The 57,013-nt window shown below is 59.5% G+C and carries 51 protein-coding genes (2 of these 51 only partly in view); 26 read left to right on the plus strand and 25 right to left on the minus strand.

Annotated features, from left to right (window positions below; translation table 11 throughout):
* The 4 genes from ACYZTZ_RS03390 to pdxH form a co-directional block, all read left to right on the plus strand.
* A protein-coding gene (locus ACYZTZ_RS03390) for a beta-galactosidase (protein WP_461997208.1) crosses the window boundary here: on the plus strand, positions 1 to 2,176 show its 3' portion. 245 nt of this gene lie to the left of the window's left edge; 2,176 of the gene's 2,421 nt are visible here — the last part of the coding sequence; the start codon falls outside the window, past its left edge; it ends in the stop codon at positions 2,174 to 2,176.
* A gap of 139 nt (positions 2,177 to 2,315) precedes the next feature.
* Entirely contained in the window at positions 2,316 to 3,461 is a 1,146-nt protein-coding gene (locus ACYZTZ_RS03395) for a serine hydrolase domain-containing protein (protein ID WP_461997209.1), read from the plus strand.
* 112 nt (positions 3,462 to 3,573) lie between these two features.
* Positions 3,574 to 4,686, plus strand: coding sequence for an OmpA family protein (locus tag ACYZTZ_RS03400; RefSeq protein ID WP_461997210.1), 1,113 nt, complete (start codon positions 3,574 to 3,576; stop codon positions 4,684 to 4,686).
* 24 nt (positions 4,687 to 4,710) lie between these two features.
* Positions 4,711 to 5,358, plus strand: a complete 648-nt coding sequence (gene pdxH / locus ACYZTZ_RS03405) for a pyridoxamine 5'-phosphate oxidase (RefSeq protein WP_461997211.1) — start codon at positions 4,711 to 4,713, stop codon at positions 5,356 to 5,358.
* Positions 5,359 to 5,363: 5 nt separating this feature from the next.
* Here pdxH and ACYZTZ_RS03410 read toward each other — a convergent pair whose 3' ends face one another.
* Positions 5,364 to 5,600: a hypothetical protein gene (locus ACYZTZ_RS03410; protein ID WP_056739291.1), complete on the minus strand. Its 237-nt coding sequence runs from the start codon at positions 5,598 to 5,600 to the stop codon at positions 5,364 to 5,366.
* 168 nt (positions 5,601 to 5,768) lie between these two features.
* On the opposite strand from ACYZTZ_RS03410, the gene ACYZTZ_RS03415 reads away from it, so the two are divergent.
* Positions 5,769 to 6,233: an outer membrane lipoprotein gene (locus ACYZTZ_RS03415; RefSeq protein ID WP_056739294.1), complete on the plus strand. Its 465-nt coding sequence runs from the start codon at positions 5,769 to 5,771 to the stop codon at positions 6,231 to 6,233.
* Between the two features lie 66 nt (positions 6,234 to 6,299).
* Here ACYZTZ_RS03415 and ACYZTZ_RS03420 read toward each other — a convergent pair whose 3' ends face one another.
* The 3 genes from ACYZTZ_RS03420 to nhaA all read right to left on the minus strand — a co-directional run bounded on the left by ACYZTZ_RS03420 (position 6,300) and on the right by nhaA (position 9,062).
* The gene (locus tag ACYZTZ_RS03420) at positions 6,300 to 6,551 is read right to left on the minus strand and encodes a pyocin S6 family toxin immunity protein (protein WP_461997212.1); all 252 of its coding nucleotides are present in this window, start codon (positions 6,549 to 6,551) and stop codon (positions 6,300 to 6,302) included.
* Positions 6,552 to 6,562: 11 nt separating this feature from the next.
* A complete protein-coding gene (locus ACYZTZ_RS03425; protein WP_461997213.1) occupies positions 6,563 to 7,753 on the minus strand; it encodes an S-type pyocin domain-containing protein in 1,191 nt (396 codons plus the stop codon).
* A gap of 121 nt (positions 7,754 to 7,874) precedes the next feature.
* Positions 7,875 to 9,062 (minus strand): Na+/H+ antiporter NhaA, encoded by a 1,188-nt coding sequence (nhaA, locus tag ACYZTZ_RS03430; protein ID WP_461997214.1) that lies wholly within the window; start codon positions 9,060 to 9,062, stop codon positions 7,875 to 7,877.
* Positions 9,063 to 9,301: 239 nt separating this feature from the next.
* On the opposite strand from nhaA, the gene ACYZTZ_RS03435 reads away from it, so the two are divergent.
* Positions 9,302 to 10,396 carry a PLP-dependent cysteine synthase family protein gene (locus ACYZTZ_RS03435; protein WP_461997215.1) on the plus strand — a complete coding sequence of 365 codons (1,095 nt, stop codon included), beginning with the start codon at positions 9,302 to 9,304 and terminating at the stop codon, positions 10,394 to 10,396.
* 144 nt (positions 10,397 to 10,540) lie between these two features.
* On the opposite strand, the gene ACYZTZ_RS03440 is transcribed toward ACYZTZ_RS03435, so the two are convergent.
* The 3 genes from ACYZTZ_RS03440 to ACYZTZ_RS03450 all read right to left on the minus strand — a co-directional run bounded on the left by ACYZTZ_RS03440 (position 10,541) and on the right by ACYZTZ_RS03450 (position 13,574).
* Positions 10,541 to 12,154, minus strand: coding sequence for an NAD(P)/FAD-dependent oxidoreductase (locus tag ACYZTZ_RS03440; RefSeq protein WP_461997216.1), 1,614 nt, complete (start codon positions 12,152 to 12,154; stop codon positions 10,541 to 10,543).
* 95 nt (positions 12,155 to 12,249) lie between these two features.
* Entirely contained in the window at positions 12,250 to 12,915 is a 666-nt protein-coding gene (locus ACYZTZ_RS03445; protein WP_461997217.1) for a COG3650 family protein, read from the minus strand.
* 59 nt (positions 12,916 to 12,974) lie between these two features.
* Positions 12,975 to 13,574 (minus strand): short chain dehydrogenase, encoded by a 600-nt coding sequence (locus ACYZTZ_RS03450; protein WP_461997218.1) that lies wholly within the window; start codon positions 13,572 to 13,574, stop codon positions 12,975 to 12,977.
* 105 nt (positions 13,575 to 13,679) lie between these two features.
* On the opposite strand from ACYZTZ_RS03450, the gene ACYZTZ_RS03455 reads away from it, so the two are divergent.
* Positions 13,680 to 14,594 (plus strand): LysR family transcriptional regulator, encoded by a 915-nt coding sequence (locus ACYZTZ_RS03455; protein ID WP_461997219.1) that lies wholly within the window; start codon positions 13,680 to 13,682, stop codon positions 14,592 to 14,594.
* A 94-nt stretch (positions 14,595 to 14,688) separates the two neighbouring features.
* Here ACYZTZ_RS03455 and ACYZTZ_RS03460 read toward each other — a convergent pair whose 3' ends face one another.
* From ACYZTZ_RS03460 to ACYZTZ_RS03480, 5 genes are all read right to left on the minus strand, one after another.
* Entirely contained in the window at positions 14,689 to 15,390 is a 702-nt protein-coding gene (locus ACYZTZ_RS03460; RefSeq protein ID WP_046046223.1) for an ABC transporter ATP-binding protein, read from the minus strand.
* The gene (gene livG / locus ACYZTZ_RS03465; RefSeq protein WP_046046222.1) at positions 15,391 to 16,158 is read right to left on the minus strand and encodes a high-affinity branched-chain amino acid ABC transporter ATP-binding protein LivG; all 768 of its coding nucleotides are present in this window, start codon (positions 16,156 to 16,158) and stop codon (positions 15,391 to 15,393) included. It abuts the gene before it with no gap.
* Complete coding sequence (locus ACYZTZ_RS03470; protein ID WP_461997220.1) at positions 16,155 to 17,411, minus strand: high-affinity branched-chain amino acid ABC transporter permease LivM; 1,257 nt, start codon at positions 17,409 to 17,411, stop codon at positions 16,155 to 16,157. Before ACYZTZ_RS03470 ends, livG begins: the two co-directional genes overlap by 4 nt.
* Positions 17,408 to 18,331, minus strand: coding sequence for a high-affinity branched-chain amino acid ABC transporter permease LivH (gene livH, locus ACYZTZ_RS03475; protein WP_046046220.1), 924 nt, complete (start codon positions 18,329 to 18,331; stop codon positions 17,408 to 17,410). The genes ACYZTZ_RS03470 and livH overlap by 4 nt, the downstream gene beginning before the upstream one ends.
* Positions 18,332 to 18,563: 232 nt before the next feature.
* Positions 18,564 to 19,691, minus strand: coding sequence for a branched-chain amino acid ABC transporter substrate-binding protein (locus ACYZTZ_RS03480; RefSeq protein WP_056739311.1), 1,128 nt, complete (start codon positions 19,689 to 19,691; stop codon positions 18,564 to 18,566).
* 338 nt (positions 19,692 to 20,029) lie between these two features.
* Between ACYZTZ_RS03480 and ACYZTZ_RS03485 the strand changes: the two genes are divergently transcribed.
* On the plus strand, positions 20,030 to 20,335 hold the full coding sequence (locus ACYZTZ_RS03485; protein WP_033059033.1) for a DUF2288 domain-containing protein: 306 nt from the start codon (positions 20,030 to 20,032) through the stop codon (positions 20,333 to 20,335).
* 296 nt (positions 20,336 to 20,631) lie between these two features.
* Here ACYZTZ_RS03485 and ACYZTZ_RS03490 read toward each other — a convergent pair whose 3' ends face one another.
* On the minus strand, positions 20,632 to 22,827 hold the full coding sequence (locus ACYZTZ_RS03490) for a hypothetical protein (protein WP_056739313.1): 2,196 nt from the start codon (positions 22,825 to 22,827) through the stop codon (positions 20,632 to 20,634).
* Positions 22,828 to 23,024: 197 nt separating this feature from the next.
* Here ACYZTZ_RS03490 and ACYZTZ_RS03495 point away from each other — a divergent pair, with 197 nt between their 5' ends.
* On the plus strand, positions 23,025 to 23,921 hold the full coding sequence (locus ACYZTZ_RS03495; RefSeq protein WP_461997221.1) for an NAD(P)-dependent oxidoreductase: 897 nt from the start codon (positions 23,025 to 23,027) through the stop codon (positions 23,919 to 23,921).
* On the opposite strand, the gene ACYZTZ_RS03500 is transcribed toward ACYZTZ_RS03495, so the two are convergent.
* Positions 23,812 to 26,094 (minus strand): putative bifunctional diguanylate cyclase/phosphodiesterase, encoded by a 2,283-nt coding sequence (locus tag ACYZTZ_RS03500; RefSeq protein ID WP_461997222.1) that lies wholly within the window; start codon positions 26,092 to 26,094, stop codon positions 23,812 to 23,814. The genes ACYZTZ_RS03495 and ACYZTZ_RS03500 overlap by 110 nt on opposite strands.
* A gap of 288 nt (positions 26,095 to 26,382) precedes the next feature.
* Here ACYZTZ_RS03500 and ACYZTZ_RS03505 point away from each other — a divergent pair, with 288 nt between their 5' ends.
* Complete coding sequence (locus tag ACYZTZ_RS03505) at positions 26,383 to 27,732, plus strand: spinster family MFS transporter (RefSeq protein ID WP_461997223.1); 1,350 nt, start codon at positions 26,383 to 26,385, stop codon at positions 27,730 to 27,732.
* A gap of 159 nt (positions 27,733 to 27,891) precedes the next feature.
* Here ACYZTZ_RS03505 and rapA read toward each other — a convergent pair whose 3' ends face one another.
* Positions 27,892 to 30,738, minus strand: coding sequence for an RNA polymerase-associated protein RapA (gene rapA, locus ACYZTZ_RS03510; protein WP_461997224.1), 2,847 nt, complete (start codon positions 30,736 to 30,738; stop codon positions 27,892 to 27,894).
* 218 nt (positions 30,739 to 30,956) lie between these two features.
* Here rapA and ACYZTZ_RS03515 point away from each other — a divergent pair, with 218 nt between their 5' ends.
* The 3 genes from ACYZTZ_RS03515 (at position 30,957) to ccoM (ending at position 31,818) form a co-directional block, all read left to right on the plus strand.
* Positions 30,957 to 31,298 (plus strand): aspartate-semialdehyde dehydrogenase, encoded by a 342-nt coding sequence (locus ACYZTZ_RS03515; RefSeq protein WP_461997225.1) that lies wholly within the window; start codon positions 30,957 to 30,959, stop codon positions 31,296 to 31,298.
* 100 nt (positions 31,299 to 31,398) lie between these two features.
* On the plus strand, positions 31,399 to 31,560 hold the full coding sequence (locus ACYZTZ_RS03520) for a hypothetical protein (RefSeq protein ID WP_095128014.1): 162 nt from the start codon (positions 31,399 to 31,401) through the stop codon (positions 31,558 to 31,560).
* Between the two features lie 144 nt (positions 31,561 to 31,704).
* The gene (gene ccoM, locus ACYZTZ_RS03525; protein WP_010462558.1) at positions 31,705 to 31,818 is read left to right on the plus strand and encodes a cytochrome c oxidase subunit CcoM; all 114 of its coding nucleotides are present in this window, start codon (positions 31,705 to 31,707) and stop codon (positions 31,816 to 31,818) included.
* 173 nt (positions 31,819 to 31,991) lie between these two features.
* On the opposite strand, the gene ACYZTZ_RS03530 is transcribed toward ccoM, so the two are convergent.
* The 3 genes from ACYZTZ_RS03530 to ACYZTZ_RS03540 all read right to left on the minus strand — a co-directional run bounded on the left by ACYZTZ_RS03530 (position 31,992) and on the right by ACYZTZ_RS03540 (position 34,220).
* Complete coding sequence (locus tag ACYZTZ_RS03530) at positions 31,992 to 33,467, minus strand: inorganic phosphate transporter (protein ID WP_056739323.1); 1,476 nt, start codon at positions 33,465 to 33,467, stop codon at positions 31,992 to 31,994.
* A gap of 376 nt (positions 33,468 to 33,843) precedes the next feature.
* Positions 33,844 to 34,044 (minus strand): hypothetical protein, encoded by a 201-nt coding sequence (locus tag ACYZTZ_RS03535; RefSeq protein ID WP_007935837.1) that lies wholly within the window; start codon positions 34,042 to 34,044, stop codon positions 33,844 to 33,846.
* Between the two features lie 47 nt (positions 34,045 to 34,091).
* On the minus strand, positions 34,092 to 34,220 hold the full coding sequence (locus ACYZTZ_RS03540) for a hypothetical protein (RefSeq protein WP_461997226.1): 129 nt from the start codon (positions 34,218 to 34,220) through the stop codon (positions 34,092 to 34,094).
* A 503-nt stretch (positions 34,221 to 34,723) separates the two neighbouring features.
* Between ACYZTZ_RS03540 and pcaR the strand changes: the two genes are divergently transcribed.
* The 11 genes from pcaR to pcaC all read left to right on the plus strand — a co-directional run bounded on the left by pcaR (position 34,724) and on the right by pcaC (position 45,672).
* Positions 34,724 to 35,566, plus strand: a complete 843-nt coding sequence (pcaR, locus tag ACYZTZ_RS03545) for a pca regulon transcriptional regulator PcaR (RefSeq protein WP_008147316.1) — start codon at positions 34,724 to 34,726, stop codon at positions 35,564 to 35,566.
* A 141-nt stretch (positions 35,567 to 35,707) separates the two neighbouring features.
* Entirely contained in the window at positions 35,708 to 37,054 is a 1,347-nt protein-coding gene (locus tag ACYZTZ_RS03550; RefSeq protein ID WP_046046211.1) for a 4-hydroxybenzoate transporter PcaK, read from the plus strand.
* Positions 37,055 to 37,389: 335 nt separating this feature from the next.
* Positions 37,390 to 38,247, plus strand: a complete 858-nt coding sequence (locus tag ACYZTZ_RS03555) for a CoA transferase subunit A (protein ID WP_007947285.1) — start codon at positions 37,390 to 37,392, stop codon at positions 38,245 to 38,247.
* On the plus strand, positions 38,247 to 39,026 hold the full coding sequence (locus ACYZTZ_RS03560) for a CoA-transferase subunit beta (protein WP_461997227.1): 780 nt from the start codon (positions 38,247 to 38,249) through the stop codon (positions 39,024 to 39,026). Before ACYZTZ_RS03555 ends, ACYZTZ_RS03560 begins: the two co-directional genes overlap by 1 nt.
* Positions 39,023 to 40,228, plus strand: coding sequence for a 3-oxoadipyl-CoA thiolase (pcaF, locus tag ACYZTZ_RS03565; protein WP_462000637.1), 1,206 nt, complete (start codon positions 39,023 to 39,025; stop codon positions 40,226 to 40,228). Before ACYZTZ_RS03560 ends, pcaF begins: the two co-directional genes overlap by 4 nt.
* Positions 40,229 to 40,265: 37 nt before the next feature.
* A complete protein-coding gene (pcaH, locus tag ACYZTZ_RS03570; protein ID WP_461997228.1) occupies positions 40,266 to 40,970 on the plus strand; it encodes a protocatechuate 3,4-dioxygenase subunit beta in 705 nt (234 codons plus the stop codon).
* Between the two features lies 1 nt (position 40,971).
* Positions 40,972 to 41,538 carry a protocatechuate 3,4-dioxygenase subunit alpha gene (pcaG, locus tag ACYZTZ_RS03575; protein WP_461997229.1) on the plus strand — a complete coding sequence of 189 codons (567 nt, stop codon included), beginning with the start codon at positions 40,972 to 40,974 and terminating at the stop codon, positions 41,536 to 41,538.
* Positions 41,539 to 41,736: 198 nt separating this feature from the next.
* Positions 41,737 to 43,041 (plus strand): MFS family transporter, encoded by a 1,305-nt coding sequence (locus ACYZTZ_RS03580; RefSeq protein WP_461997230.1) that lies wholly within the window; start codon positions 41,737 to 41,739, stop codon positions 43,039 to 43,041.
* A gap of 45 nt (positions 43,042 to 43,086) precedes the next feature.
* Positions 43,087 to 44,451: a 3-carboxy-cis,cis-muconate cycloisomerase gene (locus ACYZTZ_RS03585; RefSeq protein WP_461997231.1), complete on the plus strand. Its 1,365-nt coding sequence runs from the start codon at positions 43,087 to 43,089 to the stop codon at positions 44,449 to 44,451.
* A gap of 11 nt (positions 44,452 to 44,462) precedes the next feature.
* Entirely contained in the window at positions 44,463 to 45,269 is an 807-nt protein-coding gene (pcaD, locus tag ACYZTZ_RS03590; protein WP_461997232.1) for a 3-oxoadipate enol-lactonase, read from the plus strand.
* Positions 45,270 to 45,279: 10 nt separating this feature from the next.
* Positions 45,280 to 45,672 carry a 4-carboxymuconolactone decarboxylase gene (gene pcaC, locus ACYZTZ_RS03595; RefSeq protein ID WP_033060940.1) on the plus strand — a complete coding sequence of 131 codons (393 nt, stop codon included), beginning with the start codon at positions 45,280 to 45,282 and terminating at the stop codon, positions 45,670 to 45,672.
* A gap of 129 nt (positions 45,673 to 45,801) precedes the next feature.
* Here pcaC and ACYZTZ_RS03600 read toward each other — a convergent pair whose 3' ends face one another.
* From ACYZTZ_RS03600 to emhA, 7 genes are all read right to left on the minus strand, one after another.
* A complete protein-coding gene (locus tag ACYZTZ_RS03600; RefSeq protein WP_461997233.1) occupies positions 45,802 to 46,620 on the minus strand; it encodes a methyltransferase domain-containing protein in 819 nt (272 codons plus the stop codon).
* Positions 46,621 to 46,640: 20 nt separating this feature from the next.
* Positions 46,641 to 47,024, minus strand: coding sequence for a DUF1641 domain-containing protein (locus tag ACYZTZ_RS03605; RefSeq protein WP_461997234.1), 384 nt, complete (start codon positions 47,022 to 47,024; stop codon positions 46,641 to 46,643).
* A 22-nt stretch (positions 47,025 to 47,046) separates the two neighbouring features.
* A complete protein-coding gene (locus tag ACYZTZ_RS03610) occupies positions 47,047 to 48,237 on the minus strand; it encodes an NAD(P)/FAD-dependent oxidoreductase (protein WP_461997235.1) in 1,191 nt (396 codons plus the stop codon).
* A 196-nt stretch (positions 48,238 to 48,433) separates the two neighbouring features.
* Positions 48,434 to 49,693: an OprD family porin gene (locus tag ACYZTZ_RS03615; protein WP_461997236.1), complete on the minus strand. Its 1,260-nt coding sequence runs from the start codon at positions 49,691 to 49,693 to the stop codon at positions 48,434 to 48,436.
* Positions 49,694 to 50,058: 365 nt separating this feature from the next.
* Entirely contained in the window at positions 50,059 to 51,519 is a 1,461-nt protein-coding gene (emhC, locus tag ACYZTZ_RS03620) for an efflux RND transporter outer membrane subunit EmhC (protein WP_046046200.1), read from the minus strand.
* Complete coding sequence (gene emhB / locus ACYZTZ_RS03625) at positions 51,519 to 54,665, minus strand: efflux RND transporter permease subunit EmhB (RefSeq protein ID WP_461997237.1); 3,147 nt, start codon at positions 54,663 to 54,665, stop codon at positions 51,519 to 51,521. Before emhB ends, emhC begins: the two co-directional genes overlap by 1 nt.
* A gap of 3 nt (positions 54,666 to 54,668) precedes the next feature.
* The gene (emhA, locus tag ACYZTZ_RS03630; protein ID WP_461997238.1) at positions 54,669 to 55,826 is read right to left on the minus strand and encodes an efflux RND transporter periplasmic adaptor subunit EmhA; all 1,158 of its coding nucleotides are present in this window, start codon (positions 55,824 to 55,826) and stop codon (positions 54,669 to 54,671) included.
* Between the two features lie 265 nt (positions 55,827 to 56,091).
* Here emhA and emhR point away from each other — a divergent pair, with 265 nt between their 5' ends.
* Together emhR and ACYZTZ_RS03640 are read left to right on the plus strand one after the other, a co-directional pair.
* Entirely contained in the window at positions 56,092 to 56,724 is a 633-nt protein-coding gene (gene emhR / locus ACYZTZ_RS03635; RefSeq protein ID WP_150654912.1) for an efflux system transcriptional repressor EmhR, read from the plus strand.
* 161 nt (positions 56,725 to 56,885) lie between these two features.
* Positions 56,886 to 57,013: the beginning of a DMT family transporter gene (locus ACYZTZ_RS03640; RefSeq protein WP_461997239.1), read on the plus strand. The gene runs 757 nt beyond the window's last position; the window shows 128 of its 885 coding nt (coding positions 1-128); the start codon lies at positions 56,886 to 56,888; its stop codon lies beyond the right edge, outside the window.

Raw genomic sequence — 57,013 nt, forward strand, 5'->3', positions numbered from 1 at the left:
TTGGGACTGGTCGCAGTCGGGCTTTATGAGTTTGCGGATTCAGAGTGCAATGAACTGGGCCGTGACCCTGTACGTGAAAATCCAGAGCAACGATGGCAAGACGCTGGTCAGCCGCGTCGACTTGCCGGCCGGCCCTGCGCAAACGTTATTGGTGCCGCTGCAGCCCTTTACGCCATTGAGCCTTGGCCTGAAAGCCGGCCCGCCGATGCCGATCACTTTTGAGGGGCAGCGCGTATTGCTGGCCAGCAGCGTCGGTGAGCTGGAGCGCAGCCAGGTGGTGTCGGTGACCTTGTCGATGGATCAGCCGAAAGTCGCCCAGAGCATTCTGCTGGAACGCTTTGGCGTGCAGGACGGCGATGCGGTTACCCAAGCGGCTTTTGGCGGTCTGGTAGACGCTTACGGCCAGTCGACCCGGGCCAAATGGCCAGAGAAAGTCAGCAGCGACGAGCAACTGAAAAGCGCCGCCGCCAAGGAGCAGCAGCAACTGAAAACCTGGCTGGCCGAGCGCGAGAAGTCGTCCCTGGACAAGTTCGGTGGCTGGAACAAAGGCCCGGCATTCAAGGCCAGCGGGTTTTTCCGCACTGAGAAGCGCGACGGTCGCTGGTACCTGGTGACCCCGGAAGGGCATCCGTTCTATTCGCTCGGGGTCAACACCGTCACCCCGGACGTCGACCAGACCTACGTCGCCGGCCGCGAGTGGATGTTTGAATCCCTGCCCAAACCCGACGAGCCTCTGGCCAGCCACTATGGCGAAGGCGATAACCGTGGAGGCAACGGAGTCGATCAGGGCCGTGGCTACAATACCGGCCGCTGGTACGACTTCTATGGCGCCAACTTGCAGCGTCTGTATGGTCCGCCGTGTGTGGTAACCAGCGACACCAAAGCCGGTGTCGCCGAAGCGGCGAAGACCGGCGCCGTTGAAGCGACCGCCGCGAAAGCAGCTGAGCAAACACCTGCCGAACCTTGCAAAGCGGTGGTTGATGAACAGCGCTGGACCAGCCACACCCTTGATCGCCTGCAAGCCTGGGGCTTCAACACCCTCGGCAACTGGAGCGCCCCGGCGCTGGCCAACGCTGATCGCGTTCCGTACACCTTGCCGCTGTCGATCGTCGGCGATTACGCCAGCATCAGCACCGGCACCGACTGGTGGGGCGGTATGCCCGACCCGTTTGACCCGCGTTTTGCCATGGCCACCGAACGTGCCGTGGCCATCGCCGCGCGCGACCATCGCGACGATCCATGGCTGATTGGTTACTTCGCTGATAACGAACTGGCCTGGGCCGGTCCCGGCGACGACCCGAAAGCCCGTTACGCCTTGGCCTACGGCACCTTGAAAATGACCACCGACGTGCCGGCCAAGCGCGCATTCCTCAAGCAATTGCGGGACAAGTACCGCAATCAGGCAGGCCTTTCCAAAGCCTGGGGCATTGATTTGCCGGCCTGGGAATTGATGGAAGACCCGGGCTTCGTGCCGCCGCTGCCAAGCGCCGAACACCCGGAAATTGAAGCCGACTTCAAATACTTCCAGAAGGTCTTCGCCGACACCTATTTCAAGACCCTCTCCGACTCGCTCAAGTGGCACGCGCCGAATCAGCTGTTGCTGGGTGGCCGGTTTGCTATCAGCACCCCGGAAGCGGTTGAGTCCTGCGCCCAGTATTGCGACGTGTTGAGCTTCAACATGTACACCCTGCAACCGCAGGACGGGTATGACTTCGCCAAATTGCGCAGCCTGGACAAACCGGTGCTGATCACCGAGTTCAACTTTGGCTCCGCGGATCGCGGCCCGTTCTGGGGCGGCGTGACGCAATTGGCGAAGGAAGAAGACCGTGGGGCCGCTTACGCCAATTTCCTCAAACAGGCGATGAGCGAACCGTCGATCGTCGGCGTGCACTGGTTCCAATACCTTGACCAACCGGTTACCGGTCGTCTGCTGGATGGCGAGAACGGTCACTTCGGGCTGGTGGGCATTACTGATCTACCGTTCCAGGGTTTCGTCGATAGCGTGCGCAAGAGCAATTTGCAGACCGTCGATCAGCTCGGTAAAGAGGCCGAGAAGGCCAAGGCTGAGGCGGATAAAGCCGGTCAAGAAGCCGCGGGCGGCCGAAAAGGCGACGCCGGCAAAGGCCCGGGGCAGGGCGCTGGTCATGCGGGTGGGCATTCCGGCAATGGCCACTGAGTGCTGACTGATACGTAAGACTTTCTGAGTGTTTCACCCGGGCGGGATGGCGACCGCCCGGCCCGGCCCTGTTTCCAAAACCTTCAATGGCTGGAACAATGCGGCCACTTTGTAGAGCGTTTATCCAGAGGAGTTGCGGGTGCAGATTCAGGGTTTTTACGAGCTGAAGTTCGAAGCGGTGCGTGAGGCTTTCGCGGCGCTGTTCGACGATCCTCAAGAACGTGGCGCAGCGTTGTGCATCCAGATTGGCGGTGAAACCGTGGTCGACCTTTGGGCCGGCACCGCTGACAAGGACGGCACCGAAGCCTGGCACAGCGACACCATCGCCAACCTGTTTTCCTGCACCAAGACCTTTACCGCCGTGACCGCCCTGCAACTGGTGGCCGAAGGCAAACTGCAACTGGATGCTCCGGTTGCCCGCTACTGGCCCGAGTTCGCCGCCGCCGGCAAAGAGTCCGTGACCTTGCGTCAATTGCTCTGCCATCAGGCCGGTCTGCCGGCGCTGCGTGAGCTGTTGGCCCCGGAAGCCCTTTACGACTGGCAAACCATGGTTGATGCCCTGGCCGCTGAAGAACCGTGGTGGACGCCGGGGGTCGGTCACGGTTACGCCGCGATCACCTACGGCTGGCTGGTCGGTGAGTTGCTGCGTCGTGCCGACGGTCGTGGGCCGGGTGAGTCCATCGTGGCGCGAGTCGCGAAGCCATTGGGGCTGGATTTCCACGTCGGCCTGGCGGACCAGGAGTTCCATCGCGTGGCGCACATCGCCCGTGGCAAGGGCAATGTCGGCGATGCCGCCGCCCAGCGCTTGCTGCAAGTGACCATGCGCGAGCCGACGGCCATGACCACGAGGGCGTTCACTAACCCGCCGTCGATCATGACCAGCACCAACAAACCCGAGTGGCGACGCATGCAGCAGCCGGCCGCCAATGGCCACGGCAATGCCCGCAGCCTGGCCGGGTTCTATGCGGGTCTGCTCGATGGCAGCTTGCTGGAAGGCGAAATGCTCGACGAAATGACGCGCGAGCACAGCCTCGGCGAGGACAAGACTTTACTGACCCGGACCCGTTTCGGCCTGGGTTGCATGCTCGATCAACCGGACGTCGCCAACGCCACCTACGGCCTCGGCCCTCGTGCGTTTGGTCATCCGGGTGCGGGCGGTTCCACCGGCTTTGCTGACCCGGAACACGATGTGGCCTTCGGCTTTGTGACAAATACCTTAGGACCGTACGTCTTGATGGATCCGCGCGCACAAAAGCTTGCGCGCGCACTGGCCACTTGTCTGTAAAACGCGCTCAGGGGTTCCAGGGCCGGAACCCCAAGGCCTTTATGGTTTCCAAGCGTCTGTTTATCCGGGTCAACCCGGCCTGATTGTTCATTACTTATTTTGTGGATATCCAATGTCTTCCAATAAAACTCTCGCTTTGGCCCTGTGCTTCGCTATTACCGGTTGCGCACAAACTCCACAAAATGACTCGGATGGCAGCAGCTGGTGGCCGTTCGGTTCCTCCGACAAAGTCGCCGCTAAAGGTCCGGCTCCGACCCCAGCCCCGGCACCTTTGAAGCCTGCCGCGACCGCTCCGGTGGCCAAGGCTGAAAGCTCCAACCCTTGGTACTGGCCATTCGGTTCCGAGGAAGTTCTCGACAAGAAGCCTGAGGTGAAAGCTGAAGCCAAGCCTGAAGCCAAACCGGTCGAGGTGGCCAAGGCCGATGCAGGTGGCAATTGGTGGTGGCCGTTCGGCGGCAAAGAGCAAAGCACCGCTAAAGCCGTGCCGATGCCCGATCCTAAAGTTACCCAGGCCTGGCTCGACGACTACGAACCGCGCTTGCGCGAAGCGATCAAGGGCAGCAACCTGCAACTCGAGCGCCGTGAAAACGTATTGGTGGTGACCGCGCCGGTAGAAGGCTCGTTCAACCCTGACCGTCCGGCCATGCTGCTGCCGGTGACCCTCGGCCCGTTCACTCGTGTCGCGAAAATTCTTGAAGTTGATCCGAAAACTTCCGTGCTGATTCTCGGCCACAGTGATACGTCGGGCGCCGCACCGGCCAACGTGAAACTGAGCCAGGAGCGTGCCCAGGCCGTGGCAGCGATTTTCCGCCTCAGCGGTCTGCAGCGTGATCGTCTGATGCTGCGCGGTATGGGTGGCGAAGCCCCGCGTGCTGCCAACGACAGCAATGAAGGCCGTGCCTTGAACCGTCGTGTGGAATTGCTGGTGACCCCGCAAAACACCATGGTCGCGTTGCTGAGCAAGTACAATATGCCGGCCCCGGCGCCAGTGAAGTTGGTCGCTGCCCAGGACGTCAAGCCAGTGGTCAAGCCGGTCACCCCGGCACTCGCCGCGAAGAAAGCCGATGTGCCTGCTGCGAAAAAGGCCCCGGCCAAGAAAGCCGCTGCCAAGAAGGCACCGGCTAAAACCGCGACCCCGGCGAAAAAGACTGCTCCGGCCAAAGCCGCTGCCGACACGAAAAAAGTCACCGCCGCTGCTGCCGACGCCGACGCCACAAAAAAGTGATTCGTTAACCAAAAGGAATGCGCTATGACCCAGGGCCTGGCTGATATGCGTCGCGACTACACCCGTGATGGCCTGACCGAGGCGCAAGCCCCGGCCGAGCCATTCGCGCTGTTCCATCAGTGGTTCGCCGACGCGGTGAAAACCGAGCAGGCGCCGGTGGAAGCCAACGCCATGACCCTGGCCACCGTCGATCAGGACGGTCGGCCGCATTGCCGCATTCTGCTGCTCAAGGGGCTGGACGAGCAGGGTTTCACCTTCTTCACCAACTACGACAGCGCCAAGGGCCAGCATCTGGCCGCGAACCCGTTCGCGGCCATGACCTTTTTCTGGCCGGCCCTGGAGCGCCAGGTGCGCATCGAAGGGCGGGTGGTGAAGGTTACGCCTGAAGAGTCCGACGCCTACTTCCAGGTCCGGCCGCTGGGAAGTCGTCTCGGTGCCTGGGCTTCGCCCCAGAGCCAGGTGATCGCCGATCGTGCCGAGCTGGAAGCGCTGCTCAAGAACACCGAGCAACGTTTCAGCGACACGCAACCTCATTGCCCTGAGCATTGGGGCGGTTATCGTTTGTTACCGGAGCGCATCGAGTTCTGGCAGGGCCGTTCGAGCCGCCTGCACGATCGCCTCAACTACCGTTTGCAGGGCGCCGACTGGATTTTTGAACGTCTGGCACCTTAAGCCGTCTACCGATCGGGATAGCCTGCCGCAGCGGCTTCAAGCCACTGCGGCAGGTCTCGGCGCTTGATCTTCTGCGCTTGAGCGTTCGCCAGTTGCTGGAGCATGAACGCCTTTTTCTGCTCGTCTTTACCCGCCAGTGCCAACGCCAGATCGCGGTCCATCCAGCGTTTGATCCGCACGTATAGCCACCAGTGGAAATACAATCCGGCAACGGTAGTGGCGACAATGATGAAGTAATCCATGACAATCCTTGGGGCAGCGGCGCAGATTCCGGAATTTGCCGCTACTGTGTGGTGAGTTCGTGGAGGTGCCTGTACCGGGCCTGAATCAAACCAATTTTATCCGGGCGAGGCCGTGACAGGCGTCAAGCTGCGGAGTTTAATGAATACTTGTCCTTTGGAGTTGATGCTATGCGTAAGTCTGTTCTGCTGGTTGCTTCCTTTTCCACGATGGCGATGTTGCTCACTGGCTGCCAATCGAGCCTGACCGGTGACTCCTACTCCCGTGACGAAGCGCGTCGCGTGCAGACCGTTCGCATGGGCACCATCGAATCTCTGCGTCCGGTGAAAATCGAAGGCACCAAAACCCCAATCGGCGGCGCGGCTGGTGCCGTCGTGGGCGGTGTCGGCGGTAGCGCCATCGGTGGCGGTCGTGGCAGCATCGTTGCTGCAGTTATCGGCGCAGTCGCCGGTGGCCTGGCAGGTTCTGCAGCCGAAGAAGGCCTGACCCGCACCCAGGGCGTGGAAATCACCGTGCGCGAAGACGACGGCAGCATGCGCGCCTACGTACAACAGGTTCAGGAGAATGAGGTGTTCCGTGTTGGCGAGCGGGTGCGGATTGCTACTGTTGATGGGACTAGCCGCGTTTCGCACTAAGCGGGAATACGGGTAAAAGAAAACCCCGATCAGGTGACTGGTCGGGGTTTTGTTTGTTAAGGATTGTCACGACGCGGCGCGGGGACCTATAAAATATTCCAGCCCCTCGGGGAAGTCGACTTTTAGTAGTTCTGCAACCTGTAGGATTTGAGTAGCTGTTAGCTCCAGCTCTCCAGGCTCTATTTCTTCCAGTTTTTTTGACTCGGTCAATTGAGCCAATGCCTGGTTCAACTCATAGTCTTTGATGGTCAATTGGAACTGCAATGAATCATCTTGTTTTTCATCAGGGTAAAAACCGGTGATGGATAGATAGCGCATAATTTTTCTCTTCAGTTTCTTGAGGTTCTTCTACCAGGCTTTGCCTTTTTAGTTCGCTCGCCGGTTAGGTGATTGAATTCGCCCAAATGCACTCCTAATTTATCGTAAAGCTCTACAGCACCGCTTTTGGAGTCCCACTCGTATATACGGCCTCTGCGGTCTAGCCATCGGGCTCGTTTTTTACCTCCACCTTGAACTGAAACTTTCGGTTTTACGGGGAATGCATCAGGGAAGCCTGGGAGGGTTTCTGGATCATCGTAGTACTTATGATCCCCCGGCATGCTCATCACTACATAAACCGGCTTCACCAACGACCCCGCCGGAAACACAAGAATGAAATCCTTGTACTCAGGCGGGTAAACCGGATTCACGATGATGCTGTCAGCCGCTTTCGTCGGCGGATAAACCCAGATGTGTGGTGCTTGCGGCGCAGCCTCCAGCGCTGGAATACCGAGGATGTCGGAACCATCCACAGCTGGTGTCCAGATCAGTTCAACACCATCCCCCAGATCCGCCACCTGCTGACTGCCGCGCAAGCTGAACTGCACGACATCGACCATTTCCCAATCGCGGTTCTTGCCGGTGTAGAAGCCATACACCTTGAGACTACCGTCAGCCTGTTGCTCGACCTGTAGACGAACACGGGTTCTGGCCTGTTTCAGCGCGCGCAATTGATCTTCGGTATAGAGCGCGCTGTCGCCCAGGCTCGGCGTCCAGAACAGCGCGACCACGCCGGCCAATACGGCGGATCCAGCAGTGCCAAGTGCAGCGGCCGGAGCGGCGAGCGCCGGGGCGTGAAGTGCCAGACGGCCAATGCCAAGCGAAACGGTGCTGCCGCTAATGGTTTCAAGATTCAGCAGCCCGGCATCGTCTACATCGCGAGCGCCGAGCCAGGCGACTTCTCCGTAGTCCTTGAGGCTGTCGGTAGGCACCATTCCCGAAGGATTCGAGTAATCGATGATGGCGTCTGGCAGCTTGCAGGACTTGGCAAAGACGCAGCCCGCGCGAACGGCTTCGTGCTTTCTCGCGACGACCTCACGACTCCGTTCGAAGGCGTCTTGCCTCGCGAGCATGGCGTCGTAAGCGTTTTGTCTGGCATCCCGCGCGGCCAGTTCGGTGGCCGTCATAAAGCGGTGAGTGACGTGATGCCCGTCGCCTGACGGTGGGTTCTGAACCCGGGGAATGTCCTTGTTGCCAGCCACTGATCTTCCTTGCGTTCGTCCGTCGACAGCCCCCAACAAAGGGGCTGTGCGACGTTAACGAACGAGGCTGATCGTGGCTGTAGGACGAGTCTTCAATGACTCTAGGAGTTGTCTCTGTTTATCAGGATTGCAGAACGGCGCTCTTGCGACTCGCCGCCGCCGTCACCGCATAACCAATCAACGCCGCCAGTATCGAACCGGTCAAAATCCCCATCCGATCCATCCCGGCGTACTCACTGACACCCGGTTCAAACGCCAGGGAGCCGACAAACAGGCTCATGGTGAAGCCGATCCCGCAGAGGATTGCCACGCCCAATACCTGGCCCCAATTGGCGCCTTGGGGCAGGGCGGCGATGCCGATTTTCACGGCCAACCAGGTCAGGCCGAAGACGCCGAGGGTTTTGCCCAGCAGCAGGCCGACCGCGATGCCCATCGGCACGTGGTGGGTGAAGCTTTCGACCGTTACGCCACTCAGGGACAGGCCGGCGTTGGCGAAGGCGAACAGCGGCAGGATGCCATAGGCCACCCATGGATGCAGGGCGTGTTCGAGGGTCAGCAGCGGCGAAGGTTCGGCGTTTTTCGTGCGCAGGGGAATGCAGAAGGCCAGGGTCACACCGGCCAGTGTCGCGTGGACGCCACTCTTGAGCACGCAAACCCAAAGGATCAGGCCGATGATCATGTACGGCCCGAGCTTGACCACCCCGAGCCGGTTCATCGCGATCAGGGCCACGATGCACGTCGCGGCCAGAGACAGCGAAAGGGTCGAGAGCGTACCCGAGTAGAAGATCGCAATGACGATGATTGCGCCGAGGTCGTCAATGATCGCCAAAGTCATCAGGAAAAGCTTCAGCGACACCGGCACCCGCTTACCCAGCAGGGCCAGTACGCCGAGGGCGAAGGCGATGTCGGTGGCCATCGGGATGGCCCAGCCACCCAGTGCTGCCGGGTCTTCGCGGTTCAGAAACCAGTAGACCAACGCCGGAACCACCATGCCGCCAATCGCCGCCGCACCGGGCAGGACGATTTGCGACGGTTTCGACAGTTGACCGTCAAGAACTTCGCGCTTCACTTCCAGCCCGATCAGCAGGAAGAACAGGGCCATCAGGCCGTCGTTGATCCACAGCAGCGCCGGTTTGGCGATTTGCAACGCGCCGACCTGCGCCACTACCGGAGTGTCCAGAAAGCTGCTGTAAAGCCACGACAGCGGGGAATTGTTGATGATCAAAGCCAGGGCAGCAGCGGCGATCAATAACAGACCGCTGGCAGCTTCCAACTGGAAGAAACGCGTGAAAGTGCTACGCAGAGGCAAGGTCGCTCTCCATCGATGAATTCAAAAGGTGGCACACCCTAACCCGTACCGTTAGTTGTTAAAACAAAAGTTATATTCTTTTTTGTTATATGCCGTTACAACGTGAACGACCAGCAGGGACCTGAGCCTAGCAGTTGTCGGGCGTATTGAACCTCAGCTGTACCTGTGCGTGATGTAGGTTTTTTCCTAAGCTTGTTAGCTGAGCCTTGCAACAAGGCCGACTCAACGAGAAAACCACCATGAGCGACAACCGACAGTGGGCCCGCGAAGCCATCCGGATCATCGAGGCCGACTTCCAGCGCAGCGCCGACACCCACCTGATTCCCTTGCCGCTGCCGGGTTTTCCGGGCATCGAGTTGTATTTCAAGGATGAGTCCAGTCATCCCACCGGCAGCCTGAAGCACCGTTTGGCGCGCTCGCTGTTTCTGTATGCGCTGTGTAACGGCTGGCTCAAGCCCGGGGCGCCGGTGATTGAAGCGTCCAGCGGTTCGACGGCGATTTCCGAGGCGTACTTCGCCAGTTTGCTGGGCTTGCCGTTCATTGCGGTGATGCCGGCGACCACCTCCAAAGAGAAAATCGCGCAGATCGCTTTCTACGGCGGCAAGAGTCATTTGGTCGACGATCCGACGCAGATCTACGCCGAATCCGAACGCCTGGCCCGTGAACACGATGGACATTTCATCGACCAGTTCACCTATGCCGAGCGCGCAACCGATTGGCGAGCGAACAACAACATCGCCGAGTCGATTTTCCAGCAAATGCGCTTCGAACTGCACCCCGAGCCGAGCTGGCTGATCTCCAGCCCCGGCACCGGCGGCACCACCGCTACGCTCGGCCGTTACGTACGTTATCGCCAACATTGCACCCGCGTGCTCTGCGCCGATGCCGAGCGCTCGGTGTTCTTCGATTACTACCAGACCGGCGACGCCAGTCTGCGCCTGGATTGCGGTTCGCGGATTGAAGGCATTGGCCGGCCTCGGGTAGAAGCGTCGTTCCTGCCCAAAGTGATCGATGCGATGGTCAAAGTGCCGGATGCGTTGTCGCTGGCGGCCATGCATTACCTGGCGCAGCGTTTGGGACGACGGGTTGGCGGGTCGAGCGGGACCAACCTGATCGGCGCCTTGATGGCGGCCCAGCAGATGGCGGCGGCGGGGGAGTCGGGGTCAATCGTGGCGATTTTGTGTGATGGCGGTGAGCGCTATGCAACCACCTATTACGATCAGGCTTGGCTCAAGGCCCAGGGGTATGGGTTGAGCGGTTTGATGGATACCGTGGCGGGGAGTGTCGAGCGCGGTGAGCCGCTGCCGGCCAGCGTGCTGCGCGCCAACATCTGAGATTGTTCAAACACTGAAGATCCAATGTGGGAGCGGGCTTGCTCGCGAATACGGTTTCACATTCAACAGAGATGTTGGCTGATCCACCGCTTTCGCGAGCAAGCCCGCTCCCACAGGTTTTGCATTTATTCCAGGTAATGCAGGTCAGGCCTTGAGGCCGAGGATGTCGCGGGCCACAGCTTCTGCAATCCGAATCCCGTCGACACCCGCCGACAGAATCCCGCCCGCATAACCCGCGCCTTCACCCGCCGGGAACAAGCCTTTCACGTTCAGGCTCTGCATCGACTCGTCTCGGGTGATCCGCAGCGGCGACGACGTGCGGGTCTCGATCCCGGTCAACACGGCGTCGTGCAGCGAGTAACCGCGAATCTGCTTCTCGAACGCCGGCAAGGCTTCGCGAATGGCTTCGATGGCAAACGCCGGCAAGGCCAACGCCAAATCACCCAAGGCAACGCCCGGTTTGTAGGACGGTTCTACGCTGCCCAACTCGGTGGACGGCTTGCCGGCAATGAAGTCACCGACCAGTTGCGCCGGCGCTTCGTAGTTGCTGCCGCCCAGCACAAAGGCGTGGGACTCCAGGCGTTCCTGCAACTCGATCCCGGCCAGCGGGCCGCCCGGATAATCGACTTCCGGGGTGATCCCGACGACGATCCCGGAGTTGGCGTTGCGCTCGTTACGCGAGTACTGGCTCATGCCGTTGGTGACCACGCGACCCGGCTCGGAGGTCGCCGCCACCACGGTGCCGCCCGGGCACATGCAGAAGCTGTAGACCGAACGTCCGTTGCTGGCGTGGTGCACCAGTTTGTAGTCCGCAGCCCCGAGTTTCGGGTGGCCGGCGTACTTGCCCAGACGCGCGCGGTCGATCAGCGATTGCGGGTGTTCGATGCGGAAACCTACCGAAAACGGCTTGGCTTCCATGAACACGCCACGGCCGTGGAGCATGCGGAAGGTGTCGCGGGCGCTGTGGCCGAGGGCCAGAATCACGTGTTTCGAATGGATCTGCTCGCCGCCATTGAGCTCGACGCCGACCAGTTGGCCGTCTTCGATCAACACGTCGGTAACGCGCTGCTGAAAGCGCACTTCGCCACCCAACGCGCGAATCTGCTCACGCATGTTTTCCACAACACCGGTCAGACGGAACGTACCGATGTGCGGTTTGCTGACGTAGAGAATTTCTTCCGGCGCGCCTGCTTTTACGAACTCGTGCAGGACTTTGCGACCGATGAATTTCGGGTCCTTGATCTGGCTGTAGAGCTTGCCGTCGGAGAATGTCCCCGCGCCGCCTTCACCGAACTGCACGTTGGATTCCGGGTTAAGCACGCCTTTACGCCACAGACCCCAAGTGTCCTTGGTGCGCTGACGCACTTCGGTGCCGCGCTCGAGGATGATCGGCTTGAAGCCCATTTGCGCGAGCAGCAGCCCGGCGAAAATCCCGCACGGGCCGAAACCCACGACGACAGGACGTTGCTCAAGATCGGCCGGCGCCTGGCCGACCGCTTTGTAGCTGACATCCGGCGCCACGTTGACGTTACGGTCATCGGCAAACGTGTGCAGCACCGTCGCCTCATCGCGAACGTTGAGGTCGATGGTGTAGATGAAGCACAGTTCGGAGGACTTTTTGCGCGCATCGTAGCTGCGCTTGAACAAGGTGAAGTCGAGCAGGTCATCACTGGTGATGCCCAGGCGCTGCACGATGGCAGGGCGCAGGTCTTCTTCGGGATGGTCGATCGGCAGCTTGAGTTCGGTGATTCGTAACATGACAGGATCCGGTTCGCGGGGCGCACAACTGCGCCAAGGCGTTTGAAGCCCGCGATTATAAGCCTCAACGAATGATTCCCGTGAGGCTAAAACGATCAGTCGTTACGCGATCCGCCGAAATACCCGCAGCCACGCTGAACCTGGCCGTCGACGCGCAGTTCGGCGCTCATGTGCTGAACACTGCCGGTGCTGCTGTCGACGCAACGTTGCGGCGCGACCCACAGTTCAATGCGTTGGTTATTGGCTTCGGTGCTGAGGTTGAAGCGGCCATCGCCCAGTTGCTCTTCAACGTAGGGCACGGCCAATGGCGGCTGACCGGCGCGCTCGATGACCATGCCTTTGCCGCTGACTTTCACGTTCCACTCAGGCCCATGGCCGGCGGCGCGCAGGATAAGCAATTTGAAATTCGGATCGTTGCACGCGGTGCCCGAGCGCTCGACGCGGTACAGCTGTGCAAGATCGAGGCGGCTGTCGGCACCACTGGCAACGATCCGGCCACGCACGTCGGCAAACAGTTTGCCCTGCGCATCGGCCAGGGTTGCGGCCTCTTGCAGGACGCTGGTGCCGCCGGTGTCGTTGACCACGTAACTGCGCTGCTCATTGCACGGCTGGAACAACAGCTTGCCGTCGGCCGCCATCAACTGGCCCTGCATGCGGGTCTCGCCCACGTGGGAGGCACTTTCACGCGGGCCATCGAGCAACTGGCAAGCGGCGAACAACGGAAGCAGGGCAACAAGGACTAAGGAACGGGCAACACGCATCTTTGAGTCTCCAGACAAGTGCCGCCACGTTACTCAGCCTGACCGTTCATCACAAGGGTTTAGCCCACGTGAAAGGTCTGGCCTGTTTGCAGGCCTTCCACACTTTTGGCGTAGGCCAATGCCACATCCGCTGCCGGAACCGGTTTGTAGCCGCGGAAGTACGGCGCGTAGCTGCCCATGGCTTCGACCAGTACGTTCGGGCTCACCGAATTGACACGCAGGCCGCGAGGCAGTTCGATGGCGGCGGCGCGGACGAAGCTGTCCAGAGCGCCATTGACCAGCGCTGCCGAGGCGCCGCTGCGAATCGGGTCGTGGCTGAGCACGCCGGTAGTGAAGGTGAACGAGGCGCCATCATTGGCGAACTCGCGGCCGATCAGCAGCAGATTGACCTGGCCCATCAACTTGTCTTTCAGGCCCAGCGCGAAGCTTTCTTCGGTCATTTCATCGAGGGGTGCGAAGGTCACGTTGCCGGCGGCGCAGACCAATGCATCGAATTTGCCGGTTTGTTCGAACAGCTTGTGGATTGAAGCGCTGTCGCTGATATCCACATGGAAATCACCGCTGGTGCGGCCGATACGGATGATCTCGTGACGCTCGGACAGCTCCTTGTCGACCGCCGAACCGATGGTGCCGCCTGCGCCTATCAAAAGAATTTTCATGGTGCTGTTCCTCGTAGTGGTTAAACGAGGTTGAAGTCTAGAGTGGTTTTTTCCATTGATAAGCGCGCTAATAGGCAACCTTTGGTTTTCAAATGGAAACAATCCATGAGCGAAATGGACGATCTGGCGGCGTTTGCGGTGTTGATCGAGGCGGGGAGTTTCACCTTGGCGGCGCAACGATTGGGCTGTAGCAAGGGCCAATTGTCCAAGCGCATCAGCCTGCTGGAAACACGGTTTTCCGTGGTCCTGCTGCAACGCACCACCCGGCGCTTGAGTTTGACCGCCGCGGGTGCGGCGCTGTTGCCGCAAGCCCAGGCGCTCGTAGTCCAGGTCGAGAGGGCGCGTCAGGCATTGGCGCGATTGAAGGACGACATGGCCGGACCGGTGCGTATGACGGTTCCGGTATCGCTGGGGGAAACCTTCTTTGATGGCTTGTTGCTGGAGTTCTCTGGCAAATATCCCGAGGTGCAGATCGAGCTGGACCTGAGCAACAACTACCGTGATTTGTCCCGCGACGGGTTTGATCTCGCGGTTCGCTCCGAGGTGGGCAATGACGAGCGCCTGGTGGCCCGACCGCTTTTAGCCTTGCACGAAATGACCTGCGCCAGCCCGGCCTACCTTGAGCAATACGGCGAACCGTTGACGCCTCAAGCACTCGCTGAACACCGCTGCCTGCTCAACAGTCATTACAGCGGCCGCGAAGAGTGGCTCTATCACCAGCAACACGAGTTGTTGCGGGTTCGCGTGTCGGGACCGTTCGCCAGCAACCATTACAGCCTGCTGAAAAAAGCGGCACTGGCTGGCGCCGGCATTGCGCGGTTGCCGTCCTACTTGCTGCAAGCGGAATTGGCTGACGGGCGATTGCGCTGGCTCTTGCGTGACTATCAGACCCGCCGCATGCCGATGTACCTGGTTCACCCGTATCAGGGCGGTTTGCCGAAGCGCACGCAGGTGTTGGCGGATTACTTGATTGGCTGGTTCAAGCGCAGCGGCGAGGCACTGGATCGGCTCCAACGATAGCGGCTCACCACCCACAGGGGATTTTCATCGTTAGTGGATTGATCTCAAGCACAAAAAAACGGCCCGAAGGCCGTTTTTTGTTTACCGCAAAGACTCAACCACCCAAGTACGCTTCACGCACTTTCGGATCTGTCAGCAGCGCTTCCCCAGTGCCTGTCATCACCACCCGGCCGTTCTCCAGAACGTACGCACGGTCGGCAATTTTCAGCGCCTGGTTGGCGTTCTGCTCCACCAGGAACACCGTCACACCGTCCTTGCGCAGCTGTTCGATGATGTCGAAGATCTGCTGGATAATGATCGGTGCCAGACCCAACGAAGGTTCGTCGAGCAGCAACAGCTTGGGCTTGCTCATCAGCGCACGGCCGATGGCGAGCATTTGCTGTTCGCCACCGGACATGGTGCCGCCGCGTTGGGCGAAGCGTTCTTTGAGGCGTGGGAAAAGTCCGAGGACCTTGTCCATCTGTTCCTGATAATCGCCCTTGTCGGTGAAGAAACCGCCCATGGCGAGGTTTTCTTCCACGGTCAGACGGGCAAACACCCGACGACCCTCCGGAACCACGGCGATGCTCTTGCGCATGATCTGCGCCGAGGTCTGCCCCACGAGCTCTTCACCCATGTACTTGATGCTGCCGCTGTGGGCTTGCGGCGAACCGCAAAGCGTCATCAGCAAGGTGGATTTGCCCGCGCCGTTGGCGCCGATCAGGGTGACGATTTCGCCCTGACGGATTTCCACGTTGACGCTGTGCAGGGCCTGGATCTTGCCGTAGAAGGTGGAAACGTTTTCGAATTGCAGCATTTACGCTTCCCCCAGGTAGGCTTTGATCACTTCAGGATTGTCGCGGATCTGTTCCGGCGTACCGTCGGCCAGAGGCGTGCCCTGGTTGATCACGACGATGTGGTCGGAAATGCTCATGACCAGTTTCATGTCGTGTTCGATCAGCAGCACGGTGACGTTGTGCTCTTCACGCAACATGCTGATCAGCGCTTTAAGATCTTCGGTTTCCTTCGGGTTCAGGCCTGCGGCCGGTTCGTCGAGCATGAGGATCCGCGGACGGGTCATCATGCAGCGAGCGATTTCCAGGCGACGTTGCTGACCGTAGGCCAGGGTGCCGGCCGGACGGTTGGCGAACGCCTTGAGGTTGACCTTGTCCAGCCAGAACTCGGCGAACTCCATGGCCTCGCGCTCGCTCTTGCGGAACGCCGGGGTCTTGAACAGACCGGCCAGGAAGTTAGTGTTCAGGTGACGGTGCTGGGCGATCAAGAGGTTCTCGACCGCCGTCATGTCCTTGAACAACCGCACGTTCTGGAAGGTGCGCACTACGCCTTTGAGGGCAATCTTGTGGCCGGGCAGGCCTTGGATCGGCTCGCCGTCCAGCAGGATGCTGCCGCCACTCGGCTGGTAGAAACCGGTCAGGCAGTTGAACACGGTGGTCTTGCCGGCGCCGTTGGGGCCGATCAGTGCCACGACCTGTTTTTCCTTCACGCTCAGGGCTACGCCGTTGACCGCCAGCAAACCGCCGAAGCGCATGCTCAGATTTTCGACTTTAAGGATCTCGCGGCTCATTTGCGCAGCTCCATGTGAGGACGTTGCATGGGCAGCAGTCCTTGAGGACGCCAGATCATCATCAGCACCATCAAGGCACCGAACATCAACATGCGGTATTCACTGAACTCACGCATCATTTCCGGCAACAGGATCATCACCGTGGCAGCGAGCACGACGCCCAGTTGCGAGCCCATGCCACCCAGCACCACGATGGCGAGGATGGTCGCCGACTCGATGAAGGTGAACGACTCCGGTGTCACCAGGCCCTGACGCGCGGCGAAGAAGCTGCCGGCGAAACCGGCGAAGCACGCACCGAGAGTAAAGGCTGAGAGCTTGATGACGGTAGGATTGAGGCCCAACGCACGGCAGGCGATTTCGTCTTCACGCAACGCTTCCCAGGCACGGCCCAGCGGCATGCGCAGCAAGCGGTTGATGACGAACAGCGCGAACAGCGCCAGCAACAGCGCAACCAGGTAAAGGAAGATCACCTTGTTGATCGAGTTGTATTCCAGGCCGAAGTACTCGTGGAAGGTCTGCAGGCCTTCAGCGGCTTTACGTTCGAAGGTCAGGCCGAAGAACGTTGGTTTCTCGATGTTGCTGATGCCGTTCGGACCACCCGTGAGGCCGGTCAGGTTACGCAGGAACAGACGGATGATTTCACCGAAGCCCAGCGTCACGATCGCCAGATAGTCACCGCGCAGACGCAGGACCGGGAAACCGAGCAGGAAGCCGAAGGTGGCCGCCATCATCCCGGCGATCGGCAGGCAGATCCAGAAGCTCAGACCGTAGTAGTGCGACAGCAGCGCATAGCTGTAGGCGCCGACGGCATAGAAGCCGACGTAACCGAGGTCGAGCAGACCGGCCAGACCGACCACGATGTTCAGGCCCAGGCCGAGCATCACGTAGATCAGCACCAGCGTGGCGATATCCACCGCACCGCGGGAGCCGAAGAACGGCCAGACCAGCGCACCGATGATCAACGCGATGATGATCCAGCGCTGAGTGGTTGGCAGGGTCAGGAACGTACTGGCCTTGGCCGGCATCACCGGCATGTTCGGCGAGGATTTCCAGGCTGCACTGATCTGATGGTCAAACAGCACCCGCAGGAACATCAGCACCGAGCACACGGCGATGGTGATCAGCGTTGTAGTGCTGGTGCCATGGACTTCGAGGTTGATGCCGACGATGGTCAGTTTCAGACCGAGTACCGGGTAGGCAACGGCCCACACCAGCAAGGCGCTGAACAACGCCTGTTTAAGATTCCTAGTCATACTTTTTCAACCTCCGGACGGCCCAACAGGCCGGTTGGCCGGAACAACAACACCAGAACCAATAGACCGAACGCCACGACGTCCTTGTACTGGTCGCCGAAAATATCGGCACCAAAGGCTTCCGCCACCCCAAGCACGATCCCGCCGAGCATCGCTCCGGGGATGCTGCCGATACCGCCCAATACCGCTGCGGTGAAGGCCTTGAGGCCGACCAGGAAACCGGCGTTCGGGTTGATCACGCCGTATTGCATGCTCAGCAACACAGCCGCGATGGCTGCCAGTGCGGCACCGATGACGAAGGTCAGGGCGATGATGTTGTTGGTGTTGATACCCAAGAGGTTGGCCATCTTGATGTCTTCGGCACAGGCGCGGCAGGCGCGACCCAGGCGAGAGCGGGAGATGAACAACGTCAGGCCGAGCATGGCGACAAAGGTCACCACGAACACCACGATTTGCATGTAGGAAATCAGCACTTCTTGTGCGCCACCTGGCCCGATGGAGAAGTTACCGGGGATCAGGTTGGGGATGGATTTGTCCTTGGAGTCTTGCGCCAGCAGAACCGTGTTCTGCAGGAAGATCGACATGCCGATGGCGGAAATCAGCGGGATCAGACGGTTGCTGCCGCGCAGAGGGCGGTAGGCGATCCGTTCGATGCTGTAACCGTAGGCACTGGTCACGACGATGGTCGCGAGAAAAGCGGCGGTCATCAACAGCGGAACACTGTCGAGTCCCATCATGGACAGGCCCGCAATGGCGATGAACGCCACGTAGGAACCAATCATGTACACCTCGCCGTGGGCGAAGTTGATCATTCCAATGATGCCGTAAACCATCGTATAGCCGATGGCGATCAGGGCATACGTGCTGCCAATGGTCAGACCATTAACCAGCTGTTGGAAAAAGTGATAGATGTCAGGCATTACAGCGCTCCTAAAAACCTGATACGCATTTCACTGGTGGAGTCATTTTCCCGCTCGAGCCCCGTGGATCTGCATCCACTTCGAACGCGAGGTTTGCCAGCGAACCGCTGATGACGGTTTTGAGATTTTCAGGTGGGGAGACTGGCGGATCACGCCAGCGCGGCCCAATACGTTCGTAAAACAAAGCCCACGGCACGCCGTGGGCTTTATTGGCAGTCAGTCAGGCAACGCCTTACTGAGGCTTGGCTTCAGTTTTAGGTTTGCCGAAGTGCCACTCGTAAACCACAAATTTGAAGTCTTTCAGGTCGCCCTTGGCGTCGAAGCTCAGGTCGCCAGTCGGAGTCTTGAAGGTGCCTGCGTGGATGGCTTCAGCCACTTTGGCAGCGTCTTCGGACTTGGCAGCCTTGATACCGTCGGCAATCACGGTCACAGCCGAGTAGGCCGGGAACACGAATGGACCGCTCGGGTCTTCTTTCTTGGCTTTGAACGCATCAGCCAGGGCGATGTTGGCCGGATCCTGGTCGAAGGATTTCGGCAGGGTTACCAGCAGACCTTCGGAAGCGTCTTTGGCGATCTGCGAAATGGAGTCGTTACCCACGCCTTCCGGACCCATGAACTTGGCTTTCAGGCCTTTTTCCTGGGCTTGACGCAGGATCAGACCCAGCTCCGGGTGGTAGCCGCCGTAGTAGACGAAGTCGACGTTGGCTTGCTTGAGCTTGGAGATCATCGAAGAGAAGTCTTTGTCGCCGGCGTTGATGCCTTCGAACACGGCAACCTTGACGTTTTTGCCTTCCAGGGTTTTCTTCACGGCAGTGGCGATGCCTTCACCGTATTGCTGTTTGTCGTGCAGAACAGCAACGATTTTCGGTTTTACGAAGTCGGCAATGTAGTTACCGGCGGCAGGGCCCTGGGCGCTGTCCAGACCGATGGTGCGGAACACCATTTTGTAACCACGGGAAGTGATGTCCGGGCTGGTGGCAGCCGGGGTGATCATGATCACGCCTTCGTCTTCGTAAATGTCCGAAGCCGGTTGAGTGGAGCTGGAGCACAGGTGACCGACCACGAACTTGACGCCGTCGTTGACGACTTTGTTCGCGACCGCTACCGCTTGTTTTGGATCACAGGCGTCATCGTATTCAACGGCTTCGAGTTTCTTGCCGTCTACGCCGCCTTTGGCGTTGATCTGTTCGATGGCCATTTTGGCGCCACTGAACTGCATGTCGCCGTATTGGGCTACAGGGCCGGTTTTAGGGCCGGCGATGCCGATCTTGATGGTGTCAGCTGCGAACGAATGGCTGGCAACCCCGGCCAGAACCATAGCGGCAAACAGTTTGGAAATCTGCTTAGTAGCCTTAGTCATAGTGCTCCACTCTTACTGTTGTAGTTTTTATAGTCCTGGCGCCGTAGCAGCAGAACCGGGTCAGATATCTTCGATATCCTCCGGAAAATGCCCCCGGCAACTGTACCGGTACAGTGTAGAGCGCCAATTGTTAGCCTGGGAAGCTGGCGCCAGGGGGCAAAATCAGAGGGTGTCGCTTTTTTGAAAGAAAAAGACAGAATGGCGGCGGGGGTTATAGCTGAAATATCAGCAATCCTTGGCTTTCCTGCTGTTTTCAATCGGTAACTCAATTGCATCCGGGTTTTTCTGCCAGACCACCAACGTTATGATGACGTCGATTTCTTTTCCGGACAGGACCCATGACTCAAGAACCTAGCACCCTCTATGCCAAGCTGCTTGGTGAAACCGCATCTATTACCTGGAAGGAGCTTGAGCCGTTCTTCGCCAAGGGTGCCCTATTGTGGGTCGACCCCGGTCTGGATTTGATTGCTGCAGCGGAGGCAGTCGCGACCGATGAAGGCGAGAAAGTGGCTGCCTGGCTGGCCGCCGACAAGGTCGCCAAGCTGTCTGAAACGCGGGCGCTGGATCTTTTCGAACGTGATCCGGAGCTGTGGGCAGTGGTCGTTTCGCCGTGGATTCTGATCCAGGAAAGGGCGACGAGCTGAAGGTGTGCACTCTATTGGTGCGCGACTTTGTCGGGCAAAAGTGTGTAGCCGAGTAGCGTGATGGCATGTTGCCGTAGAGAAAGGCCACAGGCGGGCCAGCATCACGGTGACGTAAACGTAACGGGAACAGTTTATCGAGCAGCCTGATGGCTGCTTAATTGTTTCTGGATGTTGGGATTTGTCGTGAATGTGAGACCGCCATCGCGAGCAGGCTCGCTCCCACAGTTGACCGCGTTTCTTCAGAAAGAATGCGATCCCTGTGGGAGCGAGCCTGCTCGCGATTGGGGCGCCGCTGATTAAGCGGTTTTACCGGTATGGTTATTCAGCGAAATAACCTTGGTCTTGCCAATCCGGTGACGATAAATCTCGCGCAAGTACTTGATCGCCTTCTTCACGCAATCCCGGGACAGACGAATGTCATTGATCGAGACGAACTTGTCTTTGTCGTTGATCAGCTCGCGGTACTTCTTCTCGTACATCGGTTTGATCGCGTACCAGTTGGTGTCGAGGATCTTCGCTGGGTTCTCGAATTCATTCAGCAGTTCGTCGATCCGGTCCTCGTCGAACTCTTCATTAATGATGAAATCCAGGATCGAGTTATCCAGGGTCTCGTCAAAGCGGTACGGGTTTTTCGCGAAGCAACGCTTGATGAAGGCCACGATCAGGGTCAGGAAGTCGTCCGACAGGCACGGGCTCTTGGCGATCAGGGTGGTCAGCGACAGGTTAGCCGACGCGCCGATGACCAGCGCATAACGCTTGAGCGTGGTGTTCGGGAACAGGCTGTTGAGGTGGGTCTTCAACCGGTTCAGGTCCATGTAGGACAGCTTGTAGTCCTTCGGCAACGAAACAATCGACACCACCGACGAGCAGTTCTTGAAGAAGTGCAGGTCGTGCAAGGCGGCCGCGTCATACCCTGAGTTCTTGTACTGCTCCAGCGAGGCGCGATAGCGCTTGGATTCGATCGGCAACAGGCTGATGCCTTCGATTGCCTGGGTCACTTTGTTGAAGTGCGGCAAGTCGATGGAGCGGAAGAACAGGTCGTCGATGTTCAGGCGCTGCGGTTCTTTCTCGAACACCTTGAATTTGTCGCTGCTCGGCGGCGGGGTTTCCGGCACCACGGACTCGGCGTAGGCAATCGCCACCGGGCCGGCCAGACTCATGAACAGGTCGTTGGCGTCGAGGCGAATGGTTTCGCCAATGTCGATGCCAGCCCGACGGAAATAGTTCTGGTCGTAGTCGGTGGTCACCGCCTGCGCCGTCAGAATGTTGAAGATCTGCTGTGAGATGTACTGGTTAGCGTGCTTTTCCATCGCGTTGACGTCGATGTTCTGAATGTTGCCGTCATCGCTTTCTTCGGCGTAACGCATGATGTCGTTGGAGATCAGCATCATGGCGTTCCATGGGCGGATACGGCCCATGACACTGGCTTCGCTGCTGTCTTCGTTGGCGAAGTTGTAGGAGAAGTCCCACTCTTCCGACAGGTATTTACACAGCAGACGACCGGCGTTGATGTGCAGCGCCTCGGACATTTCGCTGCGGTGATCGGAAATGTTCGGCAACACGCAGATGCCGCTGGTGAAGATCGGCTCGAAGACGAAGGAATGACCGCTCTTGCCGTCGTGCTCGTCCATCGGCTTGGTGTCGAACGTCTTGTTCATGTACGAGTGCTGCTGGGCCAGGCCGAATTCCGAGGCCATGCCCGAGCCGGTACCGCCGCCGGCACTGAAGATCGAGAAATACAGGCGCGACTGGTTGGCCTTGATCCCGCAGCTATCAATCAGGTACGAGTGAATCATCTTCCAGTCAGGGCTGGAGAAACGCTGGGTGTCCTTGTTCAGGATGATCTTCGCCAGGTATTGGCCGAGGATCGGCGCGTTACCGGCGCCACCGGCGTGGACTTCCGACAAGTCCATGATTTTCATTTTGCTGTAGTCGCGCAGGAAACCGCTTTTTTCGCCCTTGCGCGAGAAGCGGATGCGGCCGGCAATGTCTTTGTCCAGGTCGCCGAGCATGACCAGCGGTTCTACCAGGAACACCGGTTTGGTGGCCTTGTTCGGCCCCAGGCGCAGGTTGTTGCGAATCCACTGCGCCGGGCTGTAGCCCTTTTCGGCGAAGCGTTTGTCGGGTGACAGGCGGTCTTCGTTATTGAATTCGTTGAGGTAGAACTTGCGGGCGTTGTACACCAGCTCGGCGACGTCCAGCGCGATGTTCGAACCGCAGCGGCCCAGGCCGATCAGGCACACTGACGGGAATTCCTGATCGCTGTGATGTTCACTGTCGCCTTCCAGATGCGGTGGGCGCGGGAACACCATGTCGCGCAGACCGTCGAGATTATCGAGGATGCGGTCGGTATTGGTTTCGGTGAAGTACAGGTATTGCTGAGTTGCCAACGGGCGCGATGGCGTCAATGGCTTCGACGGTGCGGGGCTGTTTGCCGCGGGGCTCAACGTCAGATCGGATATCGCAGGGGCCGGATTGTTTTTAGAAGTCATTGTGCGCCATGTACCTGGGCTGGTTGGTTGAGCGACACGATGTCGTCGAACCATCACGGATGGGATCTCGCGTCTTTTTTCAGCGCGTATTTGGCCCAAGCGTCAGGGCCTTGGCCTGAGCATCACTCGGGGGAATCCTTTCCTAAGTCATGATGAATCGGCCAATATTCGCCAATCTTTAATCAAAAGGAGGCCAGATGATGGCATCGTTACCTTCGCTCGGGTTTGCCGGGGTCGGCCTGATGGGCTTGCCAATGTGCCGGCGTTTGCTGGCAGCGGGTTATCCGCTGACGGTGTGGAACCGCAATCCAGCCAAGTGCGCGCCGCTGGTCGAGGCCGGCGCACGACAAGTCGCCACGCCAGCTGAGCTGTGCCAGCACGCCGACGTGGTGATGTTGTGTCTGGCGGACACGTCGGTGGTTCGTGAGGTGGTGTTTGGCGCGGCAGGGATTGCGCAAGGTGCGAAAAGCGGTCAATTGCTGGTGGATTTTTCCAGCCTGGAACCTACCGCGACGCGGGAAATGGCGACAGCGCTGGTCAGCCAAACCGGCATGAGCTGGCTGGATACACCAGTGTCCGGCGGAGTGGTCGGAGCCGAGGCTGGCAGCCTGGCGATCATGGTGGGCGGTGAAACGGCGGACCTTGAGCGCGTCAGGCCTGTGCTGTTGAGCCTCGGTCAGCGCGTGACCCACATGGGCGCCGTCGGAGCGGGGCAGGTGACCAAGGCTTGTAATCAGATGATCGTCGCCTGCAATGCGCTGGTGATTGCCGAAGTGGTGGCGTTGGCCGAGCGTTCCGGGGTGCAGGCCAGTCTGATCGCCGAGGCTCTGGCCGGTGGTTTCGCCGATTCAAAGCCGTTGCAGATCCTTGCTCCGCAAATGGCCGAAAGCCGTTTCGAACCAGTGAAATGGCATGTGCGCACGCTGCTCAAGGACCTCGACACCGCGGTGAAGTTTTCCCGCGAGCAAGGCTCGGCCACGCCGATCAGTGGACTGGCCGCACAATTGATGCGACTGCATGGGAGCCAGGGATTCCTGGAAAAAGATCCGTCGACGCAAGTGCAGTTGTACCGCGAGCCAGACTCAAAGGGCTGACAGTGTGCAGGTGCTTGCGCTGGTTGATTTCGCTCAGCACCGGACGCAACTGCGCCAGCGGGATTGGACGACTGAGCAGGTAGCCCTGCACGAAGTCACAGCCGTTACGCTCCAGAAACTCGTATTGCTCAACGGTTTCGACGCCTTCGGTCACCACCTGCAAATGCAGCGTGTGGGCCATGACGATGATCGCTTGAACGATTTCCATGTCCTGGGTGGCCTTGGGAATGTCCTGGATGAACGAGCGGTCGATCTTCAGCGTGTTGAGTGGCAGCCGTTTGAGATAGGCCAGTGATGAGTAACCGGTGCCGAAGTCATCAATCGACAGCGACACACCGAGGGCACGAATCTGGCGCAGCAACACCAGCGTATCGGCGATGTTGCCCATCAGCGCATTTTCCGTCACTTCCAGTTCCAGCCGCTGCGGCGCCACTCCGGCGACCCGTAGCGCGTGTTCGATTTCATCGGCCAATTCTTCGCGCGCCAGGTTCAGGGGCGAGCAGTTCACGGCGATGTGGAGTTCTTCGCAACCCTGACGCGACAACTCGCCCAGATCCTCACAGGCTTTGCGCAGGACCCAGTTGTCCAGTTCGGCAATCAGGCCGTTGGCCTCGGCGATGGCAATGAACCGGTCCGGTGCCAGCAGTCCGTGAACCGGATGTTGCCAGCGGACCAGCGCTTCAAGTTTGCTGACCTGAGCGGTTTTCAGGTCATAGATCGGTTGGTAATAGAGCATCAGCCCGGTGTTTTCGCGCAGGGCGTGGCGCAGCTCTTCTTCCAGTTGCAGTTCCAGCGTCGCGCGGGTTTTCAGGTTTTCGCTGAAAAAATTCAGGCCATTGCGCCCGCTGTCCTTGGACTGATACAGCGCCAGGTCAGCGTTTTTCAGCAACTCTTCACAGGTCTTGCCATCTTCCGGAAACACGCTGATGCCGATACTGGTGGTCATGACCATGCGCCGCCCGGACAGCTCGATCGGCTCCTTCATTTTCGCCATGATGCGCTGGGCCATGTGCCGCGCTTCATCACGATCATGCAGGCTGATGAGGATGCAAAACTCGTCGCCTCCGAAGCGCGCAACCACATCTTCGTGGCTGCGCACCGAGCACTTTATGTGGCTGGCCAGGACTTTGAGCAATTCGTCGCCGGCATCATGGCCGAGGCTGTCGTTGATCCGCTTGAAATGGTCGATGTCCAGGAACAGCACCGCCAGCATGCCGCCTTCGTTGGTTTTCTCCATGAGCTTCTCGGCGAAGATCTGGTTGAAGCCACGGCGGTTGATGAGGTTGGTCAGGGGGTCATAGTGCGCCACTTGTTGTAACGACATCCTCGCCTGGTCCAGTTGACTGAGCAGGGCGTTGACCCGCTGCAGGTCGCGCTCTTTGTTTTGCAGCTTCTTGTCCGCCAGCGCCGCGCTGATGCTGCTGCCGATGATCAGCAGCGTCATGACCGCCACCGTCAGACCCAGTTGCAGATGATTGTTTACGCCGGGCAGCGGCTGGAGGCTATCGGCGGGCAGCACCAGATTGAAGGCAGCCATGCCGGTGAAGTGCATGCAGATGATGCCTGCCCCGAGCACCAGACTGGCGCTGTATTTGAGCAGTTGATGGAACAGGCCGGTGCCGTCGCGCAGATGACTTGATATCAGCAGGGCTGCAAGGCTGGCACCGATGGCGATCACAACGGAGAGGGCGAATAGCGTGGGTTGGTAATACGCCACCGCACTCGAACGCATGGCGCTCATGCCCACGTAATGCATGGTGGCGATGCCCAGGCCGATGCAGATCGAAGCCTGGAGATATTGCCAAAAACTCAGGCGGGGATGACTGAGAGTATGCATGGCCAGCCACGAGGCGAGCAGGGCGATCAACAGAGAAAGGAGAGTGATGGGTAATTCATATTGAATGTCGATCGGCGCCTGAAACGCTAGCATGCCAATGAAGTGCATGGCCCAGATCCCGCCCGCCAGGCAACTGGCGCCGACCCAGCGCCAGAGCCGCTGCGAGGCGGGTTTTTCCACGTGACCGACCCGTTCGGCCATGTCCAATGTGGCAAAGCTGCCGACACAGGCGACCACATACGCCAGCAGTACCAGAAAAGGGTCATGTGTGCAGTTGAGTATTACCTGGCCGTTCGCCGTCAGCTCGGTAATGAAATGCAAGCCAAGCCACTCCATAGCATGCCCCATTGTCATCCTGGCTGACGCCATGAACGCTGGCGAATGCTTTGGAGTATAGAAGGCATGTTTAGAGTGCAAACGGTAGTGGCAAATTGGCCCTAACCATTTTGGAATGAGCGTTAGAGCATTTGGAAATAACTGTTGTATCAGCTGCGACATCTTCCATGGGCGGATATCAGCTTTACAAATAATGACAGACAGCTCTGGCGGGCCTGACTAGATTGCAGGCTCCGGGCTCGGATGCGCTGGCAGTGAAGCCCCAATAACAATAAAAGAGACGGACCCATGCAGAACTCGACCCAAGCGGCGAATGCCTGGCGCATTCTGTTCCTGCTGTTCCTGGCCAATCTGTTCAACTTCTTCGACCGCACCATTCCAGCCATCATCATCGAACCGATCCGCATGGAATGGCACCTCAGCGACTTTCAGCTGGGGATCATCGGTACCGCATTCACCCTCGTTTATGCCATTGCCGGCCTGCCTCTGGGGCGGATGGCCGATACCGGTTCGCGCAGTAAATTGATGGGCTGGGGCCTGGCGGCGTGGAGCGGGCTGACAGCAATCAACGGACTGGTGGGGAGTTTCTGGGCTTTCCTGATCGTGCGCATGGGCATCGGCATCGGTGAAGCCAGTTACGCACCGGCCGCCAACTCGCTGATCGGTGATCTGTTTCCGGCCCATCGTCGGGCACGGGCGATGGGCATTTTCATGCTGGGGCTGCCGTTGGGGCTGCTGCTGGCGTTCTTCACCATCGGCGCCATGGTCAAGGCCTTCGACAGCTGGCGCGCGCCGTTCTTTATCGCGGCAGTGCCGGGGCTGATCCTGGCGATTTTCATGTTCTTCATCAAGGAACCGAAACGCGGCGCTGCAGAGAGTGTGCAAGTCTCGCAGGAGCGCGTAGACCGGCCGATCCGTCGGGTGCTGGCGGTGCCGACTTTCCTGTGGCTGGTGATGGCGGGGCTGTGCTTCAACTTCGCCACGTATGCCTGCAACTCGTTTCTGGTACCGATGCTGCAACGCTATTTCCTGATGCCGTTGCAGGAAGCGGCGGTGGCGACCGGGGTGATCGTCGGCGTGACCGGGTTGTTCGGCCTGACGCTGGGCGGTTGGGTGGCGGACAAGATTCACCAGCGGGTGGCCAATGGGCGACTGCTGTTTGCCGCGTTCAGCTTGATCATCTCGACGGTGTGCACGGCTTGGGCGCTGCATTCCGGGCGGATCGAGATCGGGGTATTTGTGGCGGTGTTCAGTGTGGGCTGGTTGTTTGCCTACAACTTCTACACCTGCGTTTACACCGCCATTCAGGACGTAGTCGAGCCGCGCTTGCGGGCTACGGCCATGGCGCTGTTCTTCGCCGGGTTGTATTTGCTGGGTGGTGGTTTGGGGCCGGTGGTGGTGGGCGCATTGTCCGACCACTTTGCGCATACGGCGATGCTCTCGGCCGGTGCTGAACAGATGACCGAGGCGTTCAAGGCTGTCGGCTTGCATGACGCGATGTATTTGATTCCGGTGGCGCTGTTTTTCACCATGGTGTTTCTGTTTTTGGCGTCGCGGTGTTTTGTGCGCGATGCCAAGCGGATGAAGGAAGGGTTGGTGGCTGTGGTTGAGCCTGTGGGTTCTGCGGTGACTGCTTAACCGCTTTCGCGAGCAGGCTCGCTCCCACATTTGGAATGCATTCCCCTGTGGGAGCGAGCCTGCTCGCGAAGAGGTCATCAGCAGCACAGCAACAATCAACCAGACAAAAAAAGGCCCGCATCGCTGCGGGCCTTTTGTTTTAGCGGTGGAGCAGGGGAGTTAACCCGCCACCAACACCCGAATCGCTTCCAGTCGCAGCGCAGCCTTGTCGAGCATGGCCAGGCCTTGCTCGCGTTGCTTGCGCAGGGCAACCAGTTCGCTGTCACGCACGGTCGGGTTGACCGCTTGCAACGCGGTCAGGCGCGCCAGTTCTTCGTCGGTGTCGGCGGCCAGACGACGCTGCGCCTCAGCCACACGCTCGGCGTGACGCGGGAAAATCTTCTCTTCACCGGCGTTGATCCGTGGCGTCAGCTGATCGCGCTGGGCCTGGATGAACTTGTTGGCGCTGGCACGCGGCACGCTTTCCAGCTGATCGTTAAGGGTTTCGAACGACACCCGGGCCGACAGGTCGTTGCCATTGGCATCGAGCAGGCAGCGCAGGGCGGCCGGTGGCAGGTAACGGCCCAGTTGCAGCGAGCGCGGAGCAACCACTTCGCTGACGTAGAGCAGTTCCAGCAACACGGTGCCAGGTTTCAGCGCCTTGTTCTTGATCAGCGCCACGGCGGTGTTGCCCATGGAGCCGGACAAGACCAGGTCCATGCCGCCCTGAACCATCGGGTGTTCCCAGGTAATGAACTGCATGTCTTCGCGAGACAGCGCCTGGTTGCGGTCGTACGTGATGGTCACGCCTTCGTCGTCGCCCAGCGGGAAGCTGGCGTCGAGCATTTTTTCGCTCGGTTTGAGGATCAGCGCGTTTTCCGAATGGTCTTCGCTGTCGATGCCGAATGCGTCGAACAGGGTTTCCATGTAGATCGGCAGGGCGAATTGATCGTCTTGCTCGAGGATGTCCTCGACCAGCGCATCACCTTCGCCAGCGCCGCCGGAGTTGAGCTCTAGCAAGCGGTCGCGGCCAGTGTGCAACTCGGCTTCCAGACGCTCACGCTCGGCGCGGGCTTCGTCGATCAGCGCTTGCCACTCGCCGTCATCGGCGTTTTCCAGCAGTGGCAGCAGGCGCGGGCCGAACTGATGCTGCAAGGCGTTGCCGGTCGGGCAAGTGTTGAGGAACGCATTCAGCGCTTCGTGGTACCACTGGAACAGGCGCTGTTGCGGGCTGGTTTCCAGGTACGGCACGTGCAGTTCGATGATGTGCTTCTGGCCGATCCGGTCCAGACGGCCGATACGCTGCTCCAGCAGGTCCGGGTGCGATGGCAGATCGAACAGCACCAAGTGGTGCGAGAACTGGAAGTTACGACCTTCACTGCCGATTTCCGAGCAGATTAGCACTTGCGCGCCAAATTCTTCGTCGGCGAAGTAGGCGGCGGCGCGGTCACGCTCGAGGATGTTCATGCCTTCGTGGAAGACCGTGGCCGGGATGCCGGAACGCACGCGCAGGGCGTCTTCCAGGTCCATGGCGGTTTCGGCGTGGGCGCAGATCACCAGCACTTTGGTGCGCTTGAGCATCTTCAGCGTATCGATCAGCCACTCGACCCGCGGGTCGAATTTCCACCAGCGTTCTTCTTCGTTGGCGTCCGGCTGCGCCTGGAAGTTGACTTCCGGGTACAGCTCGGCGTGATCGCCCAACGGCAGTTCGAGGTATTCGTCGGGGCATGGCAGCGGGTACGGATGCAGCTTGCGCTCCGGGAAACCCTGCACGGCGGCGCGGGTGTTGCGGAACAGCACGCGGCCAGTGCCGTGGCGGTCGAGCAGTTCGCGGACCAGACGGGCGCTGGCTTCGGTGTCGCCATCGTTGACCGCAGTCAGCAAGGCTTCGCCTTCGTTGCCGAGGAAACCGTGAATGGTCTTGTGCGCTTCAGGCGACAGGCGCCCCTTGTCCAGCAACTCCTGAACGGCTTCGGCCACCGGGCGATAGTTTTCGCTCTCGGCACGGAAGGCGTGCAGGTCATGGAAACGGTTCGGATCGAGCAGGCGCAGACGCGCAAAGTGGCTGTCCTGACCCAGTTGTTCCGGGGTCGCGGTCAGCAGCAGGACGCCGGGAATGACTTCGGCCAATTGCTCGACCAACGAGTATTCCGGGCTGGCCTTGTCTTCGTGCCACACCAGGTGGTGCGCTTCGTCGACGACCATCAGGTCCCAACCGGCGGCGAACAGTGCGTCCTGGGCCTTCTCGTCTTCCACCAGCCACTCGAGTGCAACCAGCGCGAGCTGGGTGTCTTCGAACGGGTTGGCGGCATCGCTTTCGATGAAGCGTTCTTCGTCGAACAGCGCGACTTGCAGGTTGAAGCGGCGGCGCATCTCCACCAGCCACTGGTGCTGAAGGTTCTCCGGAACCAGGATCAGCACGCGGTTGGCGCGGCCCGAGAGCAGTTGGCGATGGATCACCAGACCGGCTTCGATGGTTTTGCCCAGACCCACTTCGTCTGCCAGCAAAACCCGCGGCGCAATGCGGTCAGCGACTTCACGGGCGATGTGCAGCTGGTGCGCGATCGGTTGCGCACGCACGCCACCGAGGCCCCAAAGCGCGGACTGCAACTGGCGGCTGGTGTGTTCCAGGGTGTTGTATCGCAGGGAGAACCAGGCCAGCGGGTCGATCTGCCCGGCGAACAAACGATCGCTGGCCAGACGGAACTGAATGAAGTTCGACAGTTGGGTTTCCGGCAGGGTAACCACTTCGTTATGCCCGTTGAGGCCGTGGTAAACCAGCAGGCCGTCGACGTCGTCGACTTCTTGTACGGTCAGTTTCCAGCCTTCGAAGTGAGTAATCGAGTCACCCGGCGAAAACCGCACGCGGGTGAGGGGCGCATTCCGTAGCGCGTACTGGCGAGTCTCGCCAGTGGCCGGGTAGAGCACGGTCAACAAGCGGCCGTCCTGTGCCAGAACGGTGCCTAAACCCAGCTCGGCTTCGCTGTCACTGATCCAGCGTTGCCCCGGTTGATACTGCTGCGCCATGCTGCCTGACTCCCACCTTGAAAAAGCGGGCTATCTTAACGGAATGAGGGCTTCAGGGCCAAAGGACTCTCATAAAAACCCGAAGTCTTACGTTAGTACAGCGATGCAGCGCTTGCAGGTCGGGGCACCTATTCGTGCCAAACGGGTCACAGTTTGCGACCGATGGCTCAAGTCGCCATCCCCGCAGCCGACAGCCTGCTGACAGGAGACTAATAATTATGCTGCCACCGATGCTCCCCTTGAGTGCCGTGCCAATCACCTCACAGCAGGATCCGATTCGCCAGCGGCCGGATATTCCCCCCGTGGTGCCGGTGCAAGAAAGCTCCAACGAAAGCACCATCGACCTGCAACAGCGCGATCCGGAAGAGGCGGCGTTTCAGCTGCGCGAGGAACAGCGCCGCAAGCAGGAACAGCAAAGGCGCCGTCGCGAAGCCGATGAAGATCCTGAAGTGCACCTGGCGATTCCCGGTGACGAGCTCAATGCTGACAATACCGTGCCGGTGGCGCCATTGATGGAAGATCAGCCACGTCAGGGTTTGTGGGTCGATATCCAGATTTGAGGTCACGACTGGTCAGCGCCGCCATCAGACCGCATTATTGGCACATCCTTGCCTGCAGATGCGGCAACTGAATTTCATTCCAGGCGATGCACTGAGCACCATGAGCCAAGACGACAAGCTGATCGACCTCAACGCCGAACGCGCCAAGCGGGTTCATGACCTTAATGAAAAGCGCCTGAACGAAGTGCGCCAGGCGTTCGAGCACGCCATGCCGTTGGGTAAAGCGAAGAAAAAGCCGAAGAATAAACCGAAAAAGCGTTGAAACACCCTGCATCGGTTGATGCAGGTCAGTTATTCCCCCTCCTTTACGCCCAGTCTCGGGCGACATTGATCCCGGTCAATTTCTTCTCCTGCCTGATTGGTTAACTTAGCCCCATCGCAACAAGGCAAGTGCAGGAGGCCAGTCATGTTTTTCGACAACGTGGTGATCGCCGGAGTGCTGACAGTCGGCCTCATGGTTCTGTTTTTTGCAGGGTTTGGATTTTTTATCTGGAAGGATTCGCATAAGCGCAAACCGTAGGTCTTTCTGGAAGCAATGAGCACGCAAGGCATTTTGGGCAACTTCGGTTGCCTTTTTTTTTGCGTGCGGTTTCTTGAGGATGTATGGAGATTAGATTTGTGGTGTTTGGAAGATCGCAGGCATGAAAAAGGCGCGGCTCTTACGAGGCGCGCCTTTTTCGTTGCAGCGATGTATCAGCTGCCCAGTGCCTTCGACGCCAGCCAGAACAGGCCGGCCGACAGGGCCACTGTGGCTGGCAGGGTCAGGACCCAGGCCAGCAGGATGGTTCTGACGGTGCCACCCTGAAGGCCGCTTTTATTGGCGACCATGGTGCCGGCCACGCCCGACGACAGGACGTGGGTGGTGGAAACCGGCAGGCTGAAGATGTTGGCCAGGCCGATCATGCACGCGGTGGTGATCTGTGCAGACATGCCTTGAGCGTAGGTCATGCCCTGCTTGCCGATCTTCTCGCCAATGGTCAGAACCACGCGCTTCCAGCCCACCATGGTACCCAGGCCGAGGGCCAGGGCGACCGCCAGAATCACCCAGAACGGGGCGTATTCGGTGGTAGTGGTCAGGTCTTTGCGCAGCTTGTCCAGGTCAGCCTTTTCACGGGCAGCGAGACCAGGAAGCTTGCTGACTTTCTTCGCCGTGTCGTCCAGGCAGAGTAGGTAGCGACGCACTTCGATGCGGCTTTCCGACGGCAGCGAGTGGTAGTCCGCTACACCTTTAAGGGTGCCGAGCAGGGCGGTAATTGTCGGTTCGGTCTGTTGCGGGTTGCAACGGAATTTCTCCGGCAGATCGCCTTCCACGCTTTTGCCCAAGGCCAGGAATTCACCCAGCGTATCGGCATTGCGCTTGTAGAACTGGCTCAGGTGCAGGGTCGCGTCGCGAGTCCGTTCGATCTGGTAGGTTGTGCTGCCCAGGTCGAGTACGAACTGCGCCGGCACGATACCGATCAACACCAGCATGATCAGGCCGATACCTTTCTGGCCATCGTTGGAACCATGCACGAAGCTCACGGCCATGGCCGAGATCACCAATACCAGACGGTTCCAGAACGGTGGGTGCTTCTTGTCATCGAGCTTGCGGCGCTGGTCCGGCGTCTTGTGCATCTTCGACAGTGGGCGCCACCATTTCAGTCCGATCAGCACCAGAGCGGCAACGATGAAACCGGCCATTGGCGAGAACACCAGGGACGCACCGATATCGATCGCTTTCTGCCAGTTCACACCATCAGCCAACGGAATATCGTTGATCAAGGCGTTGGCAAGGCCGACACCGAGGATCGACCCGATCAGCGTATGGGAGCTGGAAGCCGGGATACCGAAGTACCAGGTGCCCAGGTTCCAGGTGATGGCGGCGGCGAGCAGCGAGAACACCATGGCCAGCCCGTGACCGGTGTTCACATTGATCAGCAGCTCTACCGGCAGCAGGTGGACGATGGCATATGCCACGCCGACACCGCCCAGCAGCACGCCGAGAAAGTTGAACACACCGGAAAAGAACACCGCCAGATGGGGCGGCATGGCTTTGGTGTAGATAACAGTGGCCACCGCGTTAGCGGTGTCATGAAAGCCGTTGATGAACTCGAAGGCGAGGACAAAGGCCAGGGCGAGCAAGAGGCTCACAAGCACCCAAGCATCTAGTCCGCTGAATAAATCGATCATGAAGGTTTTCTGACCCGGTCGTAAGGGGGCGCGATTATGCCAGAAAAGACTGCTAATCAATGCACTTGCTGCTCATCGGTAACATTCTTCAACGAATTAATTTGTGGCAGCAGCCAAAATCCCAGGTTTTTACTGGGTTTTGCAAGTCATTGAATTTCTTTGAAAAGCCCGCAGCCACAAGGCGTCCTCTCGTAGGAGCAAGAGGTTTGAACGCTTGTGTGAAATATCTGAAAAGAGGGCCAGACATGCACCATTTGCCTCATCCGGTGGGTGAGGTGGCCGCTGCCCGCTTGTAGCGGGCGCGAAAGGCATCATCGATACATCCTGTTTTTAACGGATGCAGACGCAGACCCTTGAAAGGATTCAGGCCGAGGGCTTATGGCTCTTCGGCTTTGAGTTCCTTTTCCATTTTCTGCAATTCTTGAGTGAAAGCCTGATCCTGAACGGTGGCGCGTTTACGCCAGGGTTTGCGTTCCGGTTCGGGCTGAGCGGCGTAGGTGGTGACTTCCCCGCCGTAAACTTCCTTGTAACGTTGTTCCTGGCGCTCAAGTTCCGCGCGCAGTTCGTCTTTCGTCACAGTGCTACCTGATTGAGTTGAGTTGAATTCTGGTGAAACGCGCTGCATCAAATGTATTTAACCACGCTCGCCGAATGGACAAGGCCCGCAAAGGCATCATTTTTTAAGGCATTGCGATCAATTACTTCCATGTTGCAGGCGGCCACGACACCAGAGATAAACAGCTGACGCAGCATCAGTTTCCTGTTTCAGCGAACGCCTTGGCTAAGCATATGAAATGAGTGTCAGGCGCTAGCTGCGGGTAACGGCGATGGAACATCGCGCTACCGGATGGCGGAATCGGCAATTAAAAACCGGTCGCCACTGAATTTCATTATAGCGGTCGATTCGAAGAACACTATCGCCAAAGAGTTAAAAGTGGGTCTTGATGTGTGATTGTTTTGTTACTCGCAACTTTATACGGCTAACTAGGTCGTTCGGCGGCACGACGTTACAGTGATGTCTTTCTGGCGCCATTAAGTCGAACAAGTTAGGACAATTACATCGGCCCTTCTAGTCTGCGTCAGAGCCAGTGTAAAAACAGGTGCAACCCCGTTCAATAATTGGCTGGTCCTGGTGGGAGTCGATTGCGATTATCGGTCGATGGTTCGATAATCGCACAGTCTTGGCTGCCCGGGGTTGTGTGAGGGACCGGCTGCCGCTTGTAATAGCCGCTGATCCGCGTGGAAAAGGACCTTATATGAACGATCAAATGCGCAATTCCTTCGCTTCAGTGGCGCCGCCGATCGTTGCCTCGCCCGCCAAGCGGATCCAGGCACTGACCGGCGACCCGGATTTCATGACCTCCCTGGCCCGTGGCCTGGCTGTGGTGCAAGCGTTTCAGGAGCGCAAACGTCACCTCACCATCGCCCAGATCAGTCACCGCACGGAAATTCCCCGCGCCGCTGTGCGACGTTGCCTGCACACGCTGATCAAACTCGGCTACGCCACCACCGACGGCCGCACCTATTCGCTGCTGCCCAAAGTACTGACGCTTGGCCATGCCTATGTGTCCTCGACGCCGCTGGCGGTTTCCGCTCAGCCCTACCTGGACCGCATGAGTGAGCAACTGCATGAAGCCTGCAACATGGCCACTCTGGAAGGCGATGACATTTTGTACATCGCTCGTTCGGCCACCACTCAACGACTGATTTCCGTCGACCTGTCAGTGGGTGGACGTCTGCCCGCCTATTGCACCTCGATGGGCCGGATTCTTCTCGCGGCGCTGGACGATACGTCGCTGCGCGAGTACCTCGACCATGCAGAGCTGCAAGCCAAGACCAGCCGAACCCTGCACACCCCCGAGGCGTTGCTCGAATGCCTGCAAGAGGTGCGGCAGCAAGGCTGGTGCATCGTCGATCAGGAGCTGGAACAAGGCCTGCGCTCGATTGCCGTTCCGGTGTACGACGCTTCCGGCCAAGTCGTAGCTGCGCTAAACGTCAGTACCCACGCCGGCCGAGTCAGCCGCAACGAGCTGGAACAACGTTTCCTGCCTGGCCTTCTGAGCGCGAGTCGCGACCTCAGCGCGCAACTCTTTGCGTAAGCCATTTGCCTAAGCTGTTCGATAAACGCACAGACTCGCGTTTATCGAATTGACGCTCTTTCCCCAAGATCACTAATGTCGCGGCAGCGCCAGCCTTGGCTGGCACCTGTTCGACTGCGTTCTTTGCGTGGAATAAAAATAATGAACCAGCCCCAGTCTGCTGTAGGAAACTGCCTCGACGTGCAGTCCTTCATCAATGCTCAACCCATTTCGCGCTACCAATGGCGAGTGGTGATCCTGTGTTTCCTGATTGTTTTCCTCGATGGTCTCGACACGGCGGCCATGGGTTTCATTGCGCCCGCCCTGTCACAGGATTGGGGCATCGACCGCGCCAGTCTCGGCCCGGTGATGAGCGCGGCGTTGATCGGCATGGTCTTTGGCGCACTGGGTTCTGGCCCATTGGCTGACCGCTTCGGGCGAAAAGTCGTACTGGTAGGCGCGGTGCTGTTGTTCGGCGCGTTCAGCCTGGCTTCGGCTTACAGCACCAACGTCGATCAGCTGCTGGTGCTGCGATTCCTCACTGGCCTTGGCCTTGGTGCCGGCATGCCGAACGCCACGACGCTGCTGTCCGAATACACCCCGGAGCGCAAGAAATCCCTGCTGGTGACCAGCATGTTCTGCGGTTTCAACCTCGGCATGGCGGGCGGCGGTTTCATTTCCGCCAAACTGATCCCGGCGTTTGGCTGGCACAGTCTGCTGATGATCGGCGGGATTTTGCCGCTGATCCTCGCCGTCGTATTGCTGTTCTGGCTGCCGGAATCGGCGCGCTACCTCGTCGTCCGCAATCGCGGCACTGACAAAGTGCGCAAGACTCTGGCGCCCATCGATCCAACCGTCGTCGCTCAGGCTTCCAGCTTCAGCGTGCCAGAACAGAAAACCGTGAAGGCCCGCAACGTGTTCGCGGTGATCTTCTCCGGCACCTACAGCACCGGCACCTTGTTGCTGTGGCTGACCTATTTCATGGGGCTGGTGATCGTTTATCTGCTGACCAGTTGGCTGCCGACGCTGATGCGTGACAGTGGCGCGAGCATGGAGCAGGCGGCGTTCATTGGTGCGTTGTTCCAGTTTGGTGGGGTATTGAGCGCGGTGGGCGTGGGCTGGGCGATGGACCGGTTCAATCCGCACAAGGTTATCGGCATTTTCTATCTATTCGCCGGGGTGTTTGCCTACGCGGTAGGGCAGAGCCTGGGCAACATCACGCTATTGGCGACGTTGGTGCTGGTGGCCGGGATGTGCGTCAACGGTGCGCAATCGGCGATGCCTTCCCTGGCGGCGCGGTTTTATCCGACGCAGGGGCGGGCGACCGGGGTGTCGTGGATGCTCGGGATTGGCCGCTTTGGCGCGATTCTCGGTGCGTGGATGGGCGCAACGCTGCTGGGCCTGGGCTGGAACTTCGAGCAGGTGCTGACAGCGCTGGTGATTCCAGCGGCATTGGCAACCACGGCGGTGGTGATCAAGGGCATGGTCAGTCATGCGGATGCGACTTGAGGACAGGCTTCTGATTTTTCGTTGAGCTTGCGGCCCTCATCGCGAGCAGGCTCGCTCCCACAGGAGAACGCGGTCAACTGTGGGAGTGAGCCTGCTCGCGATGCTTTTGATTGTTCAATGGACGCGGAGCGTCCCGGGCTGCATTCCTTTGCTGCGCGTGGGAACGATCAGAAAACGGATCGGTAGTGAGACAACAATCTGTTCGATAAACGAACACTCAGTCGATTATCGGATTGTTTGGCGTTTTTCAGGGGCTTACTCTTCAGTCATTCCGGCGCTGCGCATCGCGCCTTTTTCTTCCACTGTCGGTTCATAACAAAACGGGAGCCTGCCCCATGGCTGAAATCCTTTCGCTGCACGACGCGGTGAAGCAATTCGTTAACGACGGCGATACCGTCGCGCTCGAAGGCTTCACTCACCTGATCCCTACGGCGGCGGGTCACGAAATCATTCGCCAGGGCAAGAAAGACCTGACCCTGGTGCGGATGACGCCTGACCTGATCTACGACCAGTTGATCGGCGCCGGTTGTGCTCGCAAGCTGATTTTCTCCTGGGGCGGTAACCCGGGCGTCGGTTCGCTGCACCGCCTGCGTGACGCCGTCGAGAAGCAGTGGCCGCACGCGCTGGAAATCGAAGAGCACAGCCACGCCGACCTGGCCAATGCCTACGTCGCTGGCGCTTCCGGCCTACCGTTCGCGGTGCTGCGTGCCTACGCCGGCTCCGACCTGCCGAAGGTCAACCCGCTGATCAAAACCGTCACCTGCCCATTCACCGGCGAAGTATTGGCGGCCGTGCCTTCGGTGCGCCCGGACATCACCGTGATTCACGCACAGAAAGCCGACCGCAAAGGCAACGTGTTGCTGTGGGGCATTCTCGGCGTACAGAAAGAGGCGGCACTGGCCGCCAAGCGCTGCATCGTTACCGTCGAGGAAATCGTCGACGACCTCAATGCACCGATGAACTCCTGCGTTCTGCCGACCTGGGCGTTGAGCGCGGTCTGCCACGTTCCCGGCGGCGCGCATCCGTCCTACGCTCACGGCTACAACGAGCGTGATAACCGTTTCTACCAGGCTTGGGATCCGATTGCCCGCGACCGTGAAACCTTCACCGCGTGGATCAACGAGTACATCCACGGCTGCGCTGACTTCAGCGAGTTCCAGGCCAAACTGGCCGCTGCTTCGGAGGCCAAGTAATGACTTACACCACCAATGAAATGATGACCGTCGCCGCTGCCCGCCGTTTGAAAAACGGTTCGGTGTGCTTCGTCGGCATCGGCCTGCCATCGAAAGCCGCCAACCTGGCGCGTCTGACTTCCTCGCCGGATGTAGTCCTTATCTACGAATCGGGTCCGATCGGTGCCAAGCCGAGCGTACTGCCGCTGTCGATCGGTGACGGTGAGCTGGCGGAAACCGCTGACACCGTTGTGCCGACCGGTGAGATTTTTCGCTATTGGTTGCAGGGTGGGCGCATCGACGTCGGTTTCCTCGGTGCCGCGCAAGTCGACCGCTTCGGCAATATCAACACCACGGTCGTTGGCGACTACCACGCGCCGAAAGTCCGCCTGCCGGGTGCCGGTGGTGCGCCAGAGATCGCTGGCTCGGCCAAAAGCGTGCTGATCATCCTCAAGCAGTCGGCGCGTTCCTTTGTCGACAAACTCGACTTCATTACCTCGGTCGGCCATGGCGAGGGCGGTGATTCGCGCAAGCGTCTCGGCCTGCCGGGCGCCGGTCCGGTCGGCATCATTACCGACCTGTGCATCATGGAACCGGAAGCTGGCACCCATGAATTCGTGGTCACCGCGCTGCACCCAGGCGTAACCCGCGAGCAAGTCACCGCCGCAACCGGTTGGGCGATTCGCTTCGCCGACCATGTTGAAAACACTGCCGAGCCGACCGAAGTTGAACTGAAGGCGCTGCGTGATCTGGAAGCCCGCACCGCCGCGGCCCACGGCCAAGCACCCGGAGAAGCCTGATGCGTGACGTTTATATCTGCGACGCGATTCGCACCCCCATCGGCCGTTTCGGCGGCGGTCTGTCGGCGGTTCGCGCCGACGACCTGGCCGCCGTGCCGATCAAGGCGCTGATGGAGCGCAACCCGTCGGTGGACTGGACCGCGGTGGACGAGGTGTTCCTCGGTTGCGCCAACCAGGCCGGCGAAGACAACCGCAACGTGGCGCGCATGGCGCTGTTGCTGGCGGGTCTGCCGGAAACCATTCCGGGCGTGACCCTCAATCGCCTCTGCGCCTCGGGTATGGACGCCATCGGCACCGCCTTCCGCGCCATCGCCAGTGGCGAGATGGAGCTGGCAATTGCCGGCGGCGTCGAGTCGATGTCCCGCGCACCGTTCGTGATGGGCAAGGCTGACGCGGCGTTTTCGCGCAACATGAAGCTGGAAGACACCACCATCGGCTGGCGTTTTATCAACCCGTTGATGAAAGCCCAATACGGCGTCGACGCGATGCCGCAGACCGCCGACAACGTGGCTGACGATTACGAAGTTTCCCGCGAGGATCAGGACGCTTTCGCACTGCGCAGTCAGCAGCGGACAGCCGCCGCGCAAGCCGCAGGATTTTTCGCCGAAGAAATCGTTGAAGTGCGCATTGCCCACAAGAAGGGTGAAAGTGTCGTCAGCCAGGATGAGCATCCTCGCGCTGACACCACCCTGGAAACCCTGGCCAAACTCAAACCGGTCAACGGTCCCGACAAAACCGTGACCGCCGGCAATGCTTCCGGGGTGAACGACGGTGCAGCGGCGTTGATTCTGGCCTCCGGCGACGCCGTAAAAAAGCACGGCCTGACGGCTCGCGCCAAAGTACTGGGCATGTCCAGTGCCGGTGTTGCACCACGGGTCATGGGCATCGGCCCGGTGCCTGCGGTGCGCAAACTGACCGAGCGCCTCGGTCTGGCTGTCAGCGACTTCGACGTGATCGAACTCAACGAAGCCTTCGCCAGCCAGGGTTTGGCGGTGCTGCGTGAACTGGGACTGGCGGACGACGCCGCCCAGGTCAACCCGAACGGTGGCGCCATTGCCTTGGGCCATCCGTTGGGCATGAGCGGCGCCCGCCTGGTACTGACCGCCCTGCATCAGTTGGAAAAGACTGGCGGCAAGAAAGGTCTGGCGACCATGTGCGTCGGCGTGGGCCAGGGGCTGGCCTTGGCGATCGAACGGGTCTGACGCGCAGCGTTGATGAATAAGAACTGAGGAATGCTTCATGACTGACAAGCCTGGTTACCGCCGCCCGCAAGAGGGCACCCAGCCGGAGTACCTGCACCCGGCCTATCAATCCACCAACCGTCGCTCGCCGTCCAAGCCGTTGGTGTTTTTGCCCCATTCGCTGTCGGAAATTACCGGTCCGACTATCGGCGCCGAGCGCATTCAATCGCAGGACAACGACCTGACCGCCCAGCACAAGGGCGAGCCACTGGGCGAGCGCATCATCATTCACGGCCGCGTGCTGGATGAAGATGGCTTACCGGTGCCGGGGATTCTGGTGGAGATCTGGCAGGCCAACGCCGCCGGTCGCTACAACCATGAGCGTGACCTGCACGATGCGCCGCTGGACCCGAATTTCACCGGTAGCGGCCGCACCGTGACCGACGCCGATGGCTGGTACCAGTTCCAGACCATCAAGCCCGGCGCCTATCCATGGGGCAACCACCACAACGCGTGGCGCCCGGCGCACATCCATTTCTCACTGTTCGGGCCGAGCATTCTGACGCGCCTGGTCACGCAGATGTATTTCCCGGGCGACCCGTTGCTGGCCTACGACCCGATCTACAACTGCGTACCCGATACCAGCGCCAAAGAACGCTTGATCGCCAGTTTCGACCTGGAAAAAACCATCCCTTCCTACGCCCTCGGTTATCGCTGGGACATCGTCTTGCGCGGCCGCGAAGCCACGCCGATGGAGAAATAAGATGACGCTGAATGCGACCACGTCCCACACCGTAGGGCCGTATTACCACATCGGCCTGACCTGGCTGAACCGCGAAGACCTGACCGTCGAACAAACCCTGGGCGAGCGCGTGGCGATCACCGGGCAAGTCATCGATGGCAACGGCGACGTCGTCAACGACGCAATGCTGGAAGTCTGGCAGGCCAACGCCGCCGGCAAGTATGACCACCCCGAAGACGATCAGGACAAACCCCTGGACCCGAACTTCGAAGGGTTTGGCCGGGTGCCGGTGGATGCAGAAGGGCGCTTCCGTTTCACCACGATCAAACCGGGCACGGTGGAAGGCTTGAACGGCACGACCCAGGCGCCGCATCTGGTGGTGCTGGTGTTTGCTCGCGGGTTGGTGAAGCACTTGCTGACGCGGATTTACTTTGATGGCGAACCGGCCAACGTGGCGGATCCGCTGCTGGAATGTGTGCCGGCTGAACGTCGCAGCACCTTGCTGGCGAAGCAGGATGCGTCCGGTGTGTACCAGTGGAATGTGATCCTGCAGGGAACGGATGCCGAGACAGTGTTCTTCGATTACTGAGTGAACATCGCTAACCTTGTGGGAGCGAGCCTGCTCGCGAAGGCGTCCTATCAGCCACCATCAATGTTGCCTGTGCCGACGCTTTCGCGAGCAGGCTCGCTCCCACAGGACTGTGTTTGCGCTCAGGTAATGCATCTGTGGAACGGGGCTGTTGCAAAGTGTGTCTAGACTCTCACAGTCCCCATTGAGTAAAAAACAATGACAACTAACACCGCTACTACAGCGCACTACACCGGTGAAGAGCGCAGCAAAAGGATCTTCGCGATAGTCGGCGCCTCGTCCGGCAACCTCGTCGAATGGTTCGACTTCTACGTCTACGCCTTCTGCGCGATCTATTTCGCCCCTGCCTTTTTCCCGTCCGATAACCCGACTGTGCAGTTGGTCAACACGGCTGGCGTATTCGCCGCCGGGTTCCTGATGCGGCCCATCGGCGGCTGGATCTTCGGCCGGCTGGCGGACAAGCACGGGCGCAAGAATTCGATGATGATTTCGATTCTGATGATGTGCTTCGGTTCATTGCTCATCGCCTGCCTGCCGACCTACAACAGCATCGGGGTCTGGGCGCCGATCATGCTGCTTTTCGCCCGCCTGATTCAGGGGTTGTCGGTGGGCGGTGAGTACGGCACCACTGCGACCTACATGAGTGAAGTCGCCCTCAAGGGCCAGCGCGGTTTCTTCGCCTCCTTCCAGTACGTGACGCTGATCGGTGGGCAACTGCTGGCGGTGTCGCTGGTGGTGATCCTGCAACAGTTCCTCACTGAGGATGATTTGCGCGCCTATGGCTGGCGGATTCCGTTTGTCGTCGGTGCGTTGGCGGCGTTGATTTCTCTGTTCCTGCGCCGTTCGCTCAAGGAAACCAGCAGCAAGGAAATGCGTGAAAACAAGGACGCCGGCAGCATCCGTGCGCTGTTTCGCGACCACAAAGCGGCGTTCATTACCGTGCTCGGTTACACCGCCGGTGGCTCGCTGATTTTCTACACCTTCACCACGTACATGCAGAAGTACCTGGTGAACACCGCCGGCATGCAGGCCAAGACCGCCAGCTACATCATGACCGGCGCGCTGTTCCTTTATATGTGTATGCAGCCGTTGTTCGGCATGCTCGCGGACAAGATCGGTCGACGTAACTCGATGCTGTGGTTCGGCGCTCTGGGGACGTTGTTCACCGTACCGATCCTGCTGAGTCTGAAAAGCGTCAGCAGTCCGTTCCTGGCCTTCGTGCTGATTACCGTGGCGCTGGCGATCGTCAGTTTTTACACCTCCATCAGCGGCCTGGTAAAAGCCGAAATGTTCCCGCCGGAGGTGCGTGCCTTGGGCGTCGGCCTGGCGTATGCGGTGGCGAATGCAATCTTCGGCGGTTCGGCGGAATACGTGGCCCTGAGCCTCAAAGCCGGGGGCATGGAAAACTCCTTCTACTGGTACGTGACGGTGATGATGGCGGTGGCGTTCCTGTTCAGCCTGCGCTTGCCGAAACAGGCGAAGTATTTGGAAAACGACCTTTGATCTTTACCCGTGGGCCTGACCGGCCCACGCCTCCAGGGACTGTTTATGAACGAGCGACCGGGCAATCAATTGTTCGATGCCTATTTCACTGCCCGCGACATGCGTGAGGTGTTCTGCGATCAGGGTCGGGTTCAAGCGATGCTTGATTTCGAAGCGGCACTGGCCCGTGCCGAGGCGCGAGTCGGGCTGATCCCGCAGACGGCTGTCGCGCCGATTGAAGCGGCCTGTCAGGCCGGGCATTACGACTTTGCCGCCCTCGGCGAGGCGATTGCCACGGCGGGCAATTCGGCGATTCCGTTGGTCAAGGCGTTGGGCAAGCAGATCGCGGCCAACAATGCCGAAGCCGAGCGCTACGTGCATCTGGGCGCGACCAGCCAGGACGTGATGGACACCGGACTGGTGTTGCAACTGCGTGGGGCGCTGGAGCTGATCGAAAGCGATCTGGCGCAACTGGGCGAAACCCTCTCGAGCCAAGCCCAGCGTTACGTCGCCACACCACTGGCCGGGCGTACCTGGTTGCAGCACGCGACACCCGTCACCCTCGGCATGAAGATCGCCGGTTGGCTGGGCGCCGTCACTCGCAGCCGTCAGCGTCTGCGGGAACTCAAGCCGCGACTGCTGGTGCTGCAATTTGGCGGTGCCTCCGGAACCCTCGCGGCCCTCGGCGAGCAGGCGATGCCGATTGCCCAGGCGCTGGCTGAAGAATTGAAACTGACCCTGCCGGATCAACCTTGGCACACCCAGCGAGATCGCCTGGTGGAGTTCGGCTCGGTACTGGGATTGATCGCCGGCAGCCTCGGTAAACTGGGTCGTGACATCAGCCTGTTGATGCAGACTGAAGCCGCTGAAGTGTTCGAGCCTTCTGCGCCAGGCAAGGGCGGTTCTTCGACCATGCCGCACAAACGCAACCCGGTGGGCGCGGCGGTGTTGATCGGTGCTGCGACTCGCGTACCCGGTTTGCTCTCGACCCTGTTCAGCGCCATGCCCCAAGAACACGAGCGCAGCCTGGGCCTGTGGCATGCCGAGTGGGAAACCCTGCCGGAGATTTGCTGCCTGGTGTCCGGCAGCCTGAAACAGGCGCGGCTGGTGGCGGACGGACTGGAAGTGGACGCCGAGCGCATGGCCCGCAACCTCGATCTGACCCAAGGGCTGGTGCTCGCCGAAGCGGTGAGCATCGTCCTCGCTCAACGAGTGGGGCGCGACACTGCGCACCATTTGCTGGAGCAATGCTGCAAGCGTGCCGTGGCTGAACAACGTCATCTGCGCACGGTACTCGGCGACGAGCCGCAAGTGACCGCCGAACTGTCGGATGCTGAACTCGATCATCTGCTGGACCCTGCCCACTACCTCGGCCAGGCCCATACTTGGGTCGAGCGAGCGGTGGCTGAACATTCTGCGTTGACTGCCTGAAGGAGATTGCTGTGGCTTTCGTACAACTCGCCGAGGGCGAACTGCACTACCAAATTCAAGGGCCGCAACTCGATGACCCGACGGATGCGCCGGTGCTGGTGCTGTCCAACTCGCTGGGCACTGACCTGCACATGTGGGACGCGCAGATTGCGGCGTTCACCGAGCATTTCCGCGTGTTGCGTTTCGACACCCGGGGTCATGGCCAATCGCTGGTCACGCCGGGGCCGTACAGCATCGAGCAACTGGGCCATGACGTGCTGGCGCTGCTGGATGCGTTGCACATCGAACGCGCACATTTCTGCGGCCTGTCCATGGGCGGCTTGATCGGCCAGTGGCTGGGGATCAACGCCGGTCATCGCCTGAACAAACTGGTGGTGTGCAACACCGCGGCAAAAATCGGCGATCCGTCGGTATGGAACCCGCGCATTGAAACCGTGCTGCGTGACGGTCCGGCCGCCATGGTCGCCTTGCGTGATGCGTCGATTGCGCGCTGGTTCACCGCGGATTTTGCCGAAGCCAATCCTGCTGCCGCGAAGAAGATTACTGACATGCTCGCCGCCACCTCGCCTGAAGGGTATGCCGCGAACTGTGCTGCCGTGCGCGATGCCGATTTCCGCGATCAGCTGTCCTCGATCAAGGTGCCGCTGCTGGTCATCGCCGGCACCGAAGATGCGGTGACGCCGCCGTCCGGCGGGCACTTCATTCAGGAACATGTGCAGGGCGCCGAGTACGCCGAGTTCTATGCTGCGCACCTGTCCAACGTCCAGGCCGGAGCTGCATTCAGCGAGCGCGTGTTGGCGTTTTTGTCAGGTCATTGAGGGTTTTTTTGTGGACGAGAAACAACGTTACGACGAAGGCCTGAAAGTCCGCCGTGCAGTACTCGGTGACGCTCACGTCGACCGCAGCCTGAACGCGCTGACCGAGTTCAACTCGGAGTTTCAGGAGATGATCACCCGCCATGCCTGGGGCGACATCTGGACCCGTCCGGGCCTGCCGCGCCATACCCGCAGCCTGATCACCATGGCCATGCTGATCGGCATGAACCGCAATGAAGAACTCAAACTGCACCTGCGCGCCGCCGCCAACAACGGCGTGACCCGCGGCGAGATCAAGGAAGTGATCATGCAGAGCGCGATCTACTGCGGCATTCCGGCAGCGAATGCGACGTTCCATCTGGCGGAGTCGGTGTGGGATGAGTTGGGGGTTGAATCGCGGGAGTGATCTCAGGATTTGAGGGTGCCAGAACTGACGCCTTCGCGAGCAGGCTCGCTCCCACATTAGACCTCATTCTCCCTGGAGGAACTCGGTCAACTGTGGGAGCGAGCCTGCTCGCGATGGCGATGCCATGGCCTACACAGTAGCCACAATAAAAATCCGCTTGAACGGAAACAACGTGTGCCCATCGCTCTCCGGCGGGTAATGCGCATGCACGCGCATCAGGTAGTGGTAGATGAACCGCGCCTGTTCATCATCCTTCAGCCCCTGCATCACCGGCCTTAGCGCCGAGACTTTGACCCAGTCATAGATCGGCGACTTGCCGTCGACAACCTGTAGCTGCTCAGTCTCCCAGATATCCAGTTTCCGGGTGATCGGCGAGAGCAATCGGTAGTAACTTTCCAAAGACAACAGCGGCCGCGCAGCCATGGCCTCGCGCAACTGCGGGGTGCCGAGTGGTTTGCCACCGGGGCCTGCTTCTTCAAGGGTGTTGAGCATCAGTTGATACCACAGCGCATCCCGCCAGTCGGGCATGTGCGCCGCCAGGCATCCACCCGGATTGAGCTGGCCGAGCAGTCGCGGTAATAACTGTTCGTGACCACTGACGAAGTGCAGTACGGCGGCGGCGAACAGCAGGTCCGCCGGTTGTTCGGGTTGCCAGTCGAGTAGATCGCACTGTTTCCACAACGCCTTGATCGGCAGACAACGGGCTTCATCCAGCATTTGCTCCGAACTGTCGATACCCTGCAACTGCGCTCGAGGCCAACGCTTGGCCAAAAGTTGCGTGGCGATGCCGGTGCCGCATCCCAGGTCGTAGATGCGCTTGGGCTGTTTGAGTTCGACACGGTCGAGCAATTCATTGACCGGTCGTTGCCTGAGGCGGGAAAACTGCTGATACGCCTTGGCGTCCCAGTGGGTGCAGGCTTTCCCTGCCGATTCAAGTTTGACGCTCATGAGGTGACCCTCTCTGGCGGTTACAGTTGTCTTCCGATGACGTTCAGTGTTTTCAGGACAACCGCCACGCCTTTGCGCGTGTCCGGCTCGTTCAGCAATTTGATCAACGCATAGGCCCCCGGCGGCTCGGGAGCAGCGGCGACCTCGGCCTTGGCCAGGCGCACGGCGTTACTGACTGTCCAGGTGGCTGCCGTAGCGTTTTCGAACAGCCGCGCCAGTTTTTCCACCATCGCGGCGTCCAGCAGGTCGGTCATGTCCGAGACCAGCGATAGCACATCGACAATGTTGTCCAGCCGACCGCCGTCGATCAACGGCTGAATTTTTGCCATCAAGGCAGCGAGTCCCGGCGTCGCTGGCATGCCGGCAGCGCTGGTCGCCAGCGTTTCATCTGATAGGTTCGTCATTGTTTACGCCGCCCTGAGCGGATCAAAGCATTCCACGGGCAACCGCCCAGTACAGGCCACGATTGAAGCCATTTCTCAGCAGACCGCCGAGCTTGGTCGGCGGTGTCGGCAGGACGTCATGGGCGTAGTCGTACCACAGCGGCATACCGGCGTTGAGACCCATCTGGGCCACGGCCTGAACCCGTCCGTCGTAGACGCTATTAGGCGCACCAAGGCGAATCTCGGCGGTAATGTTGTTGGCGATGACCGGCGCCTGGTTATGGCAGGCACCACCGGCCTTGCTCACCGGCAGATCGACGGTGTCGCCAATCACGTAGACGTGTTCCAGGCCGTAGACCTGCAGGGTCTCGTGGTGGGTCGGCAGCCAGCCTTCGTTGTTGGGCGCTTGAGACACTCCGGACTCCAGCACCGCATCGACGGCGCGGATCGGCGGTGTCGCCATCAGGATGTCGAAGGGTTGCTCTTCGCCTTCTTCGGAGTAGGCGATTTTTCGCTCGGGATCGACACGGCTGAGGGTGAAGCCGCGTTGGAAGCGGATGTTCTTCTGCTCGAAAATGCCGGGCAGGATTTCCCCGGTGGGGCGTTGCAGAAACAGGCAGTTACGCAGCAACTGAGCCGTGGTCGGGTAGGTGTAGACGATTTCCACCTGGTCCCGCACGCCCCGACGACGCAGGAAGTCGTCGAGCATCAACGTCGTCTCTACCGGCGCAATGCCGCATTGGTGCGGCACGTTGGGTGTCTGCGGGAAAGACACCGTGATGAAGATCCGGCCTTTTTTGATCGTGCTCAGCCGTTCTGCCAACTGCCGGGCGGGCTGATACTGGTAGAAGTGGTCGCCGGCTTCTTTCAAGCCCTCGATGCGCTCCGGCGCGGGCACGCAACCGGTGGCAATGACCAGAAAGTCATAGCCATAACGCTTGCCGCTACGGGTTTTCAGGCATTGCCCGGGGAAATCGAAACCCGTGACCTCTTCGACGTAAAAGCTGATTTCCGGGCGCAACAGTGAACGTTCCGGGCGCTTGAGTTCTTCTTCAAAGAACTGATTGAACGCCACGTACATGAACGCAGGTTTGTAGTAGTGATCGGGGGAATTGGACAGTAGTGCAATCGAGACTTCGCCGCGCAGGATTTCTGGATACAGCTTGCTGGCCAGTTGATTGGCCAACATGGTTCCACCTACGCCGCCACCGACGATAACTATTCGCTTGCTCATACCTGACCTCCGTGGTCATGGCAGCTTCGCGTACAGCATCCGGAGATAACGGAAGAAAAAAGGGGCTCCTACATCAGGATGGAGAATTAAACACGCTTCCTGACTGTATCTGTGAACACTCAAAGTGCCAGTTTGTACCGACCAGCGGTGGGAGGCACGCGACCGCCTTAATCCTGCGGTCGCTGCCTGAACGTGGTTATAGCAAGCTGATCGGATAGCTGACGATCAACCGGTTCTCATCGAACTCGTTGTTGCTGAAGTCACGGCGAATAGTCGAATTGCGCCATTTGAGGTTGAGGTCCTTGAGCGCACCGCTCTGCACGGTGTAGCCCAGTTCGCTTTCGCGGCCCCATTCCTTGCCGTCGGTGATGGTGCCGGTGTGCACATTGTCGCCGCTGATGTAGCGGTTCATCAGGGTCAGGCCAGGAATGCCGAGGGCGACGAAGTTGTAGTCATGCCGTACCTGCCAGGATTTTTCTTTCGCATTGTCATAGCTGGCGTTGTAACTGTCGTTGGCCAGGGTGCCGCCGCTGGTGCCGTTGACCCGCATCCAGGCGTTGTCGCCGGTGAGTTTTTGCAGGCCGACATAGAAGGTGTTACCGCCGTATTTGGCCGAGAACAGGCCTGACCAGGTCTTGTTGTCCAGCTCGCCGGCCCGGGCGCTGCCGTCATCCTTGCCGTAGAAGAAACCGAGGTTGGCGCCCAGAGTCCAGTCGCCGATGGGCTGGCTGTGGATCAGATTCACGTATTGCTGGCTGTAGATGTCCTTGAGTTCGGCGTTCCACACACCGATCTGGGTGCGCTTCTCGTTGAAGGCGTATTCACCGCCCTGGAAGTTGAAACGGTCGGAAGTGAACGCCGGTTTTCCGGTCATCGACATGTCGTTCATGCTGCTGTCGTCACGCGGGCTGTTGGCGCGGAACTGGCCGCCGTAGAGCGTCAGGCCATTGATTTCCTTCGAGGTGATCTGACCACCACGGAAGGTTTGCGGCAGGGAACGACCGTCGTCCGAACGCAGGATCGGCAGCACCGGCATCCATTCGCCTACCTTCACTTCGGTCTGTGACAGCTTGGCCTTGAACGCCACATTGGTGCGCCCGAAGTTGTCCGCCGGGCGACCGTCGTGGTCCAGCGGCAGCAACTGCGTACCGCCCGTGCCTTTACCGCCATCGAGCTTCACCGAGTACAGCCCCAGCACATCCATGCCGAACCCCACGGTGCCCTGAGTGAACCCGGACTTGGCGTCGAGGATGAAGCTTTGTGTCCATTCTTCTGCCTTGCCCTGAGCTTTGGTCGGGTTGGTGAAGTTGCGATTGATGTAGAAGTTGCGCAGGTTCAGGTTGACCTTGGCACCTTCGACAAAGCCTGACTCCTCGGCCATGGCGGGCAGAGCCGTACTGGCCAGTGCAACGGCGATGAGGCTGGGGAACCAGTGTTGAGTATTGGAAGGTGTCATGTGCTCGGGTCTCTCTAGTTTTTAGGCGTGAAACGGGGCGCTGCCGCAACTTGGGGGGTTGCAGACCAAAATTTGAATTCGGGATAAAAACGAACGGGATCAGCCGGACAGGGCAGGGCGCGGGGGCATGGTGTCGAACCTGTTGTTATTGGTCTTGTACGACGAATGGTGCGGGGAATGTACCGGATGGTTCAATTGGCGAAAGCGGGTTTTGGGCGATTATCGAACGCCAAAATCAAAAGATCGCAGCCTCCGGCAGCTCCTACATTGGACGCGATTCCTGTAGGAGCTGCCGGAGGCTGCGATCTTTTGATCTTGAGCAACAAAAAGCCCACCAAAAGGTGGGCTTTTTGTTCATAGCGCTATCAGAACAACTTCATCTTCGGCGCTTCTTCTTTCAACGGCTCGTTCTTCGCCGTCTGCTCGTTCCAGCCACCGCCCAGTGCCTTGTACAGATTGACGGCACTGACCAGTTGCGCCAGACGGTCGGTGATCAGTACTTGTTGGGCACTGAACAGCTGGCGCTGGGCATCGAGGAAGGTCAGGTTGCTGTCGACACCAATGCGATAACGACGCTCGGCCAGACGGTAGTAGTCCTGGTTCGCGCTGACGAAATCACGCTGGGCATGCAACTGATCGGTGTAGGTCTGGCGGGCGGCCAGGCCATCGGCGACTTCCTGGAAGGCCGTTTGAATGGACTTCTCGTAGTTCGCCACACCGATGTCTTTCTGGATTTTTGAATAATCCAGGCTGGCGCGCAGGCTGCCGGCGTTGAAGATCGGCAGGTTGATCTGCGGCTGGAACAGCCAGGTGCCCGAACCGCCCTTGAACAGACCGGACAGGTCCGGGCTCAGGGTTCCGGCGTTGGCCGTCAGGCTGATGCTCGGGAAGAACGCCGCCCGTGCCGCGCCGATGTTGGCGTTGGCGGCTTTCAGGTTGTATTCGGCCTGGAGGATGTCCGGACGACGTTGCAGCAAGTCCGATGGCAGACCGGCCGGCACGTCGCTCAGCAGGTCGTCAGCCAATGGCTTGGCCGCTTGCAGATTGGCCGGGACGCCAGTGCCGAGCAGCAACACCAGGATGTTTTCATCCTGGGCGACTTGACGGGTGTACTTGGCCATTTGTGCGCGGGCGTTTTCCACCGAGGTACGCGACTGGGCCAGGTCCAGGGCCGAGGCCACACCCACTTCGTTGCTGCGGGCGGTGAGCTTGTAGCTCTCCTCGAATGCACCGAGGGTGTCCTGGGTCAGTTTCAGCAGTTCCTTGTCGGCCTGCCAGGTCAGGTAGGCGTTGGCCACACTGGCCACCAGGCTGATCTGGGTACTGCGTCGTGCTTCTTCAGTGGCGAAGTACTTCTGCAGCGCTTCTTCGCTCAGGCTGCGAACCCGACCGAACAGGTCGAGTTCATAGGCGCTGATGCCGACCGTGGCCGAGTAGGAACTGGTGATGTCCGCTTGGCCTGTCTGCGAGGCCCGAGCCGGGACTCGCTGGCGGCTGCCGGTGCCGTTGGCCGACACGGCCGGGAACAGATCGGCACGCTGGATGCGGTATTGAGCCGCAAAGGCGTCGATGTTCAACGCCGCGACACGCAGGTCACGGTTGTTTTCCAGGGCGACCTGGATCAGCTGTTGCAGCGCCGGGTCATGGAAAAACTGCTTCCAGCCCTGTTCGGCGGCAGCCTGGGCAGGCGCCTGGGCCGGCGAATACGCCGGGCCTTGCGGGTACTGGCCCGCCACCGGTGCTTCAGGCTGCTGATAATCGGGAATCAGCGAGCAGCCGCCGAGCACGAAAGCGGCAACAGCCAGGGAGAGTAGCGACTTGCTCATTAGCCAGCCTCTTTAGAAGGTTCTAGAGCGTCGTCCTGGTCAGCGATTTTGCGCTGCCCCATGGCCGACACGGTAACGAAAAACAGTGGGACCCAGAAGATCGCCAGGATCGTGGCCGTGAGCATACCGCCAATCACCCCGGTACCGATCGCATGCTGGCTACCCGAACCTGCACCCGTGGAAATAGCCAGTGGTACCACACCGAGGACGAAAGCGAGCGACGTCATGATGATCGGTCGTAAACGCATCCGGCAGGCTTCGACTGCGGCATCGCGCAGGCTACGCCCTTGTTCATGCAGTTCCTTGGCAAATTCGACAATCAAAATGGCGTTTTTCGCCGCCAGACCAATGGTCGTCAACAGGCCCACCTGGAAGTAAACGTCGTTGGAGAGTCCCCGCAGACTGGTTGCCAACAATGCACCGATGATCCCCAAAGGCACCACCAACATCACCGCGATCGGAATCGACCAGCTTTCGTACAGCGCTGCCAGGCACAGGAACACCATCAGCAGCGACAACGCGTACAGCGCGGGAGCCTGAGAGCCGGACAGCCGTTCTTCGTACGACAGGCCGGTCCAGGAAATACCGACACCGGCCGGTAGTTTCTTGGCCAGGGCTTCGACTTCCGCCATGGCTTCACCGGTGGAGTAGCCCGGAGCCGGGGCACCGAGGATTTCCATCGCTTCTACGCCGTTGTAACGCGAGAGCTTCGGTGCACCGTAGATCCACTCACCCTTGGCGAAGGCCGAGAAAGGCACCATGGTTCCCTTGGCGTTGCGTACATACCACTTCTTGATGTCTTCCGGGCTCATACGCGCACCCGGTTGGCCTTGCACGTACACTTTCTTCACTCGACCACGGTCGATGAAGTCGTTGACGTAGCTACTGCCCAAGGCGATCGACAGGGTGCTGTTGATGTCGGTGAGGGTGATGCCCAGAGCACTAGCCTTTTCGTCATCAATTTCCAGCTGGTACTGCGGCTCGTCGTTCAGGCCGTTCGGACGCACCTGGTAGAGCACCTTGCTCTGCGCGGCCATGCCGAGGAACTGGTTACGCGCTTCCATCAGCTTGTCGTGACCGATACCGGCACGGTCTTGCAGGAAGACGTCGAAACCGGTGGCGTTACCCAGTTCCAGTACCGCCGGAGGGGCGAAGGCAAACACCATTGCATCGCGGAAGGTGAAGAAGTGCTGCTGGGCGCGGGCAGCGAGTTTGAACACGCTGTTTTCCGCATCCCGCTGATCCCACGGCTTGAGCATGATGAACGCCAGGCCCGAGCTTTGGCCGCGACCGGCGAAGTTGAAGCCGTTGACGGTAAAGACCGAGGCCACGGCGCTCGATTCCTTATCCAGCAGGTAGGAGCGCATCTCATCGATCACCACTTGCGTACGCTGGGCGCTGGAGCCGGCCGGAGTCTGCACCTGAGCAAACAGTACACCCTGATCTTCTTCGGGCAGGAACGCCGTTGGAATGCGGGTGAACAGCCAGATCATGCCGACCAGGATGACGAGGTAGGCCAGCAAGTACGGGGCCTTGTTCGCGAGCATGTTGCCCACGCCACGTTCGTAGCTTTTGACGCCACGGTCGAAATTGCGGTTGAACCAGCCGAAGAAGCCGCGTTTCGGCGTGCCGTGCTCGCCTTTCGGAATCGCCTTGAGCATGGTTGCGCAGAGCGCCGGGGTGAAGATCAGCGCGACCAGTACCGACAGGGCCATGGCCGAGACGATGGTGATCGAGAACTGCTTGTAGATCACACCGGTGGAACCGCTGAAGAACGCCATCGGCAGCAGTACCGCCGACAGCACCAGGGCAATACCGACCAGCGCACCCTGGATCTGCCCCATGGATTTCTTGGTAGCCTCCTTGGGTGACAGGCCTTCTTCGCTCATGACCCGTTCGACGTTTTCCACCACGACGATGGCGTCGTCCACCAGCAAGCCGATGGCCAGCACCATACCGAACATGGTCAGGGTGTTGATGCTGAAACCGAATGCCGCGAGGATCCCGAAGGTCCCCAGCAGTACCACGGGCACGGTCATCGTGGTGATGACGGTGGCGCGGAAGTTTTGCAGGAACAGGAACATCACCAGGAACACCAGCACGATCGCTTCGACCAGGGTTTCAACCACACCCTTGATCGACTCGGTCACCACCGGCGTGGTGTCGTACGGGAACACCACTTCCATCCCTTGCGGGAAGAATGGCTTGAGGGTTTCGATGGTCTTGCGCAGGGCTTTCGCGGTGTCGAGGGCGTTGGCACCGTTGGCCAGTTTCACCGCCAGACCGGAAGCCGGTGCGCCGTTGAACTGCGCGTTGATGCTGTAGTTTTCACCACCCAGACCGACATCGGCGACATCGGACAGGCGCACTTGAGAACCGTCCTTGTTGACCTTGAGCAGGATCTTGTTGAACTGCTCGGCGGTCTGCAGACGGGTCTTGCCGATGATAGTGGCGTTCAACTGCTGGCCGGGTGCAGCAGGCAAGCCGCCCAACTGGCCGGAAGACACCTGGATGTTCTGCGCCGCGATGGCTGCTTTGACGTCCACTGGCGTCAGGTTGAAGTTGTTCAGCTTGGCCGGGTCGAGCCAGACACGCATCGCATACTGGGAGCCGAAGACCTGGAAGTCACCGACACCGGCGGTCCGCGAGATCGGGTCCTGCATGTTCGACACGATGTAGTTGGACAGGTCGTCCTTGGTCATGCTGCCGTCGCGCGATACCACGCCGATCACCAACAGGAAGTTCTTCACTGCCTTGGTCACGCGGATACCCTGTTGCTGCACTTCTTGCGGCAGCAGCGGGGTGGCCAGGTTCAGCTTGTTCTGGACCTGAACCTGCGCGGTATCGGAGTTGGTGCCCTGCTCGAAGGTCGCGGTAATGGTCATGCTGCCGTCGGAGTTACTTTCCGACGAAACATAACGCAGGTTATCGATACCGTTGAGCTGTTGCTCGATCACCTGCACCACGGTGTCCTGCACGGTTTGTGCGGATGCGCCAGGGTAGGTCACCTGGATCGCAATGGCCGGAGGCGCAATGCTCGGGTATTGGTTGATCGGGAGTTTGAGGATCGATAGTGCCCCGACCAGCATGATGACCAGGGCAATTACCCAGGCAAAAATCGGACGGTCGATAAAAAATCTGGACATGGTTTACTCCCCTTTGCCGCTGGAAGCCTTGTCAGCTACTTTTGCGGGGGCCGGGTTCTTTGCGCCAACGTTAGTCGCTTCACTGGCCTTTACTTCGACGCCAGGTTTAACGAATTGCAGCCCTTCGGTGATCAGGCGGTCGCCGGCCTTCAGGCCGTCTTCGATCAGCCATTGGTTGCCGACAGTGCGGCTGGCCTTGAGCTGACGCAGTTCGACCTTGTTGTCCGGACCGACGACCAGCGCGGTCGGGGTGCCTTTGAGATCACGGGTCACGCCTTGTTGCGGGGCGAGGATCGCTGCACTGTTCACACCGGCCTGCAATTGGGCGTGTACAAACATGCCTGGCAGCAGGGTGTGGTCAGGGTTGGGGAATACCGCACGCAAGGTCACGGAACCGGTGGTCTGGTCCACCGAGACTTCCGAGAACTCGAGTTTGCCTTCCTGTTTGTACTCGCTGCCGTCTTCGAGGGTCAGCTTGACCTTGGCCGCGTTGTCGCCGGATTTTTGCAGACGACCGCTTTCCAGTTCGCGGCGCAGTTCCAGCAGCTCTACCGAAGACTGGGTCACATCGACGTAGATTGGGTCCAGTTGCTGAATCACCGCCATCGCGTCGACCTGGCCGCTGGTGACCAGCGCGCCTTCAGTTACGGTCGAGCGGCCAATGCGGCCGGAGAGTGGCGCGTAAACCTTGGTGTAACGCACATTGATCTGGGCGCTTTGCAGGGAGGCTTCCGATTGCAACCGGTTGGCCAGGGCCGTGTCGTATTCCTGACGGCTCACAGCCTGTTCGCTGACCAACAGCTTGTAGCGATCCGAGATCGATTTGGTCTGTTGCAGGTTGGCTTCGGCGCTTTTCAGGGTGGCTTCATAGACGGCCGGATCGATCTGATACAGCTGCTGGCCGGCCTTGACGTCGCCGCCTTCCTTGAACAGGCGCTTGAGAATGATGCCGTTAACCTGGGGGCGAACTTCGGCGATGCGGTACGCGCTGGTACGGCCCGGAAGCTCGGAGGTCAGGGTGAAGGCTTGAGGTTGCAGAGTAACGACGCCGACCTGAGGGGGTGGTGCGGCAGGTGCCGCCTCTTCCTTTTTGCATCCGCTGAGCAGCGATGCCAAGGCGAGGGCGGTGACCAGAGCGGTAACAGCTGGCTTGAATTGCATGAAAATCCTCGGGTCAGGCGCGCAATTTGCGCACTAGAAATGTGGAAAGGTAAAAAATGTGCGCTGAGTGGATAAGTAGCTTGCTAAGGAATATACTTACGTTCATGGTTGTTTGTAAATACCTTGGCCGCGTATCCACACCATTACAAAAGCCGTTCAAGGGTTCGAATTGTAGGCCGGGGACGACGCCCAAGAACGCTCGCCCCACTTTTATTCAGCGGATGTTCAGACATCGCTGAAGCATCCTGATCGAGGTTGTACTGCCATGGTCCGTCGTACCAAAGAGGAAGCTCAAGAAACCCGCAGCCAGATACTGGAAGCGGCAGAAAAAGCCTTTTACGAAAGGGGCGTGGCGCGCACGACACTGGCGGATATCGCTACCCTGGCCGGGGTCACGCGCGGGGCCATCTATTGGCATTTCAGCAACAAGGCGGATCTGGTGCAGGCCATGCTTGATACCTTGCATGAGCCGCTGGAAGAAATGGCCAAGGCCAGCGAAAGCGAAGATGAACTCGACCCCCTCGGCTGCATGCGCAAGCTGCTGATTCATTTGTTTCATCAAGTTGCCCTGGATCCGAAAACCCGACGCATCAATGAGATTCTGTTTCATAAGTGCGAATTCACCGATGAAATGTGCGACCTGCGCCAGCAGCGCCGAGAGGTCAGCCTTGATTGCAATGTGCGAATCGCCCTGGCGCTGAGTAATGCGGTCAATCGGGGGCAGTTACCGGAAAACCTCGATACGGCCCGCGCAGCCATCAGCCTGCATGCGTACATTGACGGCATCCTGTATCAGTGGCTGTTGGCGCCCGACAGCTTTGAACTGCACATCGACGCCGAGCGTTGGGTCGATACAGGGTTGGACATGCTGCGCTTGAGTCCCAGCCTGCGCAAATGAAACAAAGTGTGTAATTGGATCAGTTTGTGTCAAGACTTGAAGCGGGGAATATCCCTGCGTCGCTCGCCTTTCTGTAATGGGGTGCTTTTATATACGTACGTTCGCCGGGTTGATAGGTAGCGAGCTACGTATTTTGTAGGGATTTTGTGTCGAGTGTGTGAATGAGTGTGAACGACCCGGGCTACAAGGGCGTCGAGCAGCCGATCAAGGGCATAGCGCTGATCTGTCTGGCGGTTTTGTTGTTCGCCAGCCACGACACGTTGTCCAAGTACCTGTCCAGCTTCTACCC

It is taken from the genome of Pseudomonas sp. LB3P58, assembly GCF_054897895.1.

Bases quoted from the DNA above. Each gene is read 5' to 3' on its own strand.
- ACYZTZ_RS03400 (WP_461997210.1), top strand. From the start codon at position 3,574: ATGTCTTCCAATAAAACTCTCGCTTTGGCCCTGTGCTTCGCTATTACC.
- pdxH (WP_461997211.1), top strand. From the start codon at position 4,711: ATGACCCAGGGCCTGGCTGATATGCGTCGCGACTACACCCGTGATGGC.
- ACYZTZ_RS03410 (WP_056739291.1), bottom strand. From the start codon at position 5,600: ATGGATTACTTCATCATTGTCGCCACTACCGTTGCCGGATTGTATTTC.
- ACYZTZ_RS03415 (WP_056739294.1), top strand. From the start codon at position 5,769: ATGCGTAAGTCTGTTCTGCTGGTTGCTTCCTTTTCCACGATGGCGATG.
- ACYZTZ_RS03420 (WP_461997212.1), bottom strand. From the start codon at position 6,551: ATGCGCTATCTATCCATCACCGGTTTTTACCCTGATGAAAAACAAGAT.
- ACYZTZ_RS03435 (WP_461997215.1), top strand. From the start codon at position 9,302: ATGAGCGACAACCGACAGTGGGCCCGCGAAGCCATCCGGATCATCGAG.
- ACYZTZ_RS03440 (WP_461997216.1), bottom strand. From the start codon at position 12,154: ATGTTACGAATCACCGAACTCAAGCTGCCGATCGACCATCCCGAAGAA.
- ACYZTZ_RS03445 (WP_461997217.1), bottom strand. From the start codon at position 12,915: ATGCGTGTTGCCCGTTCCTTAGTCCTTGTTGCCCTGCTTCCGTTGTTC.
- ACYZTZ_RS03450 (WP_461997218.1), bottom strand. From the start codon at position 13,574: ATGAAAATTCTTTTGATAGGCGCAGGCGGCACCATCGGTTCGGCGGTC.
- ACYZTZ_RS03455 (WP_461997219.1), top strand. From the start codon at position 13,680: ATGAGCGAAATGGACGATCTGGCGGCGTTTGCGGTGTTGATCGAGGCG.
- ACYZTZ_RS03460 (WP_046046223.1), bottom strand. From the start codon at position 15,390: ATGCTGCAATTCGAAAACGTTTCCACCTTCTACGGCAAGATCCAGGCC.
- livG (WP_046046222.1), bottom strand. From the start codon at position 16,158: ATGAGCCGCGAGATCCTTAAAGTCGAAAATCTGAGCATGCGCTTCGGC.
- ACYZTZ_RS03470 (WP_461997220.1), bottom strand. From the start codon at position 17,411: ATGACTAGGAATCTTAAACAGGCGTTGTTCAGCGCCTTGCTGGTGTGG.
- livH (WP_046046220.1), bottom strand. From the start codon at position 18,331: ATGCCTGACATCTATCACTTTTTCCAACAGCTGGTTAATGGTCTGACC.
- ACYZTZ_RS03480 (WP_056739311.1), bottom strand. From the start codon at position 19,691: ATGACTAAGGCTACTAAGCAGATTTCCAAACTGTTTGCCGCTATGGTT.
- ACYZTZ_RS03485 (WP_033059033.1), top strand. From the start codon at position 20,030: ATGACTCAAGAACCTAGCACCCTCTATGCCAAGCTGCTTGGTGAAACC.
- ACYZTZ_RS03490 (WP_056739313.1), bottom strand. From the start codon at position 22,827: ATGACTTCTAAAAACAATCCGGCCCCTGCGATATCCGATCTGACGTTG.
- ACYZTZ_RS03495 (WP_461997221.1), top strand. From the start codon at position 23,025: ATGATGGCATCGTTACCTTCGCTCGGGTTTGCCGGGGTCGGCCTGATG.
- ACYZTZ_RS03500 (WP_461997222.1), bottom strand. From the start codon at position 26,094: ATGGAGTGGCTTGGCTTGCATTTCATTACCGAGCTGACGGCGAACGGC.
- ACYZTZ_RS03505 (WP_461997223.1), top strand. From the start codon at position 26,383: ATGCAGAACTCGACCCAAGCGGCGAATGCCTGGCGCATTCTGTTCCTG.
- rapA (WP_461997224.1), bottom strand. From the start codon at position 30,738: ATGGCGCAGCAGTATCAACCGGGGCAACGCTGGATCAGTGACAGCGAA.
- ACYZTZ_RS03515 (WP_461997225.1), top strand. From the start codon at position 30,957: ATGCTGCCACCGATGCTCCCCTTGAGTGCCGTGCCAATCACCTCACAG.
- ACYZTZ_RS03520 (WP_095128014.1), top strand. From the start codon at position 31,399: ATGAGCCAAGACGACAAGCTGATCGACCTCAACGCCGAACGCGCCAAG.
- ccoM (WP_010462558.1), top strand. From the start codon at position 31,705: ATGTTTTTCGACAACGTGGTGATCGCCGGAGTGCTGACAGTCGGCCTC.
- ACYZTZ_RS03530 (WP_056739323.1), bottom strand. From the start codon at position 33,467: ATGATCGATTTATTCAGCGGACTAGATGCTTGGGTGCTTGTGAGCCTC.
- ACYZTZ_RS03540 (WP_461997226.1), bottom strand. From the start codon at position 34,220: ATGCTGCGTCAGCTGTTTATCTCTGGTGTCGTGGCCGCCTGCAACATG.
- pcaR (WP_008147316.1), top strand. From the start codon at position 34,724: ATGAACGATCAAATGCGCAATTCCTTCGCTTCAGTGGCGCCGCCGATC.
- ACYZTZ_RS03550 (WP_046046211.1), top strand. From the start codon at position 35,708: ATGAACCAGCCCCAGTCTGCTGTAGGAAACTGCCTCGACGTGCAGTCC.
- ACYZTZ_RS03555 (WP_007947285.1), top strand. From the start codon at position 37,390: ATGGCTGAAATCCTTTCGCTGCACGACGCGGTGAAGCAATTCGTTAAC.
- ACYZTZ_RS03560 (WP_461997227.1), top strand. From the start codon at position 38,247: ATGACTTACACCACCAATGAAATGATGACCGTCGCCGCTGCCCGCCGT.
- pcaH (WP_461997228.1), top strand. From the start codon at position 40,266: ATGACTGACAAGCCTGGTTACCGCCGCCCGCAAGAGGGCACCCAGCCG.
- pcaG (WP_461997229.1), top strand. From the start codon at position 40,972: ATGACGCTGAATGCGACCACGTCCCACACCGTAGGGCCGTATTACCAC.
- ACYZTZ_RS03580 (WP_461997230.1), top strand. From the start codon at position 41,737: ATGACAACTAACACCGCTACTACAGCGCACTACACCGGTGAAGAGCGC.
- ACYZTZ_RS03585 (WP_461997231.1), top strand. From the start codon at position 43,087: ATGAACGAGCGACCGGGCAATCAATTGTTCGATGCCTATTTCACTGCC.
- ACYZTZ_RS03600 (WP_461997233.1), bottom strand. From the start codon at position 46,620: ATGAGCGTCAAACTTGAATCGGCAGGGAAAGCCTGCACCCACTGGGAC.
- ACYZTZ_RS03605 (WP_461997234.1), bottom strand. From the start codon at position 47,024: ATGACGAACCTATCAGATGAAACGCTGGCGACCAGCGCTGCCGGCATG.
- ACYZTZ_RS03610 (WP_461997235.1), bottom strand. From the start codon at position 48,237: ATGAGCAAGCGAATAGTTATCGTCGGTGGCGGCGTAGGTGGAACCATG.
- ACYZTZ_RS03615 (WP_461997236.1), bottom strand. From the start codon at position 49,693: ATGACACCTTCCAATACTCAACACTGGTTCCCCAGCCTCATCGCCGTT.
- emhC (WP_046046200.1), bottom strand. From the start codon at position 51,519: ATGAGCAAGTCGCTACTCTCCCTGGCTGTTGCCGCTTTCGTGCTCGGC.
- emhB (WP_461997237.1), bottom strand. From the start codon at position 54,665: ATGTCCAGATTTTTTATCGACCGTCCGATTTTTGCCTGGGTAATTGCC.
- emhA (WP_461997238.1), bottom strand. From the start codon at position 55,826: ATGCAATTCAAGCCAGCTGTTACCGCTCTGGTCACCGCCCTCGCCTTG.
- emhR (WP_150654912.1), top strand. From the start codon at position 56,092: ATGGTCCGTCGTACCAAAGAGGAAGCTCAAGAAACCCGCAGCCAGATA.